This is a genomic window from Pedobacter sp. 05L430 (genome assembly GCF_056397585.1).
On sequence record NZ_JBFTNT010000010.1, the window covers coordinates 1 to 57,671 of the forward strand.

Here is a 57,671-nt window from a genome sequence, read left to right on the forward strand (position 1 = left end):
GAGTTTTATCTCTATAATTTGTTGCTCGCACTGGTTAGCGCAGGCACTTAACAGAAATAAAAAGAATAGGGGAATCAGTCTCTTTATGAATTGCATATGAATAGTTTTTTAGCTGTAGTACAAGGTAATATGAAAATGTATAGAAACAAAAAACGGGATACAATACCGTGTAGGTTGCTGTATCCCGATTAAATTTATTAATTATTAAAGTCTTCCTGCATTGCTCAGGTTCGGATTTAAATCGACCTGAGTTTGAGGATAAGGGAAATACTTGTGTTTGGCAATATCTATAGAAGCTGGTTTGCCAACCGATTTCAGATAAGTGTTAACTACTTCCTGGTATTTGCCCATACGGATTAAATCTACTCTGCGTTTACACTCAAAGAAGAATTCCCAACCGCGCTCCTGTAAGATCTTGTCGCGAAGGCTATCTTTAGTATAAGTGCCTGGGGCGCCAAGTAGCGTGGCTTTTGAACGTGCTTTTACCGAGTTAATCAAGTCAATACTTGCCTGTGTAGGTCCGTTTATTTCGTTTAATGCTTCTGCTTTGCAAAGTACGATATCTGCATATCGTAGAATTGGAATACCATGGCCATCATAATAGGTTTTAGAACCTGCCGGATCTGCATATTTTTTGGTAGCAACATCTGGTAAGTAGTATTTGCCTTTTGGAGGTGTAGTTTGTCCGGCAGGGGCTTGCATGTATTGTAAACCATCGGTACCCTTATAGTCATAAAAAAACATTTCACGACGCTCATCATTTGGTGCATATGAGTTCCAGAAACTCCAGCTTACAGCATAATATTGCCAGCGATCTGTTACAACCGGATTATTTAATGGACCAAAGTGGTTCATTAATTCGGTGGCGTCATTTAATGCGTCAGCAAGTGAACTAAAAATTGATTCTTTACACCATTTGTTGCTTTCCGCAAAAAGGCCTGCATAGGTAGGATATAATTCATATTGATGTAAGTCTTCTATCTTTTGGATTGTCTCTAAAGCTTTTTGCCATTGATGCTCGCGCATATACAGTTTGGTAAGCAACGAAAGTGCAGCGCCTTTAGTAGCCCGACCAACATCATTGGTAGGGTAAATGGCTTTTCCTTCGTAATTAACAGGGAGGTTTGCTGCGGCCGATTCCAGATCACTTATTAAGAACGCATTGATAACTTCCAGACTTGCAGGAGGCACTTTTGTGGTGTAATCTGGATTTTTTAGATTTTCTTCGGTAGTTAGGATAACCGGGCCAAATTCATCTGTTAGATCTATATAAGCCAATGCACKAAGGAATTTGATTTCGGAGAAATATTGATTCAATTGTGTTTCAGTAAGCGTTTTGATCTTTGGGATGTTGAAGAGCGCAGTATTTGCATCTGAAATAAGCTTATATTGATGTTGATAGGCGAAGTTGATATATTTATTGTTGGTTGACCATTGTGCGTCAGAAAGTTGTGAGATATCTCCTGATTGAAAAGAATGACCAATATCTGTTGTGAAATCTGTTATGGCCATTTGAAAACCAGCATAGTATTGGTAGGAATCGCTAACACCACTAGGCTGTTTTAACCTTGCATAGATTCCGTTTACAGCGGCTACTGCATCGGCCTTTGTTTGAAAAGCATTTGCTTCTGTTAGGATGCTATAGACCGTAGGCTCTGCGATTCTTTTACATGAAGCAAGACCTATTATGCAAGCTGAGAATAAAATTATAGTACGTTTCATAATTGACAATTGTAATAGGTTAGAAATTTAATTTAAGACCAAGAGTGAAAGAACGGTAAGCCGGATACGCATTGAAATCCAGACCAGCTCTTAAATTAGTGCTATTGGGATCAGTATCACTGTTATTCGAATTTACTTCAGGATCTGAACCAGTATATTTGGTGATGGTAAACAAATCTTGTGCATTAAAATATATCTTAGCAGTACTAATACCTTTTAAGAATCCAATTTTTGAAGTTGGAATGTTATAGCCAATACTTAAGTTTTTCAGTTTCACATATGACGCGTTCTCTACGAATCTAGAGTTGATATAGCCACCATATTTTGAGGTAAAATATCCATTTCTAGGTACATCAGTATTGTTGTTTTGAGGGGTCCAGCGCTGTAATGCATCTGTACCTGTGTAAGTTTCCAATAACAAGCGATTCATATTATAAAGATCAGATCCAAAAGCACCTTGGAAGAATATGCCAAGTTCAAGACCTTTATATGTGAAGCTGTTATTAAACCCTAAAACATAATGAGGGTAAGCGTTTCCTAGTACCTTGCGATCATCAGCGGTAATTGCTCCATCACCATTTAAATCTTTATATTTTGGATCTCCAGGTTTAGATAGGGGTTGAGCAGCATAAACCTCGCCTGTCTTAATTACTCCATCATAAACATAGCCATATAGTTCACTTAATTCTCTACCTACAGCTAGCTTGGTGAAATCAGCTGCTGGCACAGCTCCATCGGGATTAGCTGTTTGAGAAATAATGTATGGTCTGTCGTTTAGATTTATTGCTTTTTGTTTGTTATAAGCAATGTTTAAAGTGGTATTCCATGTCATGTTATCATTCTCAACGTTTCTGCTGTTGATAGAAAGCTCGATTCCTTGATTTTGAAGTGATCCACCATTGATTAACTGAKAGTTGAATCCATAGATTTGTTCAATTGGAATATCTAGCAGAAGGTTTTTTGTTGTTTTGCGATAATAATCAGCTGTAACACTTAAGCGGTCATTTAAAAAGCCCATGTCTACACCTGCATCAAATTGATAATTACTTTCCCATTTTAAGTTGGGATTAGGTAAACGGGTGCCAACAACACCGCCGTATAGGTCACTTTCTTCGCTTAATGAAACTCCGGTTGGCCCAAATGTACTCATGTATACGTAGTTGTTTACCCGGTCGTTACCTGTTCCACCGTATCCCATTCTAACTTTTAAGTTAGAAAAGATCTTATTATCCTTCATGAAATCTTCATCGCTAACTCTCCAGGCTAATGATCCTGATGGATAATATCCTATTCTGTTTTTTGAAGAGAATTTTGATGAAACATCCTGACGGATAGTGAATGTAGCCAGATATTTGTCTTTTAAAGCATAATTTAAACGACCGAAATAAGAATACATTATTGCTTCTTGCTTATCAGTAATAGCTTTAATTCTTTCAGCAGCACCATCAAGATTGTTATAAAGGTACTTATCAGTAGTGAATTTTTGTACCTGAGTATAATGTCTTTCATTTTGATCGAACTGATAAGAAAATCCTGCTAATGCGGTAAATGAATGTATCTCATTAAATACCTTTTTATAGGTAAGATAAGTTTCCATTAAATTACGGGTAGAATTTAGTTCATTCACCGAAGCCTGTCCCTGAACCTTTTCTCCTGAGACAAGAGTAGTAGGTAGGTAAGTTCCTTCTTTAGTTGCTGAAAATTCTGTTCCTCCACTAATATGTAAGGTAAGCTCGTCAAGAATTTGCAGGTCACCAAAAATGTTAGCAGTCATTCTATTGTTGTAACGATCGTTAGTGGGTTCAAGTAACCAAGCTAAAGGATTATCTTTCCCATTTCTACGAGCATATGTTCCGTCTGCATTGTATGGAGCAATAGCCGGAGAAGTGAACATAATACCATATAATACGTTAGATGGTACTATGTTTCCGTCGTAAGTTTTAAATTGCGAAAATGATCTGGCAGCATATATATTCGCGCCAGCTTTAAATCTTTTACCAACTTTTTGATCTATGTTGAAACGACCAGAGTAACGATCGAAATCTGTTTTCTTTAATGCACCTACTTGTCCGAAATAATTTCCTGAGATAGAGATACGTGTATCTTCATTACCACCGCTGATGTTTAAGTTATGGCTTTGTACTGTGGCATTTCTTGTAGCAAGACTAAACCAATCAGTATTAGTAGAACTCTCTAAATCTTCGGCAGTATATTCTGGCGGGTTTCCTTGCTCAATTGCTTTTGCGTTAGCAATAGCTTTGTAGTCAGTCGCGTTCATTAAATCAGGTCTGTTCTTGATCCGTTGAGTTCCATAATAGCTTTCTAGTTCTACTGATGCTTTTCCTGATTTACCTCTTTTTGTTGAAATTAGAACAACTCCATTTGCACCCCTGGAACCATAAATAGCCGTAGCAGATGCATCTTTTAAGATTTGAATGTCTTCAATGTCACTTGGCGAAATATCTTTACCATTGTCTGTAATAAAACCATCAACTACGTACAAAGGTTCGTTAGTAGATTTTACTGAATTACCACCCCTGATGCGGATAATACTTGTACCTCCCGGTGCTGAACTAGCTTGAGTAACCTGTACACCCGAAGCACGACCCTGAATGGCTTGTGCAACGTTTGAAGTAACACCCCCTAAGTTTAAGCTTTCTTTTGAAATAGAGCTAATCGCACCGGTAAGGTCTTTCTTCTTTGATGTACCGTAACCTACCACAACTACCTGCTCAAGTTCATTTTGAGTTTCTTTTAAGGTTACATTTATTTGTGTTTTAGATCCAACAGTAAATTCCTGAGAATCGAAACCGATAAACGAGAATTGCAGAATGCTTTGTGCATCTGGTGCAGTAAGCGCATAATTACCGGAACCATCGGTAAGGGCACCTACTTTACCACCTTTTACTTTAACACTAACTCCCGGGATGCCTTCTCCTTTGGCATCCGAAACTTTTCCGCTTACTTTAATCCCTGTTTGGGCATAACCCTCTATAGAGAGGAGAAATGTTATTAATAGTGAAAATAGTAGAAATTTAGATTTCATATTTATTGGTTTATATGTTTGTTGTTTTAGTTTTAAAAAGGAAGCTGGCAGATTTTAGGTGTGTTTTTGTTAAAAAACATGGCCCAGCGAAATAACTGTCGGGGTAGAAATGAAAAAAGTCAATAAGGAGAGCCCTATGAAATTTCATTATCATTTTAGTTTAGTTTTGTTTAGTTTTTCCCAATCAGATTTATGCTTTTGAGTGCATAAACTGATATAAAGTATTAAGAGTGAAGGTAGAGCTAAAAACAGTGAGGGGCCGTTCAATTGTAATGTAAAAATTGCGCAAACGTTTGTTCTGGCAGTTTTTTACTGAATTACTATCGGAATTTAATAAGTGATTAATTTAACGTTAAATTAATCACTTATTGTAACCAGTTACGTTGTCTGATTATCAGGGCATTTTTTAGGTTTTAACGCAAAATAGGAGGTTTTAACTCCTTTTTAAAAGAGGAATGGGTGCCCAAACTAAGGTTATGTCTATTTAATTTTTTGGATTATTGTAAGTGGCAGTATATGAGCTTGTTAGTTTGAGTGCAAACGATTGATATGCTTTTTTTAGTAAAATGAAATTGTTACTTCAAGCTCTTGGCCTCATTCCAGTAAATATCCATTTCTGCCAGTGTCATATCATTCAGTGCTTTGCCATTTTCTTTGGCTTTGCTTTCAAGATATTGAAAGCGCTTAATGAATTTTTTGTTGGTTTTTTCTAATGCGTTCTCAGGATTGATGTTAATGAAACGAGCGTAATTAATTAAAGAGAACAGTAGGTCGCCAAATTCACTTTCTGCTTTTTCTATATCTATAGCGGCACCATCTACTACATTATACTCATCTTTAAATTCCTGCAACTCTTCTTCAACCTTTTCCCAAACCTGTTCCTTATTGTCCCAATCAAAGCCAACACCTCTTGCTTTTTCCTGAATGCGACTTGCTTTTACCAGAGACGGCAGACCAGCGGGTACCCCCGATAAAACAGATTTGTTTCCTTCTTTAAGTTTTAGTTGCTCCCAGTTTCGTTTTACATCGTGCTCATCTTGTACCTCAACATCTCCATAGATGTGCGGGTGTCTGCTAATTAATTTATCACATACACTGTTCAGTACATCAATTATGGTAAAGTCATTAGTTTCTGACGCTATGCGGGCGTAAAAAACAAGGTGCATCATTACATCTCCCAGCTCTTTTTTTACCTCGTCAAGGTCTCCTTCAAGGATAGCATCAGATAGCTCATAGGTTTCCTCAATAGTTAAATGTCGCAGCGTTTCCATGGTTTGTTTTTTATCCCATGGGCATTGTGTGCGTAATGTATCTAACACTGTAAGTAGTCTTTGAAATGCCGAGGCAGGATCGTTTGCAGTAACAGGAGGTATATTATTAGGCATTGGGTGTTTATTTTATGACGTTAAAGGTAACCATCATTGTGGTTAAAAAAAGAACAACAAGGCCTAATAAAAATATAATATCGGCAGCTCTCTCTAAAGGATAGTTCGAGGGACCTCTTCTTTTCATGGAAAGAAATGATAAAATACAGGCCGTCATAAATAATATAATTGCAAGAGCTGTTGTTTCGTCAATGATTGTACTGTCGCTCATTTTTGCGACCTTAAGAGAGGTCAATACAATAAAGCACAAACCCAGTAAGGTTGCAGAGGTATTAAGTATATGCGGCGTTCTGTTTTCGGGCATTTATCAAGCTATTAAAATTTGTTTTTATTCCTGTTCTTCGAGCTTAATATTCTTTGTGATTCGATATATCTTACGTTTTTTATGCGGCTTTTCTTCTCCGCCAAGTAAAACTCCCCATGGTTTTAAAGAATCTACACGATCAAATATAATTTTTAGCATTGCCATGTAGGGAATACATAAGAACATACCTGATATGCCCCATATCATTTCGCCAACTACTATGCCTATAAAGGCAAATAGTGCATTTATCTTTACCTTTGAACCTACAACCAATGGCATTAATACATTGCCATCCAGGGCATGAACACCTGCAAAGGCAACCACCACAAGTAACATCTTGGCTGCGCCTGCAGTAGCAAAAGTAATCAGCGCACTGATCAGCAACGCGGTAAAGATGCCTATATAGGGGATGATGTTGAAAATGYCGGCAATCAGACCAAGTAACACCGCATACTTTACATTTAATACCCAAAGTACTAAGATCATTAATAAGGTAACGATGAGCATTTGCAGGAATAATCCGGTGATATATTTTTTGATGATATATTGTATGCGCCTTACAATTTCTCCTACCTTATCTGCATGTTGTTCTTCAAATACAGCGGTTAAAAAGGTGAAAAGTACTTTACGATAGTTTAAGATGAAAAAGGTAAAAAGTAATAGAAAAGACAGAAAAAGCAGCGTTGAAGACAGGGTAAGTAATGTAGCGCCTAAAACAGTGGCGCTGGTGGAAAGTGCCGCACTGGTACTATCTCTTAAATAGTCTATCTGCTTTTTTGTATTGATGTTAAAGGTATTTGAAATCCAATTCTGGATGTCGTGAAATGAAGTTTCTCCTTGCTTTTTAAGCGCAGGCCAGTCTTGCCAGAGATCGGTAAGCTGGTTTGCCAAAAAATATAGTATGCTAGATATAAAAGCGATCATGAGTATCACAGATACGATTGYAGCCAGACTCCTTTTAAAGCGCCATTTTTGTTCCAGAAAATTAGAAAGAGGTAATAACAGTAAAGCCAGCAAGAATGACGTTAGCAGTGGCGCAAGTAATGTTTGTCCTAAAATGGCGAGGTACCCTAAACAGATGATTGCAAATAGCACCAAAGCAAGTTTAGCGTAAAAAGGGAGCGTGATGTTTCTCATAGATGATTTATTAAGCCAGTTAGAAAAGTTTAACATAGGAAAATTAACTAAAAACAAACGCCCTGCCAAATATTTAGCGGGGCGTTTGTTTTTATTAAAAGAATTAAAGGTTATTCCCAGGCACTGGCTTCGTCAAGGATTGCAATATCCTCAACATTTAGTTTTAATGTTGCGGCTTTCTTAAGATCTTCGAGCTGGTCTAAACTGGTAACGCTTGCAATTGGTGCAGTTATGGATGGACGTGCAATAAGCCAGGCCAGTGCTATACTTGCCTGATCTGCACTGTATTGTTCTGATACATCATCAAGGGCTTTTAAAATTTTAAATCCTCTTTCATTCAAGTAATTTTTAACTGCACCACCCCGCTGACTTTTATTAAGGTCTTCTACTGAACGGTATTTTCCGGTTAAAAAGCCACTTGCCAGAGCATAATAGTTAATTGTACCTAAATCATTATCCTGTACAATTTGTTCGAAGTTTTTTTCGTAACCCTCGCGTTGGTATAAGTTGTATTCTGGCTGTAAGGTTTGATATTTAGGGAGATTGAATTTTTTTGCTATTTCCAACGATTCAGTTAAGCGCTCCGGTGTTAAGTTGGAAGCGCCAATCCATCGAACCTTGCCTTCTTTTATTAATTGATGATATGCCTCAAGTGTTTCTTGTATTGGTGTGTCAGGATCATCGTAATGAGATTGATAAAGATCTATGTAGTCTGTTTTTAATCTTCTTAAGGAGTCTTCTACAGCCTGAAAGATATACTTTTTAGACAAGCCCTTTTTATCAGGTCCCATTGGGGCACCAACTTTTGTGGCAAGTATAATTTTGTCTCTGTTATTTCTCTGCGACATCCAGTTTCCGACTATTGTCTCAGATTCCCCACCGGTGTTTCCGGGTACCCAGGCAGAATATACATCTGCGGTGTCTATAAAGTTAAAGCCTGCATCGGTAAAGCCATCAAGTATTTCGAATGATTTCTTTTCATCCGCGGTCCAGCCAAATACATTTCCCCCAAAGGCTATTGGGTAAACAAATAAATCGGAGTTTCCTAATTTTCTTTTTTTCATCGCTGTAATTTCTGTTGTTAAGGTAGGTTGTGCGAGCGCATTATTACTTACTTAACAAATTTAACAGCATGGTGTTTCTAATATAGTCGGTGGTTTGTAATTTATAATAATTATTTGGGTTCAATTGCTTTAGTTGCTCTTAGCATTTCTCGCTTTCCCGGTGCTCCGGGAAGCTTTTCTATGGTAAAACCTACTGATTTGAGTGCACGTTTAAGTTTTCCGGTAATTGCATATGTAACGAATATGCCTCCCGGTTTTAAAAATTGGCAAGTATGTGCAATAATCTCGTCTGTCCACATTTCGGGTTGATGCTGAACAGAAAAAGCATCAAAGTAAATGAGGTCAAATCTTTGTTCAGTCTGGAACCTGTGAAGATATGTTTGTACAATTTTAAGCTGTTGGTCTGGAAGCATGGTTACTGCCTGCAGTAATGCTTTTCCATAATTGTCAATCAAACTGTTCCAAACAGTATCGGGTACGTATGCGGCATAGCCTGTTGATTCTAATTCTTCAATTCTTAATGGAAAGGCCTCCAGGCCAATATATTGAAGCTTTATCTGATGTTCGGCACAATGAGAAATGCTCATTAAAAAGTTAAGTCCTGTGCCAAAGCCAACCTCCAAAACAGATATTTCTTTATCCGGAAAGCTGGCTATTGCATGCTTTAAACCGGCATCAATAAATACATGTTTGCTTTCCTGCAAAGCACCGTGTTTGGAATGATAATTTTCGCCAATACTTTCGTTGTATAGTGTGTTTGAACCATCAGCGGTTTGGATAAGTTTATTCATCAGTGCAAACTTAGATAAAATAGTTTTTAACTTTAGACCTTAATTGCTTGCTATGGATATTGAAACATTTAGAGATTATTGCCTGAGCCTAAAGGGAACTACTGAAGGTATGAAGTGGGATCACCTGTGTTTTATGATTGAAGAAAAAATTTATGTGATTATGTCTCTTGAAGAAGGAAGGTTTTCTATTAAATGTGATCCGGATGAGTTTGATATGCTGGTGGCAAGACCGGGTATTCAGCAAGCTTATCACATGGCAAAACGCCAGTGGATATCTTTAGATAGTTTGGACGTATTGCCTGATCCTGAATTGAAAAGCCGTGTTGCAGAATCCCGAACCTTTGTACTAAGAAAGCTTAGTAAAAAGGTTCGGGAGAAATATAATTAGTTACTATTTGCCGGATTTAACCCTGCGGCCTTCTGACTCGGAACTACCTGAGCGCTGACGGGCTGCTTTAATATCGTTACTTCCAAATCGGTATGTACATGTTAAGCGGAATACCTGACTTTCCCATCTTTCATTAACTACATAGTTTTGTGAAGACAGTGCACTTGTAATTACACTTTTTTGCATTTTAAACAAGTCATTGGCAGCAAGTTTGATACTCAATTTTTTATCCATGAAAGATTTATTTATACCAAGGTCAATACCGTACTGAGGGTCTATTAATATTGTTCCGTAAACTTGTTTAGATTGATAAAAGCCAGACCATTCTATATTTAATGACGGATTTACAGTAATGGTCTGTGTTGTATTAAAGTTAAATGCAACTCTTCCACTTTGAAACGGTTGGCCTAAAAGATCTGGAGTTTTGAAATTGTTGTAGAATCCGGTAAAGTTGTTATTACTGCTCCACCACTTGGTTATTTGTATTGGATAACTAATGTTCAGGTTGTATGCATCTTGCGTAGCAAGGTTCTGATTAGAAATGAAAATTGTTTTTTTAGCCGTATCTGTTAATAGAACATCAGACATTACATCAGTGGTATGGCTATACCCAAATGTTACGTTTAATGTTTTTTTGTAAGAATAGGATAGCTCGAAAGCATTAGTGTATTGAGGTTTTAAGAATGGATTCCCAAACCTGTAAGAATACAAATCAAGGTAATAGATAAATGGATTTAATGAACCATAATCTGGACGGTCAATTCTTCTGCTGTAAGAGAGGCCCATTTCATGATCTTTAGATAGTTCCTGGTTTATAAAAATGCTTGGGAACAGATTAAGGTAATGTCTGTTTACAATCTTTTGTTCTGTAACAGAATTTCCTTTTGAGTTGGTTTGTTCAGCTCTTAATCCTAATTGTACAGAAGTAGTTTTAAATTTTTTGTTGAGGTTAGCATAGGCAGCATTGATATTTTCATCGTAAAGGAATTGATTACTGCGCTTAACATCGTTTTGCCACTGGTTGTTTTCGTAGTTCTCAAAGATGAAGTTGTTGTCTGTTTCTACAAAACTCGATTTTAAGCCAACTTCAAGTTTCATCTCTTTGTTAATAGGGTAGGTGTAATCTGTTTTTCCTGCCCATATTTTGGTCGTGGATGGTGTAGCATTTCTAAAAATATAATCAGGTTTGGCAGGCAGACCTTGGTTGTTTAAATATCTATTGTTGAAATTGTTATCCTGTCTTCCTATATGTTCGGAGTAATCAGCATCTATGCTTATTTCCTGTCCCAGGGTGTCTATTGTCCCTTTATAATTCAGGTTGTACGACATGCCGGTGTATTTATACCTGTTAGGGTTTTGAGCAACTACTGATGAATCTGTTTTGGAAGGCTGATCACCGATCAATGTAAGCACATCTGATGCATTTTTTCCGTTTGCATTATATCCATTAAAAGCAAAACCAATTGTGTTCTTGTCATTGATGAAATAGTCTATCCCGCCTTTATAATTGCTGTTGTTTCTGCGTCGTATGTTCATATTTGTTTGATCAAAATAGGTTTGATCCGTTGCGGTATTGTTTACCCTGGCAATATCTGTGCTGCCAAACCCTTTATTGCGTCCGTAATCGTAATTTCCAAAAATATTGATTTTTTTTTCACGATGATTTAGGTTTAAACCACCATTTGCCTTGTAATATCTTCCGTAACCAACACCTCCAAGTATAGAGCCATTAGTACCATAATTTCTGTTCTTTTTTAGTTTAATATTGATGATCCCAGAGTTACCGGCGGCGTCATATTTTGCAGAGGGGTTGGTAATTAATTCGATAGATTGGATTGCATTTCCCTCAGTAGATCTAAGAAGATTGGCTAATTGTTCTGAAGATAGGTAGGTAGGTTTGCCATCAAGCATTACGGTAACACCCTGTTTACCCTTTAAGCTAATTTTGCCATCTTTGTCGACAGTAACTCCAGGCGACTTCTGTAAAATATCCAGAGCCGTATTACCAGCTGCCAATGCGCTATTTTCTACATTTATGACTGTTTTATCAATCTGTCTTTCTATCAGGGGTTTTTGTTTAACAATTTCAACACCTTTAAGCTCTTTTGCATCGGTAGCCAATTGAACATTGCCTAGATCGTGAGTTTTTTTGCTTGAACTTATAGAATAAGGCCCCTTAAATACCTTTTTGTAACCAACTACATAAATGGCAATAAGATAATTCCCTTGTTTAATTTCTTTTAACTGATAGGTTCCATTGTCGGAAGTAAGTGTCCCTTTTACAGTGGTTGAATCTTTGGCATTTAACAAGCTAATGGTGGCATACGGAAATGCCTTTTGCTGTTCGTCTAACACCTTACCGGATATTTCTCCGGTTGTATTGTCTGATTGCGCATTCGCGACTGTAAAAGTCAGCGTAAAGGCAAATATGGCGAGAAGTAGAATGTATTTATCAGGTTTCATAATGGCATACTTTTTCCACATACGCTTTTAAGCATATTAATCGAATATGTGAATGGTTTTTGTGATTCTTATTTAGTTATTTATAAGATGCAGGAATGGTGCGAAAGGTTACAGCGAATATTAAAAAAAAGTGAAAATATGCCTTTACGATATTAATTATGAATTTCTATAAAATAAAAATGACCCGAAATTCCTTCCTGGTCATTTGAATTGTTGAGCGTTGAGTTAATAATTTGATTTCTTCTTTATTAGTCGGATTTAATGATTAATTCTTCAGTTTTATTAAAATTCCAGACTTGTCTTTGTTCCATTCTATCTATAACTAACGAGAAAGAGTCTTCATTTTCAATGATTTCGAGGAGGGTGCCCAGATTGACTATAATGTCTCCTGCAGCCAGGTTCGAAATTCTAATGGCTTTTAGGTCTGGTAAAGGTTCCGGTATGTAATTCATAGTGAGAGATGTTAATTTGGTTATTTAGGTACATAAACTTTCTCAAAAATAGTTGTTAGAATTTTGCAAAGTGGTGACATACACATTTTTTTCTTATTTTTAGCCCATGGAGAAACCTAGAAAACGTATAGCCGGAGCAATTAGAGATAAGGAAAGAACTATGCTTAAATTGATTGCTGCGGTAGGTGAAATTATTAAGAATGAGGGGTATACGGCATTAGGTGTTAACAATATTGCTAAAAAAGCAGAGGTCAATAAGAAGTTGATTTATAGGTATTTTGATAACAATGTAAATAATTTGATAGAAACCTATGTAAAGACAAAAGATTATTGGATTAGTTTATCTGGAGACATGGAAAGACTTATGGCCGAATCTCAAATTGATGGTGGCCGGCCTATGGTTAAGACAATATTAAAAACTCACCTTAGTTTTTTTTACACTGAAGAGGAAATGCAGAAGATCGTTATCTGGGAAACCAGTGAAAAAAGTAAACTGATGAAGGAGGTTGGTTTAAAGCGGGAAGCTTTTGGTGAGGAAGTTTTTAAACTACTTCTTCCGAATTTCGAAAAATCAGGTGTTGACTTTCGTGCGATAATGGCATTGCAGGTAGCAGGTATAATTTTTATGGTATTACAGTCTAAGGCTACCGGAAATCCATTTTGTGGTATTGATATTAATAATCCGAATGATATGGATCGAATATTAAAATCACTCGATCAACTCACTGATTTAGTATACGATAAAGCAAAAAACTAATATAATGGCGCTTTTGCAAGCGCCATTATATTATGTATTTACCAAATTCTAATTCTGTTTTCAGGTTTCTTATATAATTTATCACCTGGTTTAACGTCAAATGCCTCATACCACGCATCCATATTTACAGGTGCGCCAATGGTTCTGTAAGGTCCTGGCGAGTGCGGATCTGTTTTAATCAGCTGCGCTGCACTTTCAGGTAAAATGTTACCTCGCCAAACCTGTGCCCATGATAGGAAGAAACGCTGATCTGGTGTAAAACCATCAATCTTTTCATTTGACTGACCCTGTTTAGTTAATTTAAATGCTGTATATGCAGCATTAAGGCCGCCAAGGTCACCTATATTTTCTCCCATCGTTAGTTTTCCTATTACGTGGATGGTATCTAATACAGTATATGCATCAAATTGCTCTCCTAAAGCTTTGGTTTTTGCTTCAAATTTAGTCTTATCTTCGTCAGTCCACCAGTTACGAAGATTACCATCTTTATCATACTGGCTTCCTGAATCATCAAATCCGTGAGACATTTCATGTCCAATTACAGCACCAATACCACCATAATTAACCGCATCATCAGCATTTGGATCAAAGAACGGGAACTGAAGAATCCCGGCGGGAAACACAATCTCGTTCATTGTTGGGCTATAGTAGGCATTAACGGTTGGCGGGGTCATTCCAAAACGTGTACGGTCAACAGGTTTGCCTAACTGATCTATTGATTCTTTATACCCCCACGCACCTGCATTTCTTAAGTTCTGGAAATAGGCAGCACGGCTTATAACCAAACCATCATAATTCTTCCACTTTTCAGGATATCCTATTTTTGGCACAAATGCATTTAGTTTGGCAAGTGCTTTTTCTTTTGTTGCAGCACTCATCCAGTCCAGATTTTTAATCCTGATCTCAAATGCTTTTCTAAGGTTACTGATGAGCTCGGTCATACGCAGTTTTGCATCTGGCTTAAAATATTTGGCTACGTATAGTTGTCCTAATAATTCTCCAATTGTGCCATCTGTTAATTGCGACATTCTTTGCCATCTTGGAGTTTGAACTTTTTGTCCGCTTTGTACCTGATTAAAAGCAAAGTTTGCGGCCACAAAAGGTGAACTTAGGTTRGGAGCAGCATTTTTTAATACATTCCATTCCAGGTATGTTTTCCAATCTTTTAATGAAACACTCTTTAGCATTTCGTCAAAARTCACAAAGARTTTTGGCGCAGAAACAAGTATCGTATCCTGACCGCTTACTTTTAGTTTAAGCAGCATTTTTGCCCAGTCTACAGATGGAGTGGTTTTGCTAAAGTTTGCAACAGTAAACTTATTATAGGTTTTATATGGATCGCGCATTTCTACACGAGACATTTGAGCATCTGCAAATTTCTTTTCTATCGACATTACCGTTGCTGCTTTTTTCTGACCTTCTGTATTATTGTAGCCAATTAAACCAAAAAGGGTAGTCATGTAGGTTGTATATGCCTCACGAATCTTTACACTCCTGCTATCATCCTTCAAATAGTAATCGCGATCAGGAAGTGTAGTGCCTCCCTGTCCAAGTTGAGGAAGGTATTTTGTTACGTTTTTTCTATCCTGACCGACACTAAATCCAAACATGGGAGAAGCAAGCCCGCTTACGCGCATATATACCGTATGGTCTAAAATATCCTGAACAGTTTTAAGTTGTTTAACTTTTTCCAGGTCAGCTTTAATTGGACTATAACCCAGTTTTTCAATTGCTATGCTGTCCATTGCGGCGGCAAAGAAATCACCTACACGTTTTTTTACTGATCCTACCGGAGCTGTTTTATCAGCAGCAGCATCTTCTACAAGTCCTTTTACTGCATTTATATTAAAATCTCTTAATACATTGAAACTGCCCCAACGTGTTTCTTTTGCAGGAACAGGATTGTTTTTAATCCATGTGCCGCTGGCATATGTGTAAAAATCATCTCCAGGTTTTACGCTGAGATCCATGTTGGTCGGGTCAATAAATTTTGCGGGAGATTGAGCACTAGCCGTATAGCCGGTCGCAAGAATTCCTAAGGCAGCAATGTGCCTGGTTAGTTTTAAAATATTCATAAAGTTAGTCAACAGATTTTATAACACTTTACCTATGCAGGAGAATCCCTGCGACATGTGGTGTTTATAATAACATCAATGAGGTAAAAGTAATAAATACTGCTTAACAAGCATTTTGTCTATTCAAAATATTACTTGTTAAACCAGTAGTAGATTTTAGTTAGGCTGAACCGCCTAAGCAAGGAACCTGAAAAGAAAAATAGTTTTATTGCTTTCATGACTAAGTCAGTTATACCTATTTAACATATTTTAACATATTTTATTGTGTAAGGGGTGTAAAATATGTTCTATTGTTTGGTAAGGTATGATCTGTTTACTGCTAATTAATACTTCTGCTTAATTTTTTTCTCTGGCCAAGATATAATCCGAAAACAACAAGCAAAGTGCCTGCAACTGTGTACATGGTAATAGGCTCGTCCATTAACCACCAGGCATAAAAGAAACCGAAAAGTGGACATAGAAACAGCCATAGTGAAGCTTTAACCGTATCTATTTTTAATAAGTAGAACCAACATATAAGCCCTATTACAGACACTGCAAGGCTAAGCCATAAAGCAGAGAATATAAGCCTGTTGTCCATTCGTATCAATGAGAAATCACTAAAGAAAAAGGTAAATKGGAGCAGAAATATTCCCCCTAGCGCCACCTGCCACCCATTGATCAAAATGTTGGGGAGCTTCCATTTCACTCTTGCGTAGTATACACTTGCAAAAGATACACAGACCATACTTAACATCAATAAGCTGATTCCCAATATAGTTGTACTGCTATCTTTTAACAGTGGATAGGTGGCAATTCCAATACCTGCCATACCTATTATAATGCTAAATATTTCTTCTTTTGATGGTTTACGGCCAATTAGCCAGGAAGACAATAGTACAATTAATAGTGGGTTTGTAGATGTAGCCAAACTGCCTATACCTGCTGCGGTATATTTCATCGCACATACGTACAGGCCAAGATAAACGGTGGTATTTAAAAGGCCAAATATTGAAAGGTGCTTCCATTCTTCGGCATTAGGTAATTTATAGGATTTATTAAATATATATCCAAATGAGAGTAATACAAGCCCTGCCAGGAAAAAACGAATATTTGCCAGGACCAATGGAGGCGCAGATAAAATGCCAAATTTTGTAGCTACAGATGCTGAAGCCCACAACATAGCGAACAGTAAACCTATAAAGATGTTTTTCACACATCAAAGGTAATCAAGCCAACGATGTAATTTGCGATATTTTGTATAAGTTTGGCCCCAACTTATTATTCATACGATGAAACCATCATGTGCTGCATTATATAAACCGAAATGAATAATAGCGGGCGGCGCATGATAGCTTCATCATCTTTTAGAACAACTGATGAAAAAACTGATTTTATGTATTCAATTGTTGTCAATTGCTTTTTATGGCATAGCCCAGGATAAACAATTGACCATTCAGGATGCAATGAGTAATGCACGCACTACTTTGGCTCCGGAAAATCTTTCTCAAATTCAATTTATTTATGGCACAGAAGATTATGTGTATGCCAAAAAAATAGGGAATGAACCCGTATGGATGAGTGGCAATTTTAAGAGTCAGCATGAACAGCAATTTTTATCATTGGTCCAGTTAAATCAGAAATTAAAGTCATTTCAAAAGAATACTTTAAAGTCGATGCCTGTTATTCAATTTAATCAGGGACCCGACTGGATATTAACGGTTAACGGAAGTAAAGTTGCGTTTAATCCTGTAAAGAATACCTATAAGGTGCTCATAGATCAATCTATTGGTAGTAAAACTAGTGTTGAACAAAGTACCGCTGGTTACATCGCTTATTTGGATAACTTCAATTTGTTTGTGACAAATGGTACTGATCAAAATCAGGTAACTAAAGATGGCAGCAAAGATATTGTGTATGCTTCGTCGGTTCATCGTGATGAATTTGGAATAACTAAAGGTACGTTCTGGAGCAATAGCGGTAAGCTACTCGCTTTTTATAGAATGGATCAAAGCATGGTTTCTGATTATCCGATCATAGATTGGACCACGAGACCTGCTAAAAATGTAAATATCAAATATCCTATGGCAGGCGATAAAAGCCATGAGGTAACTGTAGGGGTTTATAATGCAGATACGAAAGCTGTGGTGTACCTTAAAACAGGTGAACCTGTTGAGCAGTATCTTACTAATATTGCATGGAGCCCGGATGATAAATACATATACATTGCGGTTTTAAACCGCGGACAGAATCACATGAAGCTAAATCAATATGATGCAGCAACCGGTGATTTTGTGAAAACATTATTTGAAGAAAAGGATGAGAAATATGTTGAGCCATTGGTGCCTATGTTATTCCTCAAAAATGATCCTGCTAAGTTTATCTGGCAAAGTAACCGTGATGGATGGAATCATTTATATCTATATGATTTAAATGGAAAAGTATTGAAACAATTGACAAAAGGAAACTGGGAGGTACTTGATGTAAAAGGATTTAATTCAAAAGGTGATCAGCTGTTTTATGTTTCTACTGAAGAATCTCCCATAACCCGTAATTTATATGTGCTTAACTTAAAATCAGGTAAATCTAATAGGATTACACAAGGATTTGCTGTACATGGTGCACAGGTGAGCACTTCTGGAAACACTGTAATTGATAATTATAGTAGTCCGGAACAACCCCGAGTAATCCAGTTAATAGAAACTGCAACTGCTAAAACAAAAACATTATTAAAAGCACCCAATCCTTTAGCTGCATTTGCTACAGAAAACTCCTCAATCTTTACTATAAAAAGTAACAGTGGAGACGATTTGTATTGTAGCTTATATAAACCAGTTGATTACGACAGCACAAAAAAGTATCCGGTTATTGTTTACTGGTACGGCGGCTCACATGCGCAGCTTATCCTAAACTCATGGAATGCAGGTGCTGGAGATTATTGGTTCAGGTATATGGCTGAGCATGGTTATGTGGTATTAACAATCGACACAAGAGGAAGTGATAATAGGGGTAGAGCTTTTGAACAGTCTATGTTCCGCAGAGCAGGGGATGTTCAAATGGAAGATATGATGAAGGCAGTAGATTACTTGAAGGGGCTTCCTTATGTTGATTCTGCTAATATGGGGCTATTTGGCTGGAGCTTTGGAGGTTTTGGAACGGTTGATTTTATGGTTACACATCCTGGTATTTTTAAAGCTGCTGTTGCAGGTGGTCCGGTAATAAACTGGAAGTTTTATGAGGTGATGTACACTGAACGCTATATGGATACTCCGCAGGAAAATCCTGAGGGTTATGCTGCTACTGACTTGAGTAGTAAAGTTGACCAGCTAAAGGGAAAACTGATGTTAATCCATGGCCTGCAGGATCCTGTTGTAGTACAGCAACATTCTGTTGATTTCGTTAAAAAAGCTGTTGATAAGGGTATTCAAGTAGATTATATGATCTACCCTGGCCATGAGCATAATGTAATTGGTAAAGACAGAGCACATTTGTATCAAAAGGTTACTGATTACTTTATGCAAAACCTGAAGTAAAGAAAGTAAGGTTAAAAAAGATCAATGTACATTGATCTTTTTCCCTATTTTTCTATTTCCTTTTCCCAAAAAAGTCAGTGTTATGAGCTGATATGCAAAATCTTCCCTTCAAGATTTTGGGGAAGCGAATAGCATCTGTCTTTTTTATTCTTATTTTTACAGCCAAATCTGATACTTTTTCAAAATAATGAGCATTTCTACAAAATACGACCCGGCGGCAACCGAAGACAAATGGTACAGCTACTGGATAGAAAAGAACTTTTTTCATTCTGAGCCTGACGAACGTGAGCCTTATACCATTGTAATCCCTCCTCCAAATGTGACTGGGGTTTTGCATATGGGGCATATGCTAAACAATACAATTCAGGATGTGCTGATTCGTAGAGCGCGTATGCAAGGTAAAAATGCTTGCTGGGTGCCTGGAACGGATCATGCATCAATTGCTACTGAGGCAAAAGTTGTTGCCATGCTTAAAGAAAGAGGGATCAGCAAAAAAGACCTTAGCAGAGAAGAATTTCTTAAATATGCTTGGGAATGGAAAGAGAAATACGGGGGTATTATTCTTGATCAGCTGAAAAAGTTAGGCGCAAGTTGCGACTGGGAGCGGACACGCTTTACTATGGAAGATGATCTTTCAGAAGCAGTAATCGATAGTTTTATCCATTTGTATAAAAAAGGAAGAATATATCGCGGCGTGCGTATGGTGAATTGGGATCCGGCAGGTAAAACTGCGGTTTCTGATGAAGAAGTGATCCGTAAAGAGGTAAATCAAAAGTTATATTATATAAAATATTCGGTATCGGGAACCAATGATTTCTTAACCATTGCAACTACCCGTCCGGAAACAATTATGGCCGATGCTGCCATTTGCGTTAACCCTAACGACGAGCGTTACCAGCACCTGAAAGGAAAAAAAGTTTTTGTACCACTAATCAATCGTGAGATACCTGTTATTCAGGATGAGTATGTAACAATGGATTTTGGAACAGGATGCTTAAAGGTTACTCCTGCTCATGATTTGAACGATTACGAATTGGGTGTTAAACATAAGTTGCCTGTAATAGATATCTTAAATGAAGATGGTACATTAAACGAACTTGCTGTTGTGCTTGTTGGTGAAGACCGCTTTGTGGCAAGAAAAAAGATTGCTGTCTTATTAGAAGAAGCTGGTCATTTAGATAAAGTTGAGGACTATAAATCGCAGGTAGGTTTTTCTGAGCGTACCAATGCAGCTATTGAGCCTAAGCTATCTATGCAATGGTTCTGCAAAATGGATGAAATGGCCAAGCCGGCATTGAAAGATGTATTGGATGGCGATGTTAAGTTAATTCCTGAAAAGTTCGTAAACACCTATCGTCATTGGATGGAGAATGTTAGGGACTGGAATATCAGCAGGCAACTGTGGTGGGGACAACAAATTCCTGCATGGTACGATGATAAAGGCAATTGGGTTGTAGCAAAAACTAAAGAAGAAGCACTTGACGAGTTTTTAAAACTTAAAGATATTGACGGGGTATTTACGGAAACTGAAATCCATGGTTTTAAACATCAGCTGGCACCTTTTGTAACTCAGGATCCTGATGTAATGGATACCTGGTTTTCATCATGGTTGTGGCCAATCTCTGTGTTTAATGGTTTTAAAGATCCAGACAATAAAGATATTAACTACTATTACCCTACCAATGATCTGGTTACTGCCCCTGAGATTTTATTTTTCTGGGTAGCACGTATGATCATGGCAGGCCATGAGTTCAGAGGTCAAAAACCTTTTACAAATGTTTATTTAACAGGTATTGTAAGAGATAAATTGGGCCGTAAAATGTCTAAATCATTGGGTAACTCCCCTGATCCTATTGGGTTAATTGAAAAATATGGTGCTGATGGAGTAAGGGTAGGGATGTTGTTGTGCTCTCCGGCTGGAAACGATTTGATGTTCGACGAAAGCTATTGCGAGCAAGGCCGTAATTTTGCCAACAAAATCTGGAATGCTTTCAGATTAGTTAAAGGTTGGGAAGTTGATGAAAATCTTGAAAATCCCAACCAACAAGCTATATTGTGGTTCGAAAATCGCTTTAACGAAGCGCTGGCAGAGATTGAAGAGAACTTTAAACAATACCGTTTATCGGAAGCTTTAATGGCCTGTTATAAACTGGTATGGGATGATTTCTGTGCCTGGTATCTTGAAATGGTAAAGCCAACTTATCAACATCCAATAGACGCTGAAACTTTAAAAGTAACTATCGGTTTCTTTGAAAAAATCCTGACATTATTACATCCATTTATGCCTTTCCTAACGGAAGAATTGTGGCATGATGAACTCTTCGGAGAGAAAGGTGAGCTTGATTGCTGCATTGTAGCAAACTACCCTGTTGTTGGTAAAGCGGATGCGCAATTACTTAAAGAAGTGGAGATTATTAAAGGCCTGGTAGCTGAGATCAGAAACGTTAGAAATACGAAACAGATCTCGCCTAAAGAAGCACTTCCTCTGGCTATAAAAGTAAATTCGTCTTTAGATTTCGAAAAATGGTTAAATATTGTGTTCAAGCTCGCTAATATTAATCAGGTTGAGTTTGTAAACGATAAGATTCCAGGAGCTGTAAACTTTATGGTGGGCAACGATGAGTTCTTTATTCATCTGAATGAGGCTATTGATATTGACGTTGAAATAGAACGCTTAAATGGAGAATTGGTTTATTTACAAGGCTTTTTGAAATCTGTAGATGCTAAGCTGAGTAACGAAAGGTTTGTACAAAACGCAAAACCTGAGATCATTCAAAACGAACGCAATAAAAAAGCAGATGCTGAATCGAAGATCAATACTATCGAAGAAAGTCTTGCTGCTTTAAAAGGATAAATCTAATTGAGCATTCTTCGGCAGGCAGCTGGAGAATGCATTATTTTAACCAGCCTTCTTTAATGTTATTCTGTAGGCGCACCTTCTGTCGCCTGCAATAATATGATTTACCCTTGTTATATCTATATCCTCACCTAATACAAACTTAAAAGTATTAAGCTCTGAGGCGCAAAAACCCTGGCAAACCTGCGCTGCTGCACAAATTGGGCAGTGGTTCTCTATCAACAAATAGCCTTGTTCATCTTTACTATATTCAGCCATGTATCCTTCTCGTGTGCGGATATCTGCGAGTTGGGAGATACGACCTTCAAGATCTGTAATAGATTGTAATTCGTTAGAATATTTTTCCTTGCCAACTTGTTCGCCTGCTGCTATCACTTTATCAAGAGCCTCGTCGCCCAGCGTGGTCTTCATAAGTTGTATCAGTTTAACAGTAAGTTCGGCATGCGTATCAGGAAAACCAGCATTTCCTTCTTCTGTTAAACTAAAGTAAACGGTGGGCCTGCCAACACCTTTTGATTCGTTGGTCGATTTGATCAATCCCTCCTCACTTAATTTGATGAGTTGTAAGCGCGCGCCTTCACTTGTAATCCCAAGTTCTTTTGAAATTTCTCCTGCAGTTAATGCACCACGGGTTTTTAAAAGCATTAAGAATCGATTTGTCTTCATAATCTAATAAAACAAGTATTTGGTTGTTTTATTCACAAAAGTACTAACTTTGCTTAACTTTTTAACGAAATAAAGAATTATAATGAAATTATCGTGATACTCCATATTTAATTATTAACCCAACACTTAGTTCGGGCGATAAATAATCGCTGTTAACCTTAACTGCCAAAAAGAGATTTTTTAGGAGATGAGGACTACTTATGCCAAAAAAGAAAAATTACATTTATGAAAACAATACAATTACTCTCATTATTAGGCGGAATGTTGCTATTTGAAGCATGCAGCCCCACACAAAGCCAAACGCAGGAAGAAACTATTCAGGAATATCCGGTTTCAACAGTACAACCGAAAGATGCTGTTCTCAATACAGATTACTCAGCAACTATACAGGGTCAGCAGAACGTAGAGATCAGACCAAAAGTAGATGGGTTTGTAGAACAGATACTTGTTGATGAGGGTGCAGTTGTTAAAAAAGGTCAGTTACTTTTTAAAATAAATGCCCCCCAGTACGAACAGGAGGTTAGAACAGCTACGGCCGCCATAAAAAATGCTGAAGCTGAAGTAAGTACTGCAAAAATGCAAGTCGAGAAAACCTTGCCTCTGGTAAAAGAAGAGATCATTAGTAATTATGAACTTAAGCAGGCAAATTTTAATCTGCATGCTAAAGAAGCTGCACTTGCACAGGCAAAAGCTAGTTTAGTTAATGCCCGCACTAATCTTGGCTATACTCATATAAATAGTCCTGCCGATGGGGTGGTGGGAAACTTACCCTATAAAACAGGCAGTCTGGTTAGCAGTTCATCTCCACAACCGCTAACAACAGTTTCAAATATTGCAAGTGTTTTTGCCTACTTCTCCTTCAATGAAAAGCAGTTTCTGGAAAAAAACGATGGTCTACACCGTTAAAAACGGTGCGGTAAAAAGTACTGAAATAGAGATAATGGATGTCCCTTCTGGTGAATTTTATGTGGTAACAAAAGGACTGAACCCTGGCGAACAGATTGTGACGGAAGGAATGGGAAGCTTGAAAGATGGAATGAAAATCAAAGCAAAACACTAAAATATTATGTTAAAGAAATTTATAGATAACCCGGTCTTGTCTACCGTTATATCGATTATCATAGTTATAATGGGGTTACTAGGCCTATATTCATTGCCTATTTCCCAGTATCCAGACATTGCTCCACCCGCCGTTGAAGTAAGTACCTCATATCAGGGAGCAAGTGCGGATGTGGTCATGAAAAGCGTAATTGTACCGCTCGAAGAAGAGATTAACGGAGTAGAACACATGACTTACATGACTTCTAAAGCAAGTAATGACGGTAGTGCCAGCATTACAATAAACTTTAAGCAAGGTACAGATCCGGATATGGCTGCAATTAATGTGCAGAACAGAATCACCAAAGCTACAAGTTTGCTGCCAGCGGAAGTAATCAAAGTTGGCATTACCACCAGTAAGCGGTTGAATAGTGAAGTATTTAGTTTTCTGTTGTACAGCGAGGATGGAAAGTATGATCAGAAATTCCTCGACAACTATTTAAAAATTAATGTGATGCCTCAAATCAAAAGAGTTGAGGGAGTAGGGAATGCCGCTGTATATGGAGGTATGGATTACAGTATGAGAATCTGGCTTAAACCAGATGCCATGGCTGCTTATGGGTTAATCCCTTCTGATATTACAGAAGCGCTTGCAGAGCAAAACATAGAAGCTGCACCAGGTAAAGTAGGAGAGAACAGTGGTCAGGCATTCCAGTATACCTTAAAATATACTGGTCGCCTTGAAAAACCTGCACAATTTGAAAACATCATACTCAAATCTGTAGGTAATGGTCAGGTACTTAAGTTAAAAGACATTGCTGAGGTAGACATGGGCTCTTTTACTTATTCGAGTACCATCATGGCGCAAGGTCATGAATCACCATATGTTGCAATCAATCAAACTTCAGGTTCCAATGCCAATGAGATCATAAAGAAGTGTATAAAAATATTGGACGATGCTTCATTAACCTTTCCAAAAGGAGTCAAGTATAGCGTATTCGCCAATGCAAATGAGTTTTTGGATGCTTCAATTTCTAAGCTTATAGTTACAATTATTGAAGCATTTATATTGGTATTCATTGTAGTATTTATCTTTTTGCAGGATTTCCGTTCTACCTTAATTCCGGCCATTGCAGTTCCGGTAGCTATTATAGGAACATTCTTTTTCCTTAAACTTTTTGGATTTACGATTAACCTGCTTACACTTTTTGCCCTGGTTCTGGCCATTGGTATTGTGGTAGATGATGCCATTGTAGTAGTAGAGGCGGTTCATGCTAAATTAGATCAGGGTGCTAAATCAGCAAAAAAAGCAACTATGCATGCCATGAGTGAAATTAGCGGGGCTATTATCTCTATAACCCTCATTATGGCTGCGGTATTTGTTCCGGTAACTTTTGTTACGGGGTCGGTTGGGGTATTTTACAAGCAGTTTGGGTTAACACTTGCTGTGGCCATTATCATATCTGCAGTAAATGCACTTACTTTAAGTCCGGCACTTTGCGCATTGTTGTTAAAACCACATGGCGAGCATCATGAACAGAAAACCGGCTTTTTACAGCGCTTTTATGCAGGGTTTAATGCTTCATTCAGCACCATGACTAACCGTTATAAGAAGTCGGTTGTTTTTCTGATTGCGAAAAAATGGATTGCATTTGCGATAATCATTGTGTTTAGTCTTTTATTCTGGTTTTTGGTTAAAACCACTCCAACTGGATTTGTGCCTAATGAGGATAGTGGTTCCATATATGGTAACGTTATTTTACCTCCGGCAACTTCTTTGGAACGTACTGAATTCATTGCAAATAAAATAGATAGCATCGCGAGATCTATTCCTGAGATTGAATTGTCATCTAGAGTTGCCGGTATGGATTTAATGAGCGGCACCGGGAGTTCGTATGCGGCTATATTTATCAGGTTAAAGCCATGGAAAGAAAGAACAAAAAAAGGGCAGGATATTAAAAGTATTGTTGGTCAGTTGTTCGCAAAAACTGCAGAAATTAAAGGAGCCAATATCATTTTCTTTGCCGCACCAACATTACAGGGGTTTGGAAATAATGATGGTTTCGAATTTCAGTTGCAGGATAAAACAGGAGGTAGTTATAAGGCTTTTGATGCAGTAATTGGGAAGTTTATGGGAGCACTAAATCAKCGTCCTGAAATTATGTATGCTGCTACATCATACAACACAAGTTTTCCGCAGTACGAGGTTAATGTAAACGTTGCGAAATGCAAAGAAGCAGGTGTTCCTGTTAACCGCGTACTTGGAACGCTGCAAGGCTATTTGGGGGGTATTTATGCGTCAGACTTTAATCGTTTTGGTAAACAATACCGTGTAATGATTCAGGCTGAAGCGGAACAGAGAACCAATAAAGAGGCCATCAATAGAATATTTGTTAGGAATGATAAAGGGGCTATGGCTCCGATATCAGAGTTTATTACACTTAAAAAAATCTATGGCCCGKAATTTATAAACCGCTTTAACTTGTTTACGGCTGGTGCCGTAAATGGCGCACCCAAGCCTGGTTATAGTTCTGGTGATGCGATAAAAGCAATTCAGGAAGTAGCTGCCCAAACCCTACCACAAGGTTATACTTATGAATTCTCCGGTTTAACACTAGAAGAGTTGTCTAGTGGTAGTCAAACCCTATTGATCTTTATGCTCAGCTTGCTGTTCATTTATTTCTTATTGAGTGCCCAGTATAAGAGTTATATTCTGCCATTCTCAGTGCTGCTTTCTTTGCCTATAGGACTGGCTGGAGCATTCTTGTTTGCACGATTATTTGGGCTTGATAATAACATATTTCTGCAAATAAGTTTAATTATGCTCATCGGCTTACTTGCAAAAAATGCGATCCTTATTGTGGAGTTCGCATTGATGCACCGCCTTAGTGGTATGAGTTTAATCCAGTCGGCAATTTCAGGCGCTACAGCCCGACTAAGGCCAATTTTGATGACCTCTTTTGCCTTTATCTTCGGCTTGCTTCCCTTGATGATCGCTACCGGAGCAGGGGCTTTAAGTAACCGCTCAATAGGTACCGCAGCGGTTGGTGGGATGCTTGTAGGTACAGTATTCGGGGTGTTTGTAATCCCTGCATTGTTTGTAGTTTTTCAATCTCTGCAAGAGAAAATATCTGGAGTACGCAAAAACAATGAAGTTTTATAATTCGTAAGAAATGAATATAATGAAAAAATATATAGGGCTAATAATTTTGCTGACCATGTTGGTGTCGTGCCAGGTATCAAAGAAATACGAAAGGCCAGCAATAGATACAAAGAATCTTTACAGGGATCAGCACGATACAGATACAGTTACCATTGCCACTATGCCATGGCAAAAGTTGTTTAATGATTCGCTGTTAATTGAATTGATAACAGAAGGATTACAGCAAAACCTTGATCTGAAAATAGCTGTAGAACATATAAATGCAGCCAGAGCTAATTTTAAGCAAAGTAAAGCTGCTTTTTTACCAGACTTAACTGGTAATGCGGCCATAACCCAATCAAAATTGGCCTACCCTCAAGGATTTGGTATTATCAGCTCATCAACCCAGTATGATGTGGGGTTAACGGCCAGCTGGGAAGCAGATATTTGGGGTAAGCTTAAAAGTAGTAAGCGTAGTGCACTAGCTGGTTTACTGCAAACGGAAGAAGCGCGAAAGGCTGTGCAAACACAACTGATCTCTGAAATTGCAAATAACTATTTTACACTTTTGGCCTTGGATGAACAGCTAATTGTTTTAGAGAAAACGGTTGCTAACAGGAAAACGGATGTAAGCACAATGAAATCTTTAAAAGCAGCTAATATAGTAACCGGCGCCGCTGAAGTGCAGAGCGAAGCCAATCAATATGCGGCAGAAGTTGCTATACCCCGTTTAAAAAGGCAAATAAGAGAAACGGAAAATGCTATGAATGTTTTACTGGTTCGTAAAGCAGGTTCAGTAAATAGGAAAGCACTAGAATCTCAACAATTACCCTTTGATCTGAATATCGGTATTCCTGCCCAATTACTCCAGAACCGACCTGATGTTAAACAAGCAGAGTATGCTTTTATGAAGGCTTTTGAAACAACTAATGTTGCCCGACAGCTTTTTTACCCATCACTCAACATCACAGCTTCAAGTGGCTTTACCAGTTTTAGTTTTAAAGACTGGATTACACCCTCTGGGTTGTTTGCAAATGTTGCGGCAGGAATAACCCAGCCTATCTTTAATAAGGGAGCAAATAAGGCTAGACTAACAACTGCCAGGGCTGCTCAACAGGAATCGGCGTATCTATTTCAGAAATCCTTATTGAAAGCGGGAGAGGAGGTTTCTAATGCGCTTTTCTCTTACCAAACCGCAATTGAACAGCAAAACATAAGAACTAAACAATTGCAATCGCTGCAGAAATCGGTAGATTTTACCAAAAAACTGTTGCGTTATAGTTCTGCGACAAATTATACAGATGTATTAACTTCTGAACAGAACTTGCTATCGGCACAACTCGATAATATTGGTGATAAATTACAGCAATGGCAGGCAGTAATTAGCCTTTATCGCGCTCTTGGGGGTGGTTGGCAATAAAAGTACAGAGGAGACAGTTTGTTCTTATAAGGATTGATACTCTGGAAGATCTTTTATAAAGACAAACTGTTCCTCTTTGTGGTCTATTGTTGCATAACAATGCATTAGTCCGTTGGTTACTACCAGCCATTTGGTTTTATGAACAGAGTTGTACCTGGCCGCCTGGTCAAAAGTAGCCTGACTTATCTTAACAGAAGGTGCTTTACATTCAATAACCATTATTCGCTCTCCATGGGTACTGAATATTACAATATCTGTTCTCTTTTGAAGTTTATTTAAGTTAAGTCCGCCTTCTATTTGAATAAGCGATTTTGGAAATTTCTTTTCCAGTATCAGAAACTGGATGAAATGTTGTCTAACCCATTCTTCGGGTGTTAGTAACAGATGTTTTTTTCTTATTTCGTCAAAGATAAAATAACGCGACTCCTTTAGTGTTATCTTGAAAGGATATTGTGGTAGGTTAAGTGCTGTTGGTGTGAATGACATTTTTGTAAAAATAGGCAAAAAATTTTATCTAAGTTTGACCTATCATATGAGTGCTGCAGATATAATCAAAGACATTAAAGCCAGAAAGTTTAAGCCTGTTTATTTACTACATGGTGAGGAACCTTATTACATCGATCAGATCATTCATTACATGGAAAATAATGTGCTGAATGATATGGAAAGAGGGTTTAATCAAACTGTTTTGTATGGGAAAGATACAGACATGGCTACCATTATGAATGCTTCCAAGCGTTATCCTATGATGTCTGACTATCAGTTGATCATTGTAAAGGAGGCTCAGGATTTGAAGTGGGCCAAAGAGACAGAAGGGAGTAGTAAAGAGGCTGAGTTTGTGCTCAATTACTTTGAGAAACCCATGCCTACCACCATTCTGGTATTAGGTTATAAGTATGCTAATTTCGACAAGCGTAAAAAGATTTATAAAGCCATTGATAAGAGTGGTGTTATATTCCAGTCAGAACTGGTTAGAGATTACAAATTAGCCGGATGGATAGATGATCTTGTAAAAGAGAAAGGTTATAAAATTGCTCCACAGGCATCCGCCCTGATGGCTGAATACCTGGGTACAGACCTTTCCAAGATTGCTAATGAAATAGAAAAGCTGCTTTTAAATATTACTAAAGAAACAACAATTGACACTGATCTTGTTCAAAGAAATATAGGAATAAGTAAAGAGTACAATGTTTTTGAATTGCAAAAAGCACTGGCAGTCAAGAATATTTTGAAATGTAACCAGATCATCAATTACTTTGCCGATAATCCAAAAGCCAATCCAATGGTTATGGTTATGGCCAACCTGAATTCTTATTTCTCAAAGATTTTAAAATATCACTACTTGCAGAATAAGGGCGATGCTGCTAAAGAATTGGGTGTGAATCCATATTTTGTTAAAGATTATGAAGCTGCTGCACGTAGCTATAGTCTAAATAAAACCTTTGATATCATTAGCTTATTAAGGGAATACGACTTAAAGAGTAAAGGTGTAGACAGTACCGGTAACACCACCGATGGCGAGTTGTTAAAAGAGCTGTTGTTTAAAATGACCCATTAATAGTTTGAACCTAATTACCTGACTTTATTTCAGGATGTTTGAATTGTATAATAAATGCTTTGAAATGTGTAGTTAATATTTATGCTCACTAATGTAAATTTGTTTTATTATAAAATATAAATTAGCTATGATACAAGCCAAAGGATATGCAGCACAAAATGCTGAAACAGATTTAGCACCCTGGGACTTTGAACACCGGGAAGTAGGTCCGCACGACGTTCAACTTGAAATATTATATTGTGGTGTCTGTCACTCGGATCTTCATCAAATAAAGAATGATTGGTTTCCAGGAGTATTCCCAATGGTGCCGGGTCATGAGATTGTTGGTAAGGTAATTAAAGTGGGCGACCATGTAAAAAGGTTTAAAAAAGATGATCTTGCTGGTGTAGGATGTATGGTTGACTCTTGCCAGACTTGTGAAAACTGCAAGGAAGGATTAGAGCAATATTGCCTTGAAGGAAGTACCCAAACCTATAACAATAAAGGTAGAGATGGTGTACCTACTTACGGAGGTTATTCCAATACCATTGTAGTTCGCGAAGAATTTGTACTCCACATTTCGGATAAATTACCCCTTGCGGCCACAGCACCACTGCTTTGTGCAGGTATCACCACTTATTCACCTCTGCGTCATTGGAAAGTTGGTAAGGGTCATAAATTAGCCGTTTTAGGTCTTGGTGGTTTAGGACATATGGGAGTGAAATTTGGTGTAGCTTTTGGTGCTGAAGTAACCGTTTTAAGTACATCAGCTTCAAAAGAAGAAGCAGCGAAAGCTTTAGGTGCCCATCATTTTGTAGTTACATCTGATCCTGCTCAGGTTGAAGCTGTAAGAGGTTCATTTGATTTTATTCTTGATACTGTTTCTGCAGAACACGATATGGATATGTACCTGTCATTGCTAAGAACAAATGGGACACAGATTTGCGTTGGTGTTCCATCTCAGCCTTATGCAATTCAGCCCTTTTCACTTTTAGGCGGCCGTAAAAGCATTGCAGGCTCAGGCATAGGTGGCATACCTGAAACTCAGGAAATGCTTGACTTCTGTGCTGAGCACAATATCGTTTCAGATATTGAAATGATTGACATCAAAGATATAACTGCTTCGTATGCAAGAATGCTTAAAGGTGATGTTCGCTACAGATTTGTAATTGATATGGCTACGCTTTAATATTCTAATCTCTTTCTTTTAAAAATCGTATTTAAATATATTTAAATACGATTTTTTTTTGATTTGACCGTAAACTCGGCCATTCAATATATATGGTTTTTAGCATAAATAATCTTAATAATTCCCGGTAATTAATCAGAAGACTTAATGAAATTTACTTTCTAAAAATAAATACAAGGCAAATTTGATAATATTAATAATTAGAATGATTATTAATGAATAAAATGAACAATAAGTGAAAAAATCTTTACTTTTATCATAATATTTATAATATGATAAGACGTTTATCTTTACTGACGCTAGTTTTATTCTTTTATCATATTTCTATAGCATTCTCGCAAATTGTTATAGATCAGGTTGCATCTGGACCTTACACGCCTGAGTCAACTATAGCCGCAACTTTTAGTTTGGGTGCTACCTGTTTACAACCAGGTAATTCGTTTAATCTTTATCTTGTATCGCCCCAGGGAGTTGAAAAATCTATCGGATCCTATACCGGCTTCTACTCAACATTTGTAAATGGAGTAATCCCTCCGGGTACTACCGCTGGAACAGGATATAGGCTTAGGATTAAATCAACATTGCCAGTGTTTACTTCTTCAGATTCAAACCCATTTGATATAAAAGCAGGAGGAAAGGCAACAGTTGCTATAAATTCTAATTCTAAAGCGAGCACAAATCCCCTAACATTTGGAACTTGTAATACCGATGAGAACACACCAACAAAAGAATTTTTCTTTAACAATGAATCGAACACAGGAAACGTAACTGTAACTTTTAAAAATGAGTTGAACCCTGGAGTGCCACAAACAATAGCTTTTGGTGCTGTCGGAACTCCAATATCTTATACTGCATCACTTGCTCATTACACTATGTTTGTGAAAGCCACAATGCCCGATGGGTCGGTGGGTACAAAGGCATACTTTCTGATTAACAATCTTGCTGTAACTGCATTTACCACTACAAGCGGAAATACAGTATGTTTTCCCGTTGGTACATTCGAATATCGTGTTGATGTATCCAATAAAGGTATTGGAGTAAATTTTCCCGGTAACATTTATAAGGTAGACTGGGGAGATGGCACGTCTAACGAGTATACATATTGTGACATCAAGCAAAACAATGATCGTATCAGCCATACTTATACAAAGTCTTCCTGTGGGTTGTCATATCGATCTGGCAACCAAACCTTCTATAATGCTTTTGGTGTAAATGTTGGCCTAATAAGTCCGTTTTGCGGTGCAATCGGCTCACCTCTATCTACACCTGCAAAGGTAGTTACCAGACCAAAGAATCTGTTCTCTTTTCCTCCTATAGCATGTGTTAACGACGATATTATTTTTAACAATCAATCTCTACCCGGTGAACAGGCCAATACCAATTTTCCAGGTTGTGCACCAAATGATGTAAAATACAATTGGTACGTGGATGGCGCTCTTGCTGCTTCAGCTAAACCACTTACCTATAATTTAGTCCATAAATTTGTCACTACTGGAAAACATAAAATACGGCTTTCGTCAATCAGTGATGGAAATTGTCAGGCCGATGATCTGGAGTTAGAGATTTGTGTACAGGAACGACCAAAACCAAGTTTTACCTTACCCAATAATTTGATTTGCTTAACCGCGGGAGTGCTTACTCCGGCAAACACTTCGGTTTTAGATAACACGTCGTGCCCCTCAACTCCGGTTTATACCTGGAATGTAGTTCCGGCGCAAGGAGTATCTTATCAGGGAGGAACTAGTAATTCAAGCGTAACCCCACAATTTAAATTTTCTCAATCGGGTGTATATAATATTACACTCTCTGTTAAAACCGGAACCTGTCAAGAAATTACATTGCCACAAAAGATTGTAGTAAATACTGAGCCACAGGCAACTTTATCTCCGGAACAAAGACTTTGCCAGAAGGGTGATTTCGTATTTGGTCCTAATGCGACGGATACAAAAACGACTGTCAATGGAACGGCTGAAGATCTTTCAGATACCTACACATGGGAAGTTATCGGAACGGGTGCTTACTCTTTTGTAGCTCCAAGTACGGCAAACAGCAGATATCCAACCATAAATTTCGCTGATTTTGGTACTTATACAGTTAGCCTAACCCATAAAAATAATTGTGGAACCATTACCGTTAGTCAGAAAATAACATTTATAGAGGCACCGGTTCCAACTATCGTTGCAAATTCAAACCCCATTTGCAACAAAGCATCGGTTACTTTAACAGGGGCAATTTCAGGAAGCTATACCTCCTTTACCTGGGATAATGGAATTAATAATATTAATTTTTCAAATCCTTCTGATCTTACTACTGTATATACGCCAAGTGTCGCAGAGCGTAATGCAGGAAAGGTAACCATATTTTTGAGGGTTAATACGGGAGTGCCAGGCGCTTGTGCTACAGTTTTAAAACAAATAGACATTATTATACTTCCTGAAAATAAATTAACCAATACAAATAACACTAAAGTAGTTTGTACGGGCAATCCAGTAGATTTTATTCCAAAATCTACTGTTGATGGAAGCACATTTAAATGGACAGCAACAAATAATGATGGCTTAGCTACCGGATATAGTCCAACAGGAACGGGAAATATTACCGATATAATCACAAATACCAGTGCAACAAGTAATACGGTTGTTAGCTATACCATTATACCTCAAAAAGATGGCTGCGACGGAGAGCCATTTATTTTAACAGTAACAGTTACCCCGAAACCCATTTTAACTGCTACAGTAGCAAAGGCAGTCATATGTACTGGTAATCCATCTGGTATTTCATTGAGCTCAAATTTAGGCAATAACAATACCTTGTATGTTTGGACAAGTACTGCAAGTCTGGTTACAGGCAACACGAATCAGGTTACTCCCGTATCTGTTATTGCAATAAACGATATCTTAACCAATAGCGGATTAAATGAGGGAAGTGTTACTTATACGATTACCCCAATTGTTAATGGTTGTCCGGGAAATCCGAAAACTGTTGTAATCAAAGTACATCCCACAATTACAGTGGCTGATGCAGGTGCCGATCAATCCATCTGTAACCAGTCTACTTATACTTTAAAAGGTAATGCACCCAAAGCTAGCGAAATAGGTAAGTGGACTGTATTGCCTGCAGGGCCTCTAATTATTGACCCTACAGTTTACAATAGTGCAGTAACCTCACTTAATCCCGGACAACGGTATGTTTTTACGTGGACAATTACTTCGCCAAGTTTGTGTTCAACTACAGATGATGTGGTTATTGATAACTTAGAAGCACTTCAAAATACCATCACCAACCCATCAGGAACAACTGTATGTTCCGGGCAACAGGTTACCATTAATGGCGATGTACCCATTGGAGGTAAGCCTCCATATACCTATAGATGGGAAATAAGTACTAATCCAAGTACGAGTTGGACAATAATTCCTGATGCAACTAGCCGGGATCTGACCGTTACAATTCCTGTGAGCGCTTCGATTAGGCGTATAGTATCAGGTGGTGCTTGTGAAACTATAAGTAATGAGGTAAACCTGATAGCGCTACCACCAATAGCGGGAAATACAATTGGCGTAGATCAGGTCATTTGTTCCGGCAGTATTCCTGCTCCTTTAACTGGCCCACGACCTACCGGTGGCAATGGTTCAGATTACACCTATAGTTGGGAAAAAAGTATAGACAATGGGGTTAATTGGGTAGTTATAAATGGCGAAACAAAACCAACATATGCACCGTCTGCTCTAACTGTATCAACAAAGTATAGAAGGATAGCAAGTAGTGGCCTTTGTTMTGGTGGTCAGGCTAGTACTAGTAATAGCATAAGCATTACCGTTAAACCGGATGCACTTGCCAGTTTTACATTTGCATCTGATAAAGGATGTACGCCATTTAATATCGACAACCAAAATGTAAAAGCAATTGTTGATGTAAATCGAAATGATATTTACATCTGGTATGTAAATGAAACAGAAATCGGCAGGGGCGCTCAATTTCCTGGTTATCAAATCGCAAACGACAATGAATCCGTTATTATTAAGCTAGTAGTTACCAGTAAACAGGGGTGTAAAGCTGATGAAATGTCTCATGCATTTTCGACCCGGCAAAGCATTGCTGCGTCATTTACACAAGATAAATCCGAAGGATGCGGTCCGCTACAAGTTAGTTTTGTAAATACTTCCACTTCTCTTGTTGATGCTGATTTTAAATGGGACTTTGGYAATGGTATAACTTCTTCTTTAGTGATGCCCCCTCCAATCACTTTTCAGCCACATCCCCAAGGAAAAGATACCACTTACGTAACTACCTTAAGCGTAACTTCGCCATGCGGAACTAATGTGTTTACTTCATCAGTCTTTGTTAAAGCCCAGCCAATCGCTGTATTCTCACCAAATAAAACCGTTGGCTGCTCTCCAATGAAAGTTACCTTTAGCAATACCTCTCCCGGTGGTACAAATACTTACTATTATGATTTTGGAGATGGCGCCTTTCTTACTAGAACAGATAAACTACCTGTAGAACATGTTTATGTAACTGGAACAATAAAAGAGTATACCGTGAGAATGCGTGCGGAAAATGAATGCGGCAGTCAGGAAAGCAGTTACGTTATCCAGGTTTCCCCTAACACTGTTTTGCCTGAGCTAGTGGTAAACAGCTCAGAAAAAAGTGGCTGTGCACCATTTCTTGTGAATTTTCACAACAATTCTAAAGGGGCGAATCTATTTAGATATGATTTTGGAGACGGTGGGAGTAGGGTAACAAGATCAGCACCAGAAATTGTACAATACACATTTAAAAATCCAGGAGTATATAAAGTTGTACTTACTGCTTCAAATGGCTGTTCAGACACGACCACGACCGAGACAATCACGGTACTTGAACAACCAACAACCAACTTCACAGCAGACAAAACGGTTGGTTGTCCTGGCCTTCAGGTAAAATTCACCAACACAACCACTGGTGGATTGTCCTACCTATGGGATTTTGGAGATGGAACAACTTCTACAGAATTCGAACCAACGCATGTGTATAGCGGTTCTCTTTCATCTTATACTGTTACACTAACAGCAACAAATAGTTTAAATTGTCCAAATACACTTATACAAAGTGATTATATAAAAATTACAGCACCACCTATCGCACAGTTTTCAGTAGATCCTGGCATTGAAATTAGCATACCTTCTTATACATTTAGTTTTATAGACCAAAGCACCAATAGTCCAGATCAATGGCTATGGGATTTTGGTGATGGTATAACTTCGATAGACAGAAACCCAAAACATACCTATGCAGACACGGGGCTTTACAAAGTAACTTTAAAAGTGATCAATCAAAGCGGATGCTTTACTAGCTCCTTTAAGAATGTGAGAATTAGTGGAGTGCCCGGATATCTGTTTGTGCCAAATTCGTTTATACCCGGTAGTGAAAGTAGCGAACTTCGACAATTCAGAGCTAAGGGTTCAGGAATTAAATCATGGAGGATGTCAGTTTTTAACAAATGGGGACAACTCATATGGGAAACAACAAAGCTTGACGAAGGACATCCCCAGGAAGGCTGGGATGGAACATACCGCAATGTGGAATTACCCCAGTCTGTCTATTACTGGAAAATTGATGTCGAATTCATTAATGGATCACAATGGAAAGGCATGACATATAATAATAGCGCACCAAAACGAACGGGGCCAATTCATTTAATCAGATAACATGGCAAAGACATTAAAGATTCTGTTGATTTTGCTAATTTTTATAGGCATTGAATTTGCATCTGCACAAGATCATATTTATTCACAGTTTTTTAACCAGCCTATATATTTAAATCCTTCATTAACCGGTCAATTTGAAGGAGATATTAGAATGAACCTTGTTTATAGAAATCAATGGTCCGGCTTAAGTGGTGATCTGTCCTATATCTCCGCTTCGGCCGATTTGAATATTGCCAAATTTCCGGGAGGAGTGGGATTGATTTTTAATCGTTCCAGTGAGGGAACTGCCTATTTAACTAAAAACAATGCGGCTGCTACATATTCTTACAGTGTCGGTGGCGATGATTTTGTACTGTCATTTGGTATACAGGCAGGTTTTACCAATAGAACGATAGACTGGAACAAGTTGGTCTTTTCCGATCAGATTGATCCTCGCCTAGGATATGTTCCTGGCAGTATCTCTGCTGCTGAACCACATGATATCTCCAATAAGTTTTTCTTTGACGCAGCAACAGGTGTAAACCTTGTTTACCGTAACTTTATGCTTGGGACGGCATTACACCACATTAACAGGCCCGACGAATCCTTTAGCGGAACGCAAGCCAAGCTTCCAATGAGAATTACCGTAAACGCAAGTTTCAAAATTCCCCTCACTCCATATTTTGATTATAACCAAGATGAAGGTGCTTCTCTTATACCTTCTGTAGTTTACTACAGACAGGCAAGTAATAGCAACGTTAGTCTGGGAGCTCAATTTAAATACAAAAGCCTAAATACAGGTCTTTGGTATCGAACGGGCCCCCAGAACGGCCCTGATGCAGTTGTTCTTTCTCTTATTTTTGATCTTTTTAAAGGAAGGCGTAATGGAGAAAAGGTGAGGCTAGGTATAAGCCATGATGCTACCATTTCAAAAATTAATTATACAAATACAAGCGGTACTACTGAGGCTAGTATTGGATAYGAAAAGTACTTCCCGAATAGTTCTGGTTACAATCGTTTTAATGGGCTAAGGTGCTACGACTTCTTTTAGATAATGATATAAATAAAGGAATAAAAAGTATATTTTTGTCAGCGGTTTTGTCAACGAATGTATCAAAAACCCTTTTTAAACTATGAAGAACACACAGTATTGGTTAGTGAAGTCAGAACCTTTTAAATATAGCTGGGAGAAATTTAACAAAGACGGCAGAACCTTTTGGGATGGTGTACGCAATTATCAGGCACGTAATAACCTGAAAGAGATGAAAGAAGGGGATCTGGTTTTATTCTACCATAGTAATGAAGGTAAAAATGTAGTTGGTATAGCAAAAGTGGTAAAAGAGTTTTATCAGGATCCAACTACCAGTGACCCTAACTGGGTTGTAGTAGATCTGGCTCCGGTCGAGGCACTTAAAAATCCTGTTAGTCTGGAACAGATCAAAGCAGAAGAAAGTCTTAAAGACGTTTCATTGGTTAGACAAGGCAGGTTATCTGTAATGCCACTTAAAGCCGAGGAATTTGATAAAATATTAGAGATGGGTAGCTAATGCATCCCCGAATAAGGTTCTGCTCTTACATATTTCTTTGTTAAGAGCAGACCTATACTCATTATCAAACTCGATCCTAATACCACAACAAATAAGAAAGAAGTTCCTACTTCTGGTATTTTAAGCGCATGAGGTAAATTAAAATACAGCAGGATGCTAATCAGTCCTCTTGGCGCAATAAAAGCCTCCGCTCCACTATTTTCCCTTCTAAAGATTTTAAGATAAACAAACCTGATCACAAAGATAGATGCAAGCATAATCAAACCGTTTACAAGAACAATTTGATCATTAAGCTGATAAATGTTCATTGTAAATCCGAATATTACAAAGAAAAACGTTCTTAAAATAAATGCACTTTCAGCAGATAACTGATGTAGTTGTGTTAAATCATTAGATAGATTCTTGTAAATAAAAATACTTCTAAACCAGGCGTACTTGATGGTGTCTGCATTGTTTAAAAACAGACCGAAAGAGAGTATTAAAACAAGGGCCGACAAGTGGTACGACTGCCMAATAGCATACACCATTATCAATATAGAGATGATCAGGAAAAACTTTATGTGATGTGATATTTTTCCCATTACATAAAGCAAAACGATGCAGGAAATAGCCGATAATATAACTATCAGTATCGTATTTAGTCCTAAGCCAGTAAACGAAGAAGTAGAGATGTGAGGATTAGATATGGCAAAATTAAAGAGTATGATCCCCAGAATATCAGAAAAAGAAGATTCATAAATGATAAACTCTTTTCCTTTTTTAGATAGTGCTGCGGCAGATGGAATAGCTATTGCAGAGCTAACCACACTAAAAGGAATTGCATTGCTAAAGCACGTGTAAAGGTCGCGGCCGGTAATCTCGTATATAATAAAAGTGATCACAGAAACCGAGGCGATCAGTATTACAAGTGCCGATAGAAAAGCACCCTTAATGATTTTATTTTTATCCCGATTGTATTTCAGTTCAAGTGATCCTTCAAAAACGATCATGATCAAACCCACAGTACCAAGAGCAGGTAAGATCTTTAGAAAATCGAAGGTTTCTATCTTAAGGTTATCTACAAGTACGCGCAGGCCTATTCCTAAAAGCAATAGCAGCAGTACAGAAGGTAATTTAGTTTTACTGGCAACAAGGTCAAATAAATAAGAGAAGATGACCAGGCCGCTTAAAATAATCAGTGTAGTGTACGTCGTCATTTTTCCTATTTATTTAATAACAGCATTCCTGCTGTTATTGTTTACTCCTTAAAAAAAAGGGCTTTCAACTCAATAGCGTCATTTGGCAACATCTTTCCACTCAATATCAACCGCAATTGTCTTCTTCTTAAAGCCCCGGCAAATAATTCGATTTCTTCCTCAGTCTCAGGTTTCAATTCCGGAACAGGAATAGTTCTTCCACTTTGGTCAACCGCTACAAAAGTATAGTAAGCCTCATTTGATTTTACCCTGCTTCCCGAAGGAATATTTTCTGCCCAAACATCCAGTCTTACCTCAACAGAAGTATTAAATGAGCGTGTAACCTTAGCCTCAATCGTAATTACATCCCCAAGTTTTATAGGCTGTTTAAATGATACATTATCTACAGAAGCTGTAACCACAATTCTATTGCAATGTTTTTGAGCCGATATTGCAGCAGCAATATCCATCCAATGCAATAATCTGCCCCCCATTAAGTTATTAAGCGTGTTGGTATCGTTGGGCAATACCAACTCATTCATTATGGTGAAGGAATCCTTCGGACTTTTTACTTTTGTACTCATCTCAGGCAAAAGTAAACAAAATTCAACATAATCACTTTTACGAGATAAAAGGAGTCAACTAGCTTTGGGTTTCTTGATGATTTTGTATCTTAGTTGTACGGCATGAAAAATCAAACGCTGATACAATATTTTCACTGGTATTATCAAGAAGACGTTAAGCTATGGATTAGGGTTGCCGAAGAGGTGCCAACATTTGTTGAACTCGGAATTACAGGCCTTTGGCTACCGCCAGCTTATAAAGCAACCTCAGGAGATATTTCTGTAGGTTACGATTCCTACGATCTTTTCGATCTTGGCGAGTTTGATCAAAAAGATTGTGTAGCTACCAAATACGGAACTAAAGAAGAATACTTAAGTGCAATTAATGCACTAAAAGCAAGCGGCATAGCAACTATTGCCGATGTGGTGCTTAATCATAAGGCCGGTGGAGATGAGCTGGAAAAGATAAAAGTGCGGAAAGTAAACGACCTGAATCGTAAAGAGTTTATTTCGCCTGTTATAGAAATTGAAGCATGGACTAAATTTACATTTCCAGGCCGAAAAGGTAAATATTCAAGTTTTATCTGGGATTACCATTGTTTCAGCGGGCTCGATTTTGCCGCTAACCTGCAAGAAGGAGGGATTTTTTCAATTCAGAACGAATTTGGAGAGGGTTGGGAAGATGTTCCTTCCAAAGAACACGGCAATTACGACTACCTGATGTTTAACGATATAGAATCAAGAAATCCCGCCGTGAGGCAAGAACTGAAGGAATGGGGCGAGTGGTACTATAACACCTGTGGAATGGATGGTTTTAGAATGGACGCCGTCAAACACATCTCCCATAAATTTTTAAATGAATGGATTGACCATATGAAGAGTACTTTTAAAAGGGAATTCTTTATAGTAGGTGAGAACTGGGTGGTTGATAATGTAGAAGAACTTAAATCTTACATTGAACTTACCGAAGGCCGCATGAAGCTCTTCGATTCGGTATTGCATCAAAATTTATATGTTGCCAGTCAGCAGCGGGAAGCATACGACCTCAGTAATATTTTTGAAGGAACACTTACGTTGATAAATCCATACTTATCAATCACATTTGTTGATAACCACGATTCGCAGCCTTTGCAGGCATTGGAATCATTTGTTGCCCCGTGGTTCCGTCCTTTGGCATATGCACTTATTCTTTTACGTGAGCAGGGCATGCCTTGCTTATTCTATCCCGATCTTTACGGCAGCGCATATAAAGATAAAGACCACAATGGAAACGAAGTAGAAATAGAGCTTTCTGCGGTGTTCGAATTACCAAAGCTGTGTACGGTTCGTAAAGATCTTTCTTATGGTGTTCAGCGCGATTATCTGGATCATCAAAATTGCATAGGGTGGACAAGGGCAGGCGAAGATGAAAATCCAGGTTCTGGTATTGCGGTGCTTATGAGTAACAGTGGTGCAGGAATTAAAAACATGGAAATGGGTGTTAAACACGCCAATAAAACCTTTACAGATGCACTTGGTAACATAACTGAAGAAGTGGTAGTAAATGAAGAGGGATGGGCAGCATTTCTATGTGCCCAGAAAAGTGTTTCAGTTTGGGTGTTAAAAACTGATTAACGCTTTACGTTGCCAACATTGGAATATCCAATTAATTCTTCCCAACGCATACCCGGTTTTTTATAATAGGCAAATACCTGGTACGTATTTAAAGTTTCAAAGAATGAACCTTCAAAAATTGCCTGGTCAATTTTTCCAGTATCCTTGTTTAACCAAACATATTTATAATCATAAAGCCCTTGTTTAAGCAATATGTTTCCGTAAAAACGTTTACGCGAAGATTCAAAGTTAAGCTTACTGGCCTCGTTTAAAACATAATTGTTAAACCTGCCAACAACATAAGCGTCTCCATTAGGAGTAGGGGGTACCGCATTTAAGGTAAACATCACATTCGCGTAATCACCTTCTGTTGGATCATCGCTGCCTTCTTTGTTTCTGATAAAGAAACTACCATTCTCATCAACCAGGTTGCTGTATTTCGCCTTGCTGGTATTGATGTCCGGAAAAAGCACCACGCTTGTGGTTGTATCCTTTATAATTTCCTGCACATTATCGCCTTTATACCGTAAGCTACGGATATCAAACTTTCTGAACTCATTACCTGCCGGGAAATCGTTGCTGTTTACCTCGTTATAAACCAATGTGCCAGGCTTAATAAAGTTCGGTTTTGTATTTATAATTGCCGTCTGCGGATTTCCATTCTGCATCACTATCGCTTTCAAATCCGTATAGGGATTCTGAATAGGCATTTGATGTAAAATAGTAAAGTTGACCTTCTGGTTGCTAAAACGCAGCGATACCTGTGAACTGGCCACTACATCTACGCCAATATTTACCACATTATCTACCACATAAAACTGCTGAGAAATAACCGGTTTTTGCTGGTTACCTTCTTCATACACCTTTAAAATATAGTTGCCCGAAATTTTAGGCCTGATCTGAGTATTCGGTAAAGTCAGTTGGTAAYGTGTGTACTTTTGGATAGTTCCAAATGAGTATTTATACTCGGTTATCCTATCCTCACTTAAGCTTTCCAGATAATCTATGGTCGATAAGCGGGATGATTTCCAATCTGAAGTGCAATGTTCAACCGTATACCAGTAATTTTTGCTTCCGGCATTAAGGTCGTCAAATGAAAACACCAATCGTTCATTTGATTTCAGAGCAATTACAGGCAGAGATTGTTCTTGTTGCGAGTTGTAACATTGTACCGTCTTTATTGTAGGTTGGTACACCTTGTTTTCATATACAAATTGCTGATTTTGTGCAACAGCAATTTGTATACTTAACAACAGCAAAAAAAATAATCCTGCAGGTTTTATCATTTACTTTCTAGTTCCATTATTTCAGAAGCGAGGTCTTCCCAGGTATTTTGGGCAGTATCCAACTTATGCTTGGCAGCTAAATATTTTTTATTTGTTTCAGCAAGTTTACCTGCATCCGAATAAATTGCTTCATCAGCAATCTCGGCTTCTATAGACTTAACATCCGATTCAAAAGTTGCAATCTCAACCTCAATTTTTTTCAGTTGATCATTTAGCTTTTTAAGCTGTTGCAAACTGTTTGGAGTAGCAGGTTGTTTTTCTTCTAAGGCCTTTTTAACTTCTTTTACCTCTTTATCAGGTCTTACAGGAACACTGGAAGGTTTTGCAGGAGGTCTTTTGCTATTCCATTCTTCGTATTCAGCATATGTTCCCGGATATTCTTTAATGTCCTTGTCTTCTATGAACCAAATTTTATTAGCAACATTATCTAAGAAATACCTATCGTGAGATACCGCAATAAAAGTACCTTCATATTGCTGTAATGCCTGAATCAGGATGTTTACAGATTGTATGTCAAGGTGGTTGGTCGGCTCATCCAGGATCAGGAAGTTAGAGTCAGTTGTTAGCGATTTAGCTAAAGCAACCCTTGATTTTTCACCTCCCGACAATACACGGATCTTTTTGAAAACATCATCACCGGTGAAAAGAAAACATCCTAATATACCACGCAATTCCGTGTCGGTATGTTTAGGTGCAAAGGCCTGCAATTCTTCAAGAATGGTGTTCTCAAGGTGTAACGACTCCAATTGATGCTGAGCAAAAAATGTAGTAGTAACATTATGACCTGTTTCGCATTTACCTGTAAAGCCTTCGGCACCTGCTATAATTCTAAGCAAGGTCGATTTACCCTTACCGTTAGCACCAATCAAAGCAATTTTATCGCCTTTTTCAATCACGCCTTCTGCATTTTCAAGAATCTCTACATTAGGGTAGCTTTTTGTGGCGCCTTCAATTCTGATTACATGACGGCCAGATGGTTTAGAGAATTTAAACTGGAAGTTTACAGTAGGATTGTCATCATCCACGTCTTCCACACGCTCCATTCTATCCAAGGCTTTCATCCTCGACTGAGYCATTTTAGCTTTAGAAGCTTTTGCTTTAAAATAATAGACGGTAAATCCATGTGGTTGGTAGGCTCATCAAGTAATAAAATATCAGGTGTTTGCAATAGAATTTTGGCAAGCATAACGCGCATGCGCCAACCTCCCGAAAAGGTATTTAGCGGTCTTAACTGATCCTGGGTACTAAAACCCAAACCAGCTAAAATCTCATTAGCTCTATATTCTATATTGTATCCATCTAAAGCTTCAAATTCCTGTTGCTTATCGCTCAGTTTATTTAAAACCTCTTCAGAATAATCTGTTTCTATTTTTTTAAGTAATACCTCAATCTCATCGTGCAATTGGTTCTGGCGTTCAAAAGCCTCCATTGCAACGTGTAATATACTATGGTGAGAATCGTAAGAAAGTAAATCCTGGTTTAAGTAACCTATTTTTAAGTCTTTAGACATAGAAATAGTACCCGAAGAAGGAGCATACTCACCTACTATTATTTTTAAAAGTGTAGATTTTCCTGTTCCATTGGCACCAATTAGCCCAACGCGGTCGCCCGGTTTAATGTGCCAGTTTGCCTCATCATATAAGGCTCTGGAGCCTATCAGGAATGTTAAGTCGTTTATCGAAATCATGTGGCTGCAAAAATACAAACAAATTCCTATCTTCGTCCCATGTACCGTTTAATTAAGCCTATATTTTTTCAATTTGACCCCGAAAAAGTGCATTATTTCGTCGTTAAGCGACTGAAATGGTTTCATGAACACTTTCCGCTTGGCGAAACTATCCTCAGAGGAAGCTTTGATGTGAACATTAAAGGTCTTGAACGCGAAGTTTTTGGTATCAAATTTAAGAATCCTGTAGGCTTAGCCGCCGGCTTCGATAAAAACGGTGAGTACATAGAGGCACTAAGTGATCTTGGGTTTGGATTTATTGAGGTAGGTACTGTAACTCCATTGCCGCAGCCTGGTAACGATAAGCCAAGGATGTTCCGCCTGGAAGATGATAGCGCAATTATCAACCGAATGGGTTTTAACAACAAAGGTGTAGATACACTTGCTGAAAGGCTAAGGCTGTTAAAAAGTAAAAATAGCGATATTGTTGTAGGTGGTAACATTGGTAAAAATAAAAATACCCCAAATGAGGATGCATTAAGTGATTACATAAAATGCTTTGACCGCTTATTTGACGTAGTCGATTATTTTGTAGTAAACGTAAGCTCTCCAAATACTCCGGGATTAAGGGCTTTACAAGAAAAAGAACCATTGATGGAGCTGTTAAATACTTTACAGCAACGCAATAATAAGAATAACATCAGCAGGCCAATTCTGCTTAAAATAGCACCCGATCTTACCAATGAACAATTGGACGATATTGTTGAAATTGTAATGACTACAGGTATCGCGGGAGTAATTGCTACCAACACAACTATAGATAGAAGTAGCCTGCAAAGTCCGGAGCCGCTTAAGAGCGAAATGGGTGGTTTAAGTGGTAAGCCACTAACACATCGTTCTGTTGAGGTGGTTAGGTATTTATCTACCAAGTCAAACAAAGCATTTCCAATAATTGGCGTAGGTGGGATTCATTCTCCTAAAGATGCACGGGATATGCTTGATGCAGGTGCTTCATTAGTTCAACTGTATACCGGTTTCATTTACGAAGGCCCAGGGCTAATCAAAAGGATTTGTAAAGAGCTGTTAAGATAATCCCTTCTCCGGTTTTTGTGCGATCCTAAAACGACATAGGCATGCCTTGTTAATGATAAAGGTCGTTCAGAGTCTTTTCAAAGTCGTTAAGAGTCGTCTGAAAGTCGTTTAAAAAATGAGCATAAAAAAAGCATCCCTGTTTTTCAGAGATGCTCTAATTTCTTTTTAGAAAAGAAACTTATGCTTTAGCAGTAAGTTTTAATAAGACCGCGTTGTTTTTAGCTAACTGATCTGTTGTAGATTGACGTGAACGGCTACCCAATTCGATGTTAGTAGCAAGTTTTAAGTTTTTCACATCTAATTTTGCGAAAGTTTTATTTCTTCTGTCTTTTCTTTTTAATCTGGTAACTGCCATGTTAATCTTTTTTTATTTATTATAAATCTTGAGGTCGAGAGCGGATTCGAACCGCTGTAGGAGGTTTTGCAGACCTCTGCCTAGCCACTCGGCCACTCGACCCTACTGAAATTCAGGCTGCAAAAATAGTAAATAATACTTATTATGCAATTTATTTCTGCAAATTTCTATTAATATCTGCACAAAGAATTGCTGCCGATATTGCAACGTTCAATGACTCAGCCTCTCCAACCCTTGGTATTGTTACCGGATTGGTAATTAAATTTATGATTTCGGGTGTTATCCCTTGTCCTTCATTACCCAAAATCACGATGCCTTCATTTCCCCATTTTGTTTCATAAATACTCGTTCCATTAAGAACTGCACCAAAAATAGGTACTTTAATATCTTTTAAAAATCCAGAAAGTTCTTCGTAATAAACATTTACCCTGCTCAAAGATCCCATTGTAGCCTGTACTGTTTTTGGGTTATAAATTTCAACGGTGTTGTTAGAACATATAATCTGTTTAAACCCAAACCAATCGGCTGTGCGAATAATAGTACCCAGATTACCCGGATCCTGAACTCCATCAAGCACCAAAGAAAATGATCCTTTTAGACTACTTATATCAAAACTGCGGCTTTTAGGGATGTGTACAAGAGCCAGTACACCTTGCGGAGTTTGTAAAGTACTAATCTTATCCAGTTCGGCGTTGTTTATTTCAAATAACTTTATATTTGCAGGCAAATTGGGCAGTAAAGACTGATATTGAGCCAGATAATAAATGCTATGTATTTGGTATGAAGATTGAATAAACTCTACAATAGATTTTATACCTTCAATAATAAATATCCCATTTTCTTTACGGTACTTTTTTTGATGTAACGATTTTATAAACCCTATCTGAGATTTTGAAAGCATACTATAATAATAAAAGGAATGTCCATTTTCATGCAATATTACTATTTATTCTGGTTTTTGTTACGGGATGCTCCTCAACAAAATATATTGCGGACTACCAATCTATTGTTAAAAATGTAGAAATTGACAGCATAGATAAAGCTTTTGAGGAAGAAGCACTCAATTATATTCAAAAAGATATCAGGCCCACATCTACAATTGGTATCAATGTTATTATTTATAACATGTTCAATACTAAAGATGGCCGTTATAAAACTTCCAATATAAAACCGCTTGGTACGCCTCCTCCAATTCTTGATAGTGCATTGGTAGAGATCTCCCGCGGTCAAATTGAAAGATTTCTGATGAGCAAAGGGTATTTTATGGCGAAAGTAAAATCAGAGATAAAGGTTAAAAAGAAACGTGCTGATGTTTTTTTTAAGGCAAGTCCGGGGCCTGTTTTTCATGTCAATAAAATAAAGTATGAAATCGCTGATGAACTTGTTAATAAATTCTACATGGAAAGTAGGGCCGCTGAAACTTTTCTGAAAGAGGGGATGAGGTATGATGATGATTCTTTAGCCCACGAACGTGATCGAATCTATACTGTGATGAAGGAGAAGGGCTATTTCGATTTCGCGAGGCCATACGTAAAATACGAGGTCGATTCGAACTTAAATTCCAGCAAGGCTAATGTTACTCTGATTATAGATAACCCTCAGGATAAACCCAAGCATGAGCAGTTTTATATTGGTGAGACCAACGTAATTATTGCCCCAAATGCAGATGGTTTTCCTGATACGCTTAACATGAACGATAAGGTTTTTAGGGGTTTAAGGTATACCGACCTCTCTAAAAAGTTTCGGAGGAATCCTATAGTACGGTATAACTTTCTTCATCAGGGCGAGATTTATAATATCTACAATGAGAACCTTACCTATGATCGTATGTATGAGCTTAACGTTTTTAAAAATGTTAAGATAGATTATAACAGGCCAAAAGACAGTGTCAATAAAGTGTTCCCGGTTATCCAGTTAATTCCTCAAAAAATAATGAGCAACCGGGTAGAGGGGGAGGTGCCTTTTAATGCCGGTACTGTTGGTTTTACTTTATCAAATACGTATACAAACAACAACATGTTCCGCGGGGCCGAACGATTTGAATTTCAGGTTAAAGGAGGACTGCAATCCAGAATTGGGCAGGGGAATTCAATATTCAAGGATATTTATCAGCGCGATTTTTCAATTAGTGCTAATCTGACCGTTCCCAGATTAATGTTGCCGTTTATTACTGCCAGACCGGGCAGAAGAGGTGGTATGCCACATACCATATTCTCTACCAGTTACGTATATGCACAGCAAAAAAGTTTTTTTGAACGCCATGTATTTCTTAGTTCGCTAACTTACGAATTTGTAGAATCGAAATCTAAATACCATTCTGTGACCCCTTTAAACTTTGAGTATAGATTTGGAGGACTTCTTTTTGATGCTGAAGATCCAAATAATAAAGGAGAGTTACTTAAGAATTTTTATAATCTTTTATTGTTAGACAGAAGAGATATCACCCTTGGTATCAAATACACATATTCCCTAAATGCCGATAAACTGCTGACAAATGAAAGCTTTATTTATTTTAGGGGAAGCATGGATTTAGCTGGTAACATGTTACAACTGGCAACAAGTCTTACTGGTAATAAAGCTAATCTGAAAGATAGTGTATATGCTACAATATTTGGATTGCCGTTTAACCAATATATGCGGCCGGAGATAGATTTGCGCTGGTATAAAAACCTTGGGGGAGAGAAACAGTTTGTTGCCCGTTTAAACAGCGGAATTGGCTATGCTTATGGTAACTMTAATTCGGTCCCGTTCGAGAAATTGTTCTTCGCAGGAGGTTCAAGCGGCATTAGGGCCTGGCAGGCCAGAACCCTGGGGCCTGGAAATTATGATAGGGGAAAGGCGCTTGATACTGATACCTTAAGAAGAGCATTATATGGCCTTGATCAGCTTGGCGAGCTGCATATTGAGGCGAATTTAGAATACAGATATAAACTCTTGAATAAGTTTTTTGGAGCCAAATTGAAAGGTGCTGTGTTTTTAGATGCCGGTAACGTATGGAATGTGACCAGAACCGGTACGCCATCTACCTATTTTGATTTCAAAAAACTGGGCAGTCAAATTGCCCTGGGCACTGGTATGGGTTTCAGGTACGATGTGCAGTACTTTGTATTTAGGTTTGATGTGGGTTTAAAACTTAAAGACCCACAGTTTGAAGGTTCCGATCAATGGATGTTCAAACGATTCTTTACTGGAAATAAGAAGTTTAAAGACGATTATTACCTTACCCATAGTCCGGAAAGGTATCGCTTTGTGCAATACAATTTTGGTATAGGAATGCCTTTTTAAGCGCTCTGCTTAAAACATTCGCTTTAAGCCATCAAATATAGTCTCGAAGAAAGTAGACAGGTTTAAACCGTTGCTGTGATTAAAGTAGATGAATATTAAAAGGATAATCACTGCAGCTATAATGAACTTCCTAAATGCAAAAGCCAAAAAGATGATCAGTGCAGGGAATAATATTAACCACATACTGTTGATCACATACGGAGTTAAGGTGCCGTCCTTTTTATGAACATATAAAAGTTTGCTGTGGGTGCCAGTATCGTTCTGATGTTTTATATATACAAAGGCCGACCGTTCCAATTGTAATGGCAGCACACCAACACCTCCATTAAATTTAATAGGCTGGGTAAAACCGCTTACACTAAAAGTGTAAGTGCCATTAATCTTTTCTATAGGTATATCTAAAGAATCAGCTGCTATAATGGCAAGCTTGCTGTTTTTGAGCAGGCTCTCTTTAACTATAAAATTATTGATGTCTGCATTTTGAGCAAAGCCGGAAACACACATTACCAACAGCAATATCAACAAATATATTCTTCTCATTCTATAGATCGTTTATTGTAAATCAGATACCCCAAATGTAGTAAAACCCCGTTTCTTTTTATCGGGTCGTCATATAAATTGTAACTAAAACTTATAGGCCCAACCGGGGTATGGTACACCAGCCCTGCAGTTGCCGCATACTGCCATTTGGTAAGCGGTTTCATACGGTCTATTCCCTGGAAGCCTACCTTCTCAAACTTCTGATATGGCAAAAACACATAACCTTCAACTCTTAAGTCAAGATTTCTTTTAATGCTGTATACGTTTTTAATTCCTCCTGCAAAGTAACTGGTGGCCCTAAAGTTTTCTAAAAATACAGATCTGCTGTCTTGCAATGGATAAAATGCAGGCGAAGCAAGTATAGTAGAGTAGTAGTTAGAAAATAAAGGCTGGTTTGAAATTACAGCTTCGAGTAGGTATCCTAAAGAATATTTATGTTTTGCGAGGAAGTAATTTTCATCGCTAACCTTTAAATTGAACCATTGCCGGTATTTTCTGTTTACTTCAGTTTTGCTTGCCACAAGTTCCGCAGATTCTGTTAAACCGTCGGTAATGTTGCCGGGTGTGTAGCTCTCTCTCCCTGCAAAATAATTCAGACTTAACAGGAAATTACGGCCCTTATTGGCGTATTGCTTGCGATTAAAGGTGTACTGTTCAAAAGCAAAGGTAGATCTGGAAGCATTGAACACAGTTTTGTCTAATTTATTCCCAATCTCAAAGGTGTTATTCGGACTATAGCCATCGTAATTGTTAATAAAGGCAGTATTCAGTGTTACCTTGGTATTCCGGTTTAGCGGAAAACCGATCTTTAAATCTATTTTTCTATCTGTCTGCTCAATATATGTAGGATGAGGGTTTTCAATAAAAATAKAACTGGTTTTATAGTAGTCAAAGTGATTATAGGTCATTTCCATAGCAAGGAATAATGGTAAACGAGAAGGATAATCTATCCTTCCATTTACTTGTATAGATTCGTAAAACCGCCCCGAATATAAGTTAGTGCCAAAAGTATACGATTTCTGGTTTAGGTAGTTGTACTGCATTCCAAGAAATACATTACTGATTGGTCGGGTGGATATGTTCCCCCCAAAGTCAATTTTAAAGCTTTTTTGTGGTTTGGCTACAATTTCGAAATTATAACTGTCCGACACCGGGTTGTACGTTATCTTGGGGTAAATGGTTTCAAAGGTTTCATCTGCTACAAGTTTGTAATAGCCTTGCTTAATATCATCAAGGTCAAAGGTGTTTTGATCTCTTTTGAAAAGACGCTCGATGTATTTTTTTTGCTGAGCATTTACTCCGGATACGGTTACGCCGCTAAAAAGCAGGTTGGGTTTTTTATTGTTGAACTGAGTTCTTTTAATCATCAGATCTCCTGTGGTTATGCGTCTGCTTATCTTTTTCTTGATCTGGTCCATATCGGCAATGGTTGCATCATAGCCTTGTTTTATCAGTTCCTCTACCGGGTTGAAATTGGTTGAAGTATACCCCCTTAGGTTTGGCTGGATATAAATACCATTTGGGCCAATAAGGGTAGAGTCTGATTTAGAAAGAAACATAAAAACCATTAGGCGGTTCATTAACCGCTCATCATTGTTTTTAGGGTATTCATTGAAGTTTTTTGAAGATACATTTGAGCCAATAATTACATCAGGATTAAAAGTATCTCTCATTACATCGGCCGGAAAATTATTATACAGACCGCCATCAAAAACGTACTTGTCGTCTAATTTTATAGGTCGGTAAATCAAAGGGACAGTCATGGTTGCTCTAACGGCATCGGCTAAACTGCCTTTTTTTACGGTTATGCTATTTTGCGACAACACATCAGATACCATGCAGCGGTAAGGGACAAACAGATTGTCGAAATTATCTTTTGAAATAGCTGATGCCTGGGCAAAGAGCTCTAGCAGGGCGAAGTTTAAAGGGATATCATTTACCAGATTTGACCTGAAATTGAATCTTAAATTAGAGTCGACAGAGAGCTTTGCTGTAATTATTGAGGGGTTAATGTTTTTCTTCTGAAAGAAGAAGCTGTAATCGCTCTTGAATCTTCCGCTTACCCAATCCTGAAAATTGCTGCTTAAAGCTATTTTCTCTATTTCGGTTGGCGAATACCCCGCTGCATACATTGCACCAACAATGCCACCCATAGAAGTTCCGGTAATGTAATCAATTGGGATATTGTTTTCTTCGAGTGCTTTTAATATGCCTATGTGGGCAAGCCCCTTGGCCCCACCGCCACTCAGTACCAAGCCTACCTTTTGCGCATTTACATTTAATGCGGTTATAAATAGAAAAAGGAAGAGTAATCTTTTTATAAGCATGGCTCATAAAAATAGGAGTTTTATTTCATAAAGGCGATCTGATTAATCAGTTTAACGAAAATATGCTGTAGGTTAAAATGGTAGCAAAGCCGACCCATAATATATACGGAATGAAGAGTAAACCTGCAGTTTTGTCAATTTTATAGAATACCATTGCGTTTATAATGATGACGAGCAGCAGGGCAATGATTTCAAAAAGTGCCAGCCCAATTTCGTGGGCGTAAAAGAAAAGGAACGACCACATTACATTTAAAACAAGCTGTATAAGATATATTGCAACTGTACGATTGAAATGTTGAACTTCTTTTCTTTTTAACCAAACCAGATAGGCGGCAATTCCCATTAAAATAAAAAGGGTAGTCCATACCGGTGGAAATACCCAATTCGGTGGGTTAAAAGAGGGTTTATTTAGGGTTACGTACCATGTTTTAACATATTGAGAAGTAAACCATGCGCCGATAGCACCCATAGCTAAAGGAATAGCAATATTAATAATAAAGGCAAATGGTTTAAATCTCATGTTCTGTTAAATTGTTGTGCAATGTTACAAGTTAATTTTCTTTAACAACAATCATCCAGCCTTTGTTTTTTGTTACCGGGATCTCATCTATTGCAGCAAAAGTTTTTGAGGGTTGAAAGTTCTTAATCTCAGGGGCAGTTATTGTTGCCTTTGCCGGGTCAATTCCCAATGCTTTCCAGTCTATGCTCAGTTTTATTTTTGTATCCTCTTTAGCCCAGCTTGCAAGTGCTATCAGCACACTTTTGTCTTTCTTATAAATGGTTGCCAATACATCAGGGTTGTTGGTTTTAACCGGATTGTTTTCTACCCAATAGCCGATCATTTTAGTGCCCTGCATACCAAAATCATCCCAGGCTTTCCATATTGCACGAGGGTCTGCGCCATCGCTCCATGGCATGCGGTTAGTCATTCCGTAAACCATTCCGCGCCATGCGTTACCACCGTCTTGCAGCATTTCGCCCATTAGCCCGAATGGTATGCCCGAAGATTCTGTTAAAAAGAAATCAGGAGTGCTTTTCTCGTAGTCGAAATACTCACCAAACCATAAACGGTTTAGATAAGGGAAATGCTCCATATATAGGTTTGCACTGTTGTTAAAGCCATCGCTTTTATTGTATTGGTTTGCCGAGTGCAGGTCTATAATGCCAGGATGTCCGTTTTGGGTAAGTACACTTTTTACGCGTTTCATTGTAGTTCTGTCGAAAGCTACATCATCCRGATAGAGCCCGTCTATGCCAACATTATTAACCAGCCAGTTCATGCCTTCAACATAATAGTTGTGCCAGCGGCTCATTCCACTATTCACAACAGCTGCATCTTTTATTTCGGGTACATACCATGCCGCTATGTAATCTTCGCCAAGGTGTTCCTGTAACCAGGAATAGCCACCGCCTTTACCTGGCGAGTAAATTTCGTGACCCAAGCTGCGCAATGGGAATGTCTCGTAAGCACTGTTCGATAACTCGCGGACCGTATTGTAAATTTTAACCTTAAGCCCCTTTGAATGTGCTTCATCAATATAGGTTTTCATTTCCTTGTGGGCAATAAAAGGGTAATTGATGAATGGATTAATAGGCGTAGCATGGTGTATGTTTATTAGTGTTGCACCTGTTGCTTTAATGGTGTCCAGATTGTTGTATTTATGATAAAAGCGGTTGCTCCACTGAAAGTCGGTATTGATTGGGTGGAAAGGAGTGATTAGTAAAGTGAAGTTGTAATATAACGTATCGCCCTTTTTCATCAGGCGTTCTCCGCTGTAATTGTCGGCCAGAATGGCCTGTCCTTTTTTAGCGATTTTAATACCGCCTTTACCTTCGTTGCCCCATGATGTTGGCAATAGCAAAGGTTTCTGTAAATAGAAGTTTGTATTTAAAGGACGTACATAATGATTGTCTCTTAGTGAATATTGTAAACCTGCATTTACATCGCCTATCCAGGCGCCATCCTGGTTTTTGTTGGCTACATCCCATTTCCAGTTTAAGGAATCCGGGCGATAACCACCTTTCTGACCAAGGCCCATCATGTATTTAGCAGCGGTTGGGGTGAAGGGAAGATGCAAGCTGATGTTGCTCAGTTTAATATCATTTACAGCGATGAATTTAACTGTATACGATACAAAACCATCAAATTCAAGTGAGGCATTTACCTCCATGTTTAAACTGTCGGATGTGCTTTTTGAAGTCCACTTTGCAATGCCCGGCTGCTTATCTGTAAAGGTAATTTCGGAAGTTTTAAATTTAATATCTTTATGGTTTGGTCTAGTTACATGAAAATGAACAGGCTCGGTAAGGATGTTTTTTGGAGTGGCCGATAATTCTGTCATCTCCGGTGTAAAGAATGTTTGTATCTGAGCAGGTAAGCCGTCCTGATTTATGGTGAACTTTCTGCCCAGCAGAGAAATGGTTTTGTCGTTTATAACAAGAGGAATGTAAGGAGCAATAACCTCATTTTTCTCTGCCATGGTTGAATTTAACCATTTAAGTCGGGTTTGTTTTTGCGGTTCATTTATACCTCCATCTGCCAGGACAGTGTTGTTTACTGTTAGCACAATCCGGATAATTGTACTGGCCGAGCCTTTGGCGCTAACAGTTGCTGTACCTGTATAAATACCTGCGCTAATGTCTTTAGGGATATCAGCAAGTATCCATAAGGCCTGAACTTTGTTTTTGGCTACGTTTACAGTTTTATGTAACGGGCTGCCATCCCAGTTAACGCCATCGGTATTTAAACATGAAAAAGCTTTTGCAGAAATGGATTTGCCTGCCTTATTTTTTAGATCGCTGAAGGTAACTTTAACATCATTAATATCTTTTTTTACCGGATAAATACCGAGCTGATAGGTGTAGTTTTCTCCTTTAGATGCTGTTCCGGAGAAAGCGTTCTTTAATCCTTTTGTGATCCATAACTGAGGCAGATCGTCCTGCATTTTTATAGGATTAACCCTGTCTTCAGTAAAAACAAGATAGTCTTTTTGTGGATGTTGTTTAATCAGGTTTTTAGTTTCTGCTGCGGTAGCAATTACTTCCATAGGGTAGAAACTGCTCATTGCATTAATTGCCTCTATGCGTACAAGTTTGGCAGGTACAGCGTTTGCGGTTGATTTTGGCCACTGACTCTCAGCTGTCGGAGCCTTTCTATACTGAGCATTTGGGTAATTTGAACGTCCTTCTACCTGGTACGGCATGTAGTAAACATAATAAGTGCCGGCTCCTGAGGTTGGCTCAAAATAGATGGTCCCTTGTTCTCTGCTGATGTTTGCCGCCTTTACATCTGTGATTCTGCTGTTGGTTTTTGCATCAACCACCCAAATATCCTTAAGCTCGGGATGGGTGTCTCTTCTTCGCCATTCGATAGTTGCTTTTGCTACATTTCCAGCTGCGCTTACCGTTAGTACAGCTCTATGGTTCCCCAGAGAGTCGGGATTCCAACTGTCGTTTCCGGTACCGTATTTAATTTGTTGAGCGCTAACTCCTGTAATCAGGAATAAGATGAAAATGAGTACTAAAGATGGTTTCATTGTGTGTTTTAGATTTAATGGTAAAAGTAACCATTCTGTTAATAGACTGGTAATATTTCAGATTTCCTATGCAAAACGTCTTTTTTTTAAAATAAAAGATGGAAGTTTGTTTTCTTGAATAAATTAAGTTTAAATGAGCGATAAAAAAGGATTTACAACCACCATACTTCATTCAGACCGTCTTTTGAAACCAGAATTCGGTGCATTACATCAACCTGTTCATAACGCAGTAACCTGGGGATACGATGATGTCCAGGGCTTGGTAAATGTTTTTCAAAACAAAACAAAGGGTTATGCTTATTCCCGTCAGGGCAATCCAACAACAACTGCACTTGAGCATAAAGTAACACAAATGGAACAGGGTCTTGCTACTGTTTCTTTTGCTACCGGAATGGCTGCCATTTCTTCTACCATACTGGCTTTAATAAAAGCAGGCGACCATATTATTGCAAGTTCATACCTTTTTGGTAATACCAGAAGTATTATGCAGACATATATGGAGATGGGCCTGAGCATCTCTTTTGTTGATGCAACTGATGTTCAGAATATTAAAAATGCCTATCAGGAAAATACCAGAATGGTATTTGTAGAAACCATTGCAAACCCTGCTACCCAAATATCAGATCTAGGTGCTATAGGTGATTTTTGTGAAGACAAAAAATTGATCTATGTAGTAGATAATACAATGACATCACCTTACTTGTTCCGTCCGGTTGCAGTAAAGGCTAGTCTTATCATTAACTCTTTAACAAAATATATTGGCGGTCATGGTAATGCATTAGGTGGAAGTGTAACTGATACGGGCTTATTCGATTGGCTTAGCTTTCCTAACATTGCACCAATAATCCGCGAGCAGATCCGTCCGGAAATGCAGGGAATGACGCAAATAAGAAAAAGAGGTTTACGTGATGGTGGTGGCACGCTTGCTCCTGAAGCAGCGCATAGTATTTCTGTGGGTTCTGAAACTATTGCTTTAAGGCTTGAACGTGCTTGCAGTAACGCGGCTACACTTGCAGAATTTCTGGATAAGCATTCTTTAATCAGTAAAGTTTATTATCCTGGATTGAAAAGTCACCCTCAGCATGAACTTGCTTCAAGCTTGTTCCATCGCTATGGCGGATTACTGAGTTTTGCACTAGTTGATGGCATCGATTGCTTTAAGTTCCTGAATGAGCTTAAACTGGTTATCAAATCAAGCAACCTTGGTGATACCCGTACACTTGCAATTCCCGTTGCTCATACCATATTCTTCGAATTAGGTAAAGAAAGACGGGATGAAATGGGAATCCCTGATTCTATGGTTAGATTGTCTGTAGGTATTGAAGATACAGAAGATCTTATTGGGGATTTCAGTGCTGCTTTTGAGGCCGTTTCCAATTAATAATTGTACAAAAGAAATAGAATGAATAGAATAATAGCGTGCTTGTGTTTAAGCATTTTCATCTGTTTTGCAGCGAGTGCACAACAGAATAAGATTTCAGGAACGGTTAAAGACGCTAAGGGAGTTCCTGTTGATGCAGTAACGGTACAGGTATTAAATACAAATTTAAGTACAGTTACAGATTTGACAGGTGCTTTTGAACTTGTTAATGTTCCCTCGGGCAAAGTAAGTTTAAGGTTCAGCGCGGTGGGTTATGCAGCAATAAATAAACTGGTAACCGATGATAACAGGAGCCTGAATATTACTTTAGAAGATGCCGGGTTGAAGTTGGATGAAGTAATTGTTTCTGCACAGAAAACTGAAGAAAATGTTCAGAATATACCTTCCAGTATATCTGTTTTTTCATCAGCAAAAGTGAATGATTACAGGATACAGAACACCAGAGATTTGTCGGCTATTGTTCCAAATCTTTATAGCAGTAACCCTGGTGATGGAAGGAATGTAACCTCAATAAGAGGTATTACTACAACTTCTTACGATCCGGCGGTAGCTACATATATTGATGGTGTAAATCAATTTGGATTGGATACATACATTTCTTCTCTGTTTGATTTAGAACGGATAGAAGTATTGCGTGGCCCTCAGGGCACTTTGTATGGCAGAAATGCAATGGGTGGGGTAATTAACATTATCACCAAAAAGCCCGCAAATTAT

The 57,671-nt window shown here is 38.1% G+C and carries 40 protein-coding genes, 1 tRNA gene and 1 pseudogene (1 of these 42 running past the window's edge); 18 read left to right on the forward strand and 24 right to left on the reverse strand.

Annotation, left to right across the window (positions count from 1 at the left end; translation table 11 throughout):
* Positions 1-204 precede the first annotated feature (204 nt).
* From AC1DG9_RS04325 to mnmC2, 7 genes are all read right to left on the reverse strand, one after another.
* Complete coding sequence (locus tag AC1DG9_RS04325; RefSeq protein WP_477634333.1) at positions 205-1,722, reverse strand: RagB/SusD family nutrient uptake outer membrane protein; 1,518 nt, start codon at positions 1,720-1,722, stop codon at positions 205-207.
* Between the two features lie 19 nt (positions 1,723-1,741).
* Complete coding sequence (locus AC1DG9_RS04330; protein WP_477634334.1) at positions 1,742-4,768, reverse strand: SusC/RagA family TonB-linked outer membrane protein; 3,027 nt, start codon at positions 4,766-4,768, stop codon at positions 1,742-1,744.
* A 575-nt stretch (positions 4,769-5,343) separates the two neighbouring features.
* Positions 5,344-6,153, reverse strand: coding sequence for a nucleoside triphosphate pyrophosphohydrolase (mazG, locus tag AC1DG9_RS04335; RefSeq protein WP_172659477.1), 810 nt, complete (start codon positions 6,151-6,153; stop codon positions 5,344-5,346).
* A gap of 7 nt (positions 6,154-6,160) precedes the next feature.
* Positions 6,161-6,457, reverse strand: a complete 297-nt coding sequence (locus tag AC1DG9_RS04340) for a hypothetical protein (protein ID WP_048907066.1) — start codon at positions 6,455-6,457, stop codon at positions 6,161-6,163.
* Positions 6,458-6,481: 24 nt separating this feature from the next.
* On the reverse strand, positions 6,482-7,594 hold the full coding sequence (locus AC1DG9_RS04345) for an AI-2E family transporter (RefSeq protein WP_477634335.1): 1,113 nt from the start codon (positions 7,592-7,594) through the stop codon (positions 6,482-6,484).
* 110 nt (positions 7,595-7,704) lie between these two features.
* Positions 7,705-8,658, reverse strand: a complete 954-nt coding sequence (locus AC1DG9_RS04350; protein ID WP_288881146.1) for an aldo/keto reductase — start codon at positions 8,656-8,658, stop codon at positions 7,705-7,707.
* A 110-nt stretch (positions 8,659-8,768) separates the two neighbouring features.
* Positions 8,769-9,449, reverse strand: coding sequence for a tRNA (5-methylaminomethyl-2-thiouridine)(34)-methyltransferase MnmC2 (gene mnmC2 / locus AC1DG9_RS04355; RefSeq protein WP_288881144.1), 681 nt, complete (start codon positions 9,447-9,449; stop codon positions 8,769-8,771).
* Between the two features lie 52 nt (positions 9,450-9,501).
* On the opposite strand from mnmC2, the gene AC1DG9_RS04360 reads away from it, so the two are divergent.
* Positions 9,502-9,837, forward strand: coding sequence for an MmcQ/YjbR family DNA-binding protein (locus AC1DG9_RS04360; RefSeq protein WP_288881142.1), 336 nt, complete (start codon positions 9,502-9,504; stop codon positions 9,835-9,837).
* Between the two features lie 3 nt (positions 9,838-9,840).
* On the opposite strand, the gene AC1DG9_RS04365 is transcribed toward AC1DG9_RS04360, so the two are convergent.
* Entirely contained in the window at positions 9,841-12,300 is a 2,460-nt protein-coding gene (locus AC1DG9_RS04365) for a TonB-dependent receptor (protein WP_288881139.1), read from the reverse strand.
* Between the two features lie 248 nt (positions 12,301-12,548).
* Positions 12,549-12,752: a hypothetical protein gene (locus tag AC1DG9_RS04370; protein WP_172659485.1), complete on the reverse strand. Its 204-nt coding sequence runs from the start codon at positions 12,750-12,752 to the stop codon at positions 12,549-12,551.
* Positions 12,753-12,858: 106 nt separating this feature from the next.
* On the opposite strand from AC1DG9_RS04370, the gene AC1DG9_RS04375 reads away from it, so the two are divergent.
* Positions 12,859-13,509 carry a TetR/AcrR family transcriptional regulator gene (locus tag AC1DG9_RS04375; protein ID WP_477634336.1) on the forward strand — a complete coding sequence of 217 codons (651 nt, stop codon included), beginning with the start codon at positions 12,859-12,861 and terminating at the stop codon, positions 13,507-13,509.
* Positions 13,510-13,547: 38 nt separating this feature from the next.
* Here the strand turns inward: AC1DG9_RS04375 and AC1DG9_RS04380 are convergent, their stop codons facing one another.
* Both AC1DG9_RS04380 and AC1DG9_RS04385 read right to left on the reverse strand, forming a co-directional pair.
* Positions 13,548-15,584, reverse strand: a complete 2,037-nt coding sequence (locus AC1DG9_RS04380; RefSeq protein WP_477634337.1) for a M13 family metallopeptidase — start codon at positions 15,582-15,584, stop codon at positions 13,548-13,550.
* A 319-nt stretch (positions 15,585-15,903) separates the two neighbouring features.
* Positions 15,904-16,779 carry a DMT family transporter gene (locus tag AC1DG9_RS04385; protein ID WP_477634338.1) on the reverse strand — a complete coding sequence of 292 codons (876 nt, stop codon included), beginning with the start codon at positions 16,777-16,779 and terminating at the stop codon, positions 15,904-15,906.
* 163 nt (positions 16,780-16,942) lie between these two features.
* Between AC1DG9_RS04385 and AC1DG9_RS04390 the strand changes: the two genes are divergently transcribed.
* Together AC1DG9_RS04390 and AC1DG9_RS04395 are read left to right on the forward strand one after the other, a co-directional pair.
* Positions 16,943-19,096: a S9 family peptidase gene (locus AC1DG9_RS04390; protein ID WP_337716384.1), complete on the forward strand. Its 2,154-nt coding sequence runs from the start codon at positions 16,943-16,945 to the stop codon at positions 19,094-19,096.
* Positions 19,097-19,283: 187 nt separating this feature from the next.
* Complete coding sequence (locus AC1DG9_RS04395) at positions 19,284-21,950, forward strand: valine--tRNA ligase (RefSeq protein ID WP_288881131.1); 2,667 nt, start codon at positions 19,284-19,286, stop codon at positions 21,948-21,950.
* 45 nt (positions 21,951-21,995) lie between these two features.
* Here the strand turns inward: AC1DG9_RS04395 and AC1DG9_RS04400 are convergent, their stop codons facing one another.
* Positions 21,996-22,598, reverse strand: coding sequence for a helix-turn-helix transcriptional regulator (locus AC1DG9_RS04400; RefSeq protein WP_288881129.1), 603 nt, complete (start codon positions 22,596-22,598; stop codon positions 21,996-21,998).
* A 246-nt stretch (positions 22,599-22,844) separates the two neighbouring features.
* On the opposite strand from AC1DG9_RS04400, the gene AC1DG9_RS04405 reads away from it, so the two are divergent.
* The 4 genes from AC1DG9_RS04405 to AC1DG9_RS04420 are packed head-to-tail and all read left to right on the forward strand — an operon-like array spanning position 22,845 to position 28,219.
* On the forward strand, positions 22,845-23,525 hold the full coding sequence (locus AC1DG9_RS04405) for an efflux RND transporter periplasmic adaptor subunit (protein WP_477634339.1): 681 nt from the start codon (positions 22,845-22,847) through the stop codon (positions 23,523-23,525).
* Positions 23,509-23,679, forward strand: a complete 171-nt coding sequence (locus tag AC1DG9_RS04410) for a hypothetical protein (protein ID WP_477634340.1) — start codon at positions 23,509-23,511, stop codon at positions 23,677-23,679. The genes AC1DG9_RS04405 and AC1DG9_RS04410 overlap by 17 nt, the downstream gene beginning before the upstream one ends.
* Positions 23,680-23,685: 6 nt before the next feature.
* Positions 23,686-26,820, forward strand: a complete 3,135-nt coding sequence (locus AC1DG9_RS04415) for an efflux RND transporter permease subunit (RefSeq protein ID WP_477634341.1) — start codon at positions 23,686-23,688, stop codon at positions 26,818-26,820.
* Positions 26,821-26,839: 19 nt separating this feature from the next.
* On the forward strand, positions 26,840-28,219 hold the full coding sequence (locus AC1DG9_RS04420) for an efflux transporter outer membrane subunit (protein WP_288881123.1): 1,380 nt from the start codon (positions 26,840-26,842) through the stop codon (positions 28,217-28,219).
* Positions 28,220-28,243: 24 nt separating this feature from the next.
* Here AC1DG9_RS04420 and AC1DG9_RS04425 read toward each other — a convergent pair whose 3' ends face one another.
* Positions 28,244-28,705, reverse strand: a complete 462-nt coding sequence (locus AC1DG9_RS04425; RefSeq protein WP_288881120.1) for a type I restriction enzyme HsdR N-terminal domain-containing protein — start codon at positions 28,703-28,705, stop codon at positions 28,244-28,246.
* 46 nt (positions 28,706-28,751) lie between these two features.
* Between AC1DG9_RS04425 and holA the strand changes: the two genes are divergently transcribed.
* The 5 genes from holA to AC1DG9_RS04450 all read left to right on the forward strand — a co-directional run bounded on the left by holA (position 28,752) and on the right by AC1DG9_RS04450 (position 38,158).
* The gene (gene holA / locus AC1DG9_RS04430; protein WP_172659497.1) at positions 28,752-29,777 is read left to right on the forward strand and encodes a DNA polymerase III subunit delta; all 1,026 of its coding nucleotides are present in this window, start codon (positions 28,752-28,754) and stop codon (positions 29,775-29,777) included.
* A 127-nt stretch (positions 29,778-29,904) separates the two neighbouring features.
* A complete protein-coding gene (locus AC1DG9_RS04435) occupies positions 29,905-30,945 on the forward strand; it encodes an NAD(P)-dependent alcohol dehydrogenase (RefSeq protein WP_172659498.1) in 1,041 nt (346 codons plus the stop codon).
* 272 nt (positions 30,946-31,217) lie between these two features.
* Positions 31,218-36,632, forward strand: coding sequence for a PKD domain-containing protein (locus AC1DG9_RS04440; protein WP_477634342.1), 5,415 nt, complete (start codon positions 31,218-31,220; stop codon positions 36,630-36,632).
* Position 36,633: 1 nt separating this feature from the next.
* Positions 36,634-37,662 carry a PorP/SprF family type IX secretion system membrane protein gene (locus AC1DG9_RS04445; RefSeq protein WP_337716389.1) on the forward strand — a complete coding sequence of 343 codons (1,029 nt, stop codon included), beginning with the start codon at positions 36,634-36,636 and terminating at the stop codon, positions 37,660-37,662.
* Between the two features lie 82 nt (positions 37,663-37,744).
* The gene (locus AC1DG9_RS04450; protein WP_172659501.1) at positions 37,745-38,158 is read left to right on the forward strand and encodes an EVE domain-containing protein; all 414 of its coding nucleotides are present in this window, start codon (positions 37,745-37,747) and stop codon (positions 38,156-38,158) included.
* Here the strand turns inward: AC1DG9_RS04450 and AC1DG9_RS04455 are convergent.
* Positions 38,155-39,354, reverse strand: a complete 1,200-nt coding sequence (locus tag AC1DG9_RS04455; RefSeq protein ID WP_477634343.1) for a cation:proton antiporter — start codon at positions 39,352-39,354, stop codon at positions 38,155-38,157. The two genes, AC1DG9_RS04450 and AC1DG9_RS04455, sit on opposite strands and share 4 nt — an antisense overlap.
* 41 nt (positions 39,355-39,395) lie before the next feature.
* Positions 39,396-39,917, reverse strand: a complete 522-nt coding sequence (locus tag AC1DG9_RS04460) for an acyl-CoA thioesterase (RefSeq protein ID WP_172659502.1) — start codon at positions 39,915-39,917, stop codon at positions 39,396-39,398.
* A 102-nt stretch (positions 39,918-40,019) separates the two neighbouring features.
* Here AC1DG9_RS04460 and AC1DG9_RS04465 point away from each other — a divergent pair, with 102 nt between their 5' ends.
* A complete protein-coding gene (locus tag AC1DG9_RS04465) occupies positions 40,020-41,510 on the forward strand; it encodes an alpha-amylase (protein WP_172659503.1) in 1,491 nt (496 codons plus the stop codon).
* Here AC1DG9_RS04465 and AC1DG9_RS04470 read toward each other — a convergent pair.
* Positions 41,507-42,775 (reverse strand): type IX secretion system plug protein, encoded by a 1,269-nt coding sequence (locus AC1DG9_RS04470; protein ID WP_477634344.1) that lies wholly within the window; start codon positions 42,773-42,775, stop codon positions 41,507-41,509. The genes AC1DG9_RS04465 and AC1DG9_RS04470 overlap by 4 nt on opposite strands.
* Positions 42,772-44,462 (reverse strand): annotated as a pseudogene (locus AC1DG9_RS04475) (ABC-F family ATP-binding cassette domain-containing protein). The gene AC1DG9_RS04470 and the pseudogene AC1DG9_RS04475 overlap by 4 nt, the downstream one beginning before the upstream one ends.
* Positions 44,463-44,501: 39 nt before the next feature.
* Here AC1DG9_RS04475 and AC1DG9_RS04480 point away from each other — a divergent pair.
* Positions 44,502-45,533: a quinone-dependent dihydroorotate dehydrogenase gene (locus AC1DG9_RS04480; protein WP_337716393.1), complete on the forward strand. Its 1,032-nt coding sequence runs from the start codon at positions 44,502-44,504 to the stop codon at positions 45,531-45,533.
* Positions 45,534-45,711: 178 nt separating this feature from the next.
* Here the strand turns inward: AC1DG9_RS04480 and AC1DG9_RS04485 are convergent, their stop codons facing one another.
* From AC1DG9_RS04485 to AC1DG9_RS04495, 3 genes are all read right to left on the reverse strand, one after another.
* A complete protein-coding gene (locus tag AC1DG9_RS04485; protein ID WP_048907043.1) occupies positions 45,712-45,888 on the reverse strand; it encodes a hypothetical protein in 177 nt (58 codons plus the stop codon).
* Positions 45,889-45,919: 31 nt separating this feature from the next.
* Positions 45,920-45,990, reverse strand: a tRNA-Cys gene (locus AC1DG9_RS04490).
* A 49-nt stretch (positions 45,991-46,039) separates the two neighbouring features.
* Positions 46,040-46,789, reverse strand: coding sequence for a TrmH family RNA methyltransferase (locus AC1DG9_RS04495; protein ID WP_172659507.1), 750 nt, complete (start codon positions 46,787-46,789; stop codon positions 46,040-46,042).
* Between AC1DG9_RS04495 and tamL the strand changes: the two genes are divergently transcribed.
* Complete coding sequence (gene tamL, locus AC1DG9_RS04500; protein ID WP_477634345.1) at positions 46,780-49,173, forward strand: translocation and assembly module lipoprotein TamL; 2,394 nt, start codon at positions 46,780-46,782, stop codon at positions 49,171-49,173. The genes AC1DG9_RS04495 and tamL overlap by 10 nt on opposite strands.
* Before the next feature lie 9 nt (positions 49,174-49,182).
* Here tamL and AC1DG9_RS04505 read toward each other — a convergent pair whose 3' ends face one another.
* From AC1DG9_RS04505 to AC1DG9_RS04520, 4 genes are read right to left on the reverse strand one after another with little or no spacing between them, the layout of a single operon-like run.
* On the reverse strand, positions 49,183-49,713 hold the full coding sequence (locus AC1DG9_RS04505) for a hypothetical protein (RefSeq protein WP_172659509.1): 531 nt from the start codon (positions 49,711-49,713) through the stop codon (positions 49,183-49,185).
* On the reverse strand, positions 49,710-52,040 hold the full coding sequence (locus AC1DG9_RS04510; RefSeq protein WP_477634346.1) for a patatin-like phospholipase family protein: 2,331 nt from the start codon (positions 52,038-52,040) through the stop codon (positions 49,710-49,712). The genes AC1DG9_RS04505 and AC1DG9_RS04510 overlap by 4 nt, the downstream gene beginning before the upstream one ends.
* A 46-nt stretch (positions 52,041-52,086) precedes the next feature.
* On the reverse strand, positions 52,087-52,560 hold the full coding sequence (locus tag AC1DG9_RS04515) for a TspO/MBR family protein (RefSeq protein ID WP_172659511.1): 474 nt from the start codon (positions 52,558-52,560) through the stop codon (positions 52,087-52,089).
* A 31-nt stretch (positions 52,561-52,591) separates the two neighbouring features.
* Entirely contained in the window at positions 52,592-55,576 is a 2,985-nt protein-coding gene (locus AC1DG9_RS04520; protein WP_477634347.1) for a glycoside hydrolase domain-containing protein, read from the reverse strand.
* Positions 55,577-55,709: 133 nt separating this feature from the next.
* Between AC1DG9_RS04520 and AC1DG9_RS04525 the strand changes: the two genes are divergently transcribed.
* Together AC1DG9_RS04525 and AC1DG9_RS04530 are read left to right on the forward strand one after the other, a co-directional pair.
* Positions 55,710-56,957: a cystathionine gamma-synthase family protein gene (locus AC1DG9_RS04525; RefSeq protein ID WP_337716395.1), complete on the forward strand. Its 1,248-nt coding sequence runs from the start codon at positions 55,710-55,712 to the stop codon at positions 56,955-56,957.
* A 21-nt stretch (positions 56,958-56,978) separates the two neighbouring features.
* A protein-coding gene (locus AC1DG9_RS04530) for a TonB-dependent receptor (protein ID WP_337716397.1) crosses the window boundary here: on the forward strand, positions 56,979-57,671 show its beginning. 1,662 nt of this gene lie beyond the right edge of the window; 693 of the gene's 2,355 nt are visible here — the first part of the coding sequence; its start codon is at positions 56,979-56,981; its stop codon lies beyond the right edge, outside the window.

Coding starts and splice junctions, on each gene's coding strand:
- mazG (WP_172659477.1), bottom strand. CDS start 6,153: ATGCCTAATAATATACCTCCTGTTACTGCAAACGATCCTGCCTCGGCA.
- AC1DG9_RS04340 (WP_048907066.1), bottom strand. CDS start 6,457: ATGCCCGAAAACAGAACGCCGCATATACTTAATACCTCTGCAACCTTA.
- AC1DG9_RS04350 (WP_288881146.1), bottom strand. CDS start 8,658: ATGAAAAAAAGAAAATTAGGAAACTCCGATTTATTTGTTTACCCAATA.
- mnmC2 (WP_288881144.1), bottom strand. CDS start 9,449: ATGAATAAACTTATCCAAACCGCTGATGGTTCAAACACACTATACAAC.
- AC1DG9_RS04360 (WP_288881142.1), top strand. CDS start 9,502: ATGGATATTGAAACATTTAGAGATTATTGCCTGAGCCTAAAGGGAACT.
- AC1DG9_RS04365 (WP_288881139.1), bottom strand. CDS start 12,300: ATGAAACCTGATAAATACATTCTACTTCTCGCCATATTTGCCTTTACG.
- AC1DG9_RS04370 (WP_172659485.1), bottom strand. CDS start 12,752: ATGAATTACATACCGGAACCTTTACCAGACCTAAAAGCCATTAGAATT.
- AC1DG9_RS04375 (WP_477634336.1), top strand. CDS start 12,859: ATGGAGAAACCTAGAAAACGTATAGCCGGAGCAATTAGAGATAAGGAA.
- AC1DG9_RS04390 (WP_337716384.1), top strand. CDS start 16,943: ATGAAAAAACTGATTTTATGTATTCAATTGTTGTCAATTGCTTTTTAT.
- AC1DG9_RS04395 (WP_288881131.1), top strand. CDS start 19,284: ATGAGCATTTCTACAAAATACGACCCGGCGGCAACCGAAGACAAATGG.
- AC1DG9_RS04400 (WP_288881129.1), bottom strand. CDS start 22,598: ATGCTTTTAAAAACCCGTGGTGCATTAACTGCAGGAGAAATTTCAAAA.
- AC1DG9_RS04405 (WP_477634339.1), top strand. CDS start 22,845: ATGAAAACAATACAATTACTCTCATTATTAGGCGGAATGTTGCTATTT.
- AC1DG9_RS04410 (WP_477634340.1), top strand. CDS start 23,509: ATGGTCTACACCGTTAAAAACGGTGCGGTAAAAAGTACTGAAATAGAG.
- AC1DG9_RS04420 (WP_288881123.1), top strand. CDS start 26,840: ATGAAAAAATATATAGGGCTAATAATTTTGCTGACCATGTTGGTGTCG.
- AC1DG9_RS04425 (WP_288881120.1), bottom strand. CDS start 28,705: ATGTCATTCACACCAACAGCACTTAACCTACCACAATATCCTTTCAAG.
- holA (WP_172659497.1), top strand. CDS start 28,752: ATGAGTGCTGCAGATATAATCAAAGACATTAAAGCCAGAAAGTTTAAG.
- AC1DG9_RS04435 (WP_172659498.1), top strand. CDS start 29,905: ATGATACAAGCCAAAGGATATGCAGCACAAAATGCTGAAACAGATTTA.
- AC1DG9_RS04450 (WP_172659501.1), top strand. CDS start 37,745: ATGAAGAACACACAGTATTGGTTAGTGAAGTCAGAACCTTTTAAATAT.
- AC1DG9_RS04460 (WP_172659502.1), bottom strand. CDS start 39,917: ATGAGTACAAAAGTAAAAAGTCCGAAGGATTCCTTCACCATAATGAAT.
- AC1DG9_RS04465 (WP_172659503.1), top strand. CDS start 40,020: ATGAAAAATCAAACGCTGATACAATATTTTCACTGGTATTATCAAGAA.
- AC1DG9_RS04480 (WP_337716393.1), top strand. CDS start 44,502: ATGTACCGTTTAATTAAGCCTATATTTTTTCAATTTGACCCCGAAAAA.
- AC1DG9_RS04485 (WP_048907043.1), bottom strand. CDS start 45,888: ATGGCAGTTACCAGATTAAAAAGAAAAGACAGAAGAAATAAAACTTTC.
- AC1DG9_RS04495 (WP_172659507.1), bottom strand. CDS start 46,789: ATGCTTTCAAAATCTCAGATAGGGTTTATAAAATCGTTACATCAAAAA.
- AC1DG9_RS04505 (WP_172659509.1), bottom strand. CDS start 49,713: ATGAGAAGAATATATTTGTTGATATTGCTGTTGGTAATGTGTGTTTCC.
- AC1DG9_RS04515 (WP_172659511.1), bottom strand. CDS start 52,560: ATGAGATTTAAACCATTTGCCTTTATTATTAATATTGCTATTCCTTTA.
- AC1DG9_RS04525 (WP_337716395.1), top strand. CDS start 55,710: ATGAGCGATAAAAAAGGATTTACAACCACCATACTTCATTCAGACCGT.